Annotated in this window: 49 protein-coding genes; 13 read left to right on the top strand and 36 right to left on the bottom strand. The window is 63.2% G+C overall.

Translation table 11 applies throughout. The features are described 5' to 3' along the window. Positions 1–5: 5 nt before the first annotated feature. From VGM51_02890 to VGM51_02860, 7 genes are all read right to left on the bottom strand, one after another. Complete coding sequence (locus VGM51_02890; protein HEY3411983.1) at positions 6–419, bottom strand: four helix bundle protein; 414 nt, start codon at positions 417–419, stop codon at positions 6–8. A 38-nt stretch (positions 420–457) separates the two neighbouring features. Beyond that, the gene (locus VGM51_02885; protein ID HEY3411982.1) at positions 458–997 is read right to left on the bottom strand and encodes an NADP oxidoreductase; all 540 of its coding nucleotides are present in this window, start codon (positions 995–997) and stop codon (positions 458–460) included. 126 nt (positions 998–1,123) lie between these two features. After that, positions 1,124–2,830, bottom strand: coding sequence for a molybdopterin-dependent oxidoreductase (locus tag VGM51_02880; GenBank protein ID HEY3411981.1), 1,707 nt, complete (start codon positions 2,828–2,830; stop codon positions 1,124–1,126). 102 nt (positions 2,831–2,932) lie between these two features. Further along, positions 2,933–5,803, bottom strand: coding sequence for an FAD-dependent oxidoreductase (locus VGM51_02875; GenBank protein ID HEY3411980.1), 2,871 nt, complete (start codon positions 5,801–5,803; stop codon positions 2,933–2,935). A gap of 75 nt (positions 5,804–5,878) precedes the next feature. Next, entirely contained in the window at positions 5,879–6,262 is a 384-nt protein-coding gene (locus VGM51_02870) for a (2Fe-2S) ferredoxin domain-containing protein (GenBank protein HEY3411979.1), read from the bottom strand. 34 nt (positions 6,263–6,296) lie between these two features. After that, positions 6,297–6,779, bottom strand: coding sequence for an NAD(P)H-dependent oxidoreductase subunit E (locus VGM51_02865; protein ID HEY3411978.1), 483 nt, complete (start codon positions 6,777–6,779; stop codon positions 6,297–6,299). Between the two features lie 125 nt (positions 6,780–6,904). Beyond that, positions 6,905–7,405, bottom strand: a complete 501-nt coding sequence (locus VGM51_02860) for a Crp/Fnr family transcriptional regulator (protein ID HEY3411977.1) — start codon at positions 7,403–7,405, stop codon at positions 6,905–6,907. 669 nt (positions 7,406–8,074) lie between these two features. Between VGM51_02860 and VGM51_02855 the strand changes: the two genes are divergently transcribed. Beyond that, positions 8,075–9,763, top strand: a complete 1,689-nt coding sequence (locus tag VGM51_02855) for a formate--tetrahydrofolate ligase (GenBank protein ID HEY3411976.1) — start codon at positions 8,075–8,077, stop codon at positions 9,761–9,763. A gap of 188 nt (positions 9,764–9,951) precedes the next feature. Next, positions 9,952–11,397, top strand: coding sequence for a tryptophanase (locus tag VGM51_02850; GenBank protein HEY3411975.1), 1,446 nt, complete (start codon positions 9,952–9,954; stop codon positions 11,395–11,397). A 409-nt stretch (positions 11,398–11,806) separates the two neighbouring features. Here the strand turns inward: VGM51_02850 and VGM51_02845 are convergent, their stop codons facing one another. The 10 genes from VGM51_02845 to VGM51_02800 form a co-directional block, all read right to left on the bottom strand. Further along, positions 11,807–12,217, bottom strand: a complete 411-nt coding sequence (locus VGM51_02845; GenBank protein ID HEY3411974.1) for a PIN domain-containing protein — start codon at positions 12,215–12,217, stop codon at positions 11,807–11,809. After that, on the bottom strand, positions 12,210–12,440 hold the full coding sequence (locus VGM51_02840; protein HEY3411973.1) for a hypothetical protein: 231 nt from the start codon (positions 12,438–12,440) through the stop codon (positions 12,210–12,212). The genes VGM51_02845 and VGM51_02840 overlap by 8 nt, the downstream gene beginning before the upstream one ends. A gap of 250 nt (positions 12,441–12,690) precedes the next feature. Then, positions 12,691–13,134: a MauE/DoxX family redox-associated membrane protein gene (locus VGM51_02835; protein ID HEY3411972.1), complete on the bottom strand. Its 444-nt coding sequence runs from the start codon at positions 13,132–13,134 to the stop codon at positions 12,691–12,693. After that, positions 13,131–13,943 (bottom strand): rhodanese-like domain-containing protein, encoded by an 813-nt coding sequence (locus tag VGM51_02830; GenBank protein ID HEY3411971.1) that lies wholly within the window; start codon positions 13,941–13,943, stop codon positions 13,131–13,133. The genes VGM51_02835 and VGM51_02830 overlap by 4 nt, the downstream gene beginning before the upstream one ends. Then, complete coding sequence (locus VGM51_02825) at positions 13,930–14,622, bottom strand: DUF1573 domain-containing protein (GenBank protein ID HEY3411970.1); 693 nt, start codon at positions 14,620–14,622, stop codon at positions 13,930–13,932. The genes VGM51_02830 and VGM51_02825 overlap by 14 nt, the downstream gene beginning before the upstream one ends. 302 nt (positions 14,623–14,924) lie before the next feature. After that, a complete protein-coding gene (locus VGM51_02820; protein ID HEY3411969.1) occupies positions 14,925–15,770 on the bottom strand; it encodes a phytanoyl-CoA dioxygenase family protein in 846 nt (281 codons plus the stop codon). Positions 15,771–15,824: 54 nt separating this feature from the next. After that, on the bottom strand, positions 15,825–16,769 hold the full coding sequence (locus tag VGM51_02815; GenBank protein ID HEY3411968.1) for a cation diffusion facilitator family transporter: 945 nt from the start codon (positions 16,767–16,769) through the stop codon (positions 15,825–15,827). A gap of 64 nt (positions 16,770–16,833) precedes the next feature. Further along, positions 16,834–19,440 carry an ACT domain-containing protein gene (locus tag VGM51_02810; protein ID HEY3411967.1) on the bottom strand — a complete coding sequence of 869 codons (2,607 nt, stop codon included), beginning with the start codon at positions 19,438–19,440 and terminating at the stop codon, positions 16,834–16,836. 133 nt (positions 19,441–19,573) lie between these two features. Beyond that, on the bottom strand, positions 19,574–20,578 hold the full coding sequence (locus VGM51_02805) for a hypothetical protein (protein HEY3411966.1): 1,005 nt from the start codon (positions 20,576–20,578) through the stop codon (positions 19,574–19,576). 210 nt (positions 20,579–20,788) lie between these two features. Further along, positions 20,789–21,184, bottom strand: a complete 396-nt coding sequence (locus VGM51_02800; protein HEY3411965.1) for a hypothetical protein — start codon at positions 21,182–21,184, stop codon at positions 20,789–20,791. A 152-nt stretch (positions 21,185–21,336) separates the two neighbouring features. On the opposite strand from VGM51_02800, the gene VGM51_02795 reads away from it, so the two are divergent. Next, positions 21,337–23,196, top strand: coding sequence for a SpoIIE family protein phosphatase (locus tag VGM51_02795; protein HEY3411964.1), 1,860 nt, complete (start codon positions 21,337–21,339; stop codon positions 23,194–23,196). A gap of 197 nt (positions 23,197–23,393) precedes the next feature. Next, on the top strand, positions 23,394–24,512 hold the full coding sequence (locus VGM51_02790) for a M24 family metallopeptidase (GenBank protein ID HEY3411963.1): 1,119 nt from the start codon (positions 23,394–23,396) through the stop codon (positions 24,510–24,512). A gap of 71 nt (positions 24,513–24,583) precedes the next feature. Here the strand turns inward: VGM51_02790 and VGM51_02785 are convergent, their stop codons facing one another. Then, the gene (locus VGM51_02785; protein HEY3411962.1) at positions 24,584–24,793 is read right to left on the bottom strand and encodes a hypothetical protein; all 210 of its coding nucleotides are present in this window, start codon (positions 24,791–24,793) and stop codon (positions 24,584–24,586) included. 276 nt (positions 24,794–25,069) lie between these two features. Then, entirely contained in the window at positions 25,070–25,732 is a 663-nt protein-coding gene (locus tag VGM51_02780) for an ester cyclase (protein ID HEY3411961.1), read from the bottom strand. 229 nt (positions 25,733–25,961) lie between these two features. Here VGM51_02780 and VGM51_02775 point away from each other — a divergent pair, with 229 nt between their 5' ends. Continuing rightward, a complete protein-coding gene (locus VGM51_02775; protein ID HEY3411960.1) occupies positions 25,962–26,696 on the top strand; it encodes an SIMPL domain-containing protein in 735 nt (244 codons plus the stop codon). A gap of 68 nt (positions 26,697–26,764) precedes the next feature. Here VGM51_02775 and VGM51_02770 read toward each other — a convergent pair whose 3' ends face one another. After that, on the bottom strand, positions 26,765–27,175 hold the full coding sequence (locus tag VGM51_02770; GenBank protein HEY3411959.1) for a PIN domain-containing protein: 411 nt from the start codon (positions 27,173–27,175) through the stop codon (positions 26,765–26,767). Next, complete coding sequence (locus VGM51_02765; GenBank protein ID HEY3411958.1) at positions 27,172–27,453, bottom strand: hypothetical protein; 282 nt, start codon at positions 27,451–27,453, stop codon at positions 27,172–27,174. The genes VGM51_02770 and VGM51_02765 overlap by 4 nt, the downstream gene beginning before the upstream one ends. A gap of 206 nt (positions 27,454–27,659) precedes the next feature. Here VGM51_02765 and VGM51_02760 point away from each other — a divergent pair, with 206 nt between their 5' ends. Both VGM51_02760 and VGM51_02755 read left to right on the top strand, forming a co-directional pair. Continuing rightward, positions 27,660–30,251, top strand: a complete 2,592-nt coding sequence (locus VGM51_02760) for a hypothetical protein (protein ID HEY3411957.1) — start codon at positions 27,660–27,662, stop codon at positions 30,249–30,251. A 200-nt stretch (positions 30,252–30,451) separates the two neighbouring features. Continuing rightward, positions 30,452–31,429: an aldo/keto reductase gene (locus VGM51_02755; protein HEY3411956.1), complete on the top strand. Its 978-nt coding sequence runs from the start codon at positions 30,452–30,454 to the stop codon at positions 31,427–31,429. On the opposite strand, the gene VGM51_02750 is transcribed toward VGM51_02755, so the two are convergent. From VGM51_02750 to VGM51_02740, 3 genes are all read right to left on the bottom strand, one after another. After that, positions 31,426–32,220, bottom strand: coding sequence for a PEP-CTERM sorting domain-containing protein (locus VGM51_02750; GenBank protein HEY3411955.1), 795 nt, complete (start codon positions 32,218–32,220; stop codon positions 31,426–31,428). The two genes, VGM51_02755 and VGM51_02750, sit on opposite strands and share 4 nt — an antisense overlap. Positions 32,221–32,401: 181 nt before the next feature. Continuing rightward, entirely contained in the window at positions 32,402–33,544 is a 1,143-nt protein-coding gene (locus VGM51_02745) for a kelch repeat-containing protein (GenBank protein HEY3411954.1), read from the bottom strand. 410 nt (positions 33,545–33,954) lie between these two features. Beyond that, positions 33,955–35,460: a CARDB domain-containing protein gene (locus VGM51_02740; protein HEY3411953.1), complete on the bottom strand. Its 1,506-nt coding sequence runs from the start codon at positions 35,458–35,460 to the stop codon at positions 33,955–33,957. Positions 35,461–35,509: 49 nt separating this feature from the next. Between VGM51_02740 and VGM51_02735 the strand changes: the two genes are divergently transcribed. Beyond that, positions 35,510–36,043, top strand: coding sequence for a hypothetical protein (locus VGM51_02735; GenBank protein HEY3411952.1), 534 nt, complete (start codon positions 35,510–35,512; stop codon positions 36,041–36,043). A 33-nt stretch (positions 36,044–36,076) separates the two neighbouring features. Here VGM51_02735 and VGM51_02730 read toward each other — a convergent pair whose 3' ends face one another. After that, positions 36,077–37,162 carry a serine hydrolase domain-containing protein gene (locus VGM51_02730; protein ID HEY3411951.1) on the bottom strand — a complete coding sequence of 362 codons (1,086 nt, stop codon included), beginning with the start codon at positions 37,160–37,162 and terminating at the stop codon, positions 36,077–36,079. 301 nt (positions 37,163–37,463) lie between these two features. Between VGM51_02730 and VGM51_02725 the strand changes: the two genes are divergently transcribed. After that, positions 37,464–38,570, top strand: coding sequence for an ADP-ribosylglycohydrolase family protein (locus tag VGM51_02725; protein ID HEY3411950.1), 1,107 nt, complete (start codon positions 37,464–37,466; stop codon positions 38,568–38,570). After that, a complete protein-coding gene (locus tag VGM51_02720; protein ID HEY3411949.1) occupies positions 38,567–38,980 on the top strand; it encodes a PPC domain-containing DNA-binding protein in 414 nt (137 codons plus the stop codon). Before VGM51_02725 ends, VGM51_02720 begins: the two co-directional genes overlap by 4 nt. Before the next feature lie 103 nt (positions 38,981–39,083). On the opposite strand, the gene VGM51_02715 is transcribed toward VGM51_02720, so the two are convergent. The 11 genes from VGM51_02715 to VGM51_02665 all read right to left on the bottom strand — a co-directional run bounded on the left by VGM51_02715 (position 39,084) and on the right by VGM51_02665 (position 48,756). After that, on the bottom strand, positions 39,084–39,635 hold the full coding sequence (locus tag VGM51_02715) for a PEP-CTERM sorting domain-containing protein (GenBank protein HEY3411948.1): 552 nt from the start codon (positions 39,633–39,635) through the stop codon (positions 39,084–39,086). Between the two features lie 91 nt (positions 39,636–39,726). Beyond that, a complete protein-coding gene (locus VGM51_02710) occupies positions 39,727–40,566 on the bottom strand; it encodes a hypothetical protein (protein ID HEY3411947.1) in 840 nt (279 codons plus the stop codon). Between the two features lie 7 nt (positions 40,567–40,573). Continuing rightward, positions 40,574–41,593: an ATP-binding cassette domain-containing protein gene (locus tag VGM51_02705; GenBank protein HEY3411946.1), complete on the bottom strand. Its 1,020-nt coding sequence runs from the start codon at positions 41,591–41,593 to the stop codon at positions 40,574–40,576. Positions 41,594–41,686: 93 nt separating this feature from the next. Next, the gene (locus VGM51_02700; GenBank protein HEY3411945.1) at positions 41,687–43,294 is read right to left on the bottom strand and encodes a sialidase family protein; all 1,608 of its coding nucleotides are present in this window, start codon (positions 43,292–43,294) and stop codon (positions 41,687–41,689) included. A gap of 225 nt (positions 43,295–43,519) precedes the next feature. Continuing rightward, on the bottom strand, positions 43,520–44,086 hold the full coding sequence (cobO, locus tag VGM51_02695) for a cob(I)yrinic acid a,c-diamide adenosyltransferase (GenBank protein ID HEY3411944.1): 567 nt from the start codon (positions 44,084–44,086) through the stop codon (positions 43,520–43,522). Beyond that, on the bottom strand, positions 44,083–44,421 hold the full coding sequence (locus VGM51_02690) for an SdpI family protein (protein ID HEY3411943.1): 339 nt from the start codon (positions 44,419–44,421) through the stop codon (positions 44,083–44,085). The genes cobO and VGM51_02690 overlap by 4 nt, the downstream gene beginning before the upstream one ends. 84 nt (positions 44,422–44,505) lie before the next feature. Beyond that, positions 44,506–44,769 (bottom strand): hypothetical protein, encoded by a 264-nt coding sequence (locus VGM51_02685; protein HEY3411942.1) that lies wholly within the window; start codon positions 44,767–44,769, stop codon positions 44,506–44,508. Between the two features lie 93 nt (positions 44,770–44,862). Next, a complete protein-coding gene (locus tag VGM51_02680) occupies positions 44,863–45,564 on the bottom strand; it encodes an endonuclease/exonuclease/phosphatase family protein (protein ID HEY3411941.1) in 702 nt (233 codons plus the stop codon). A gap of 6 nt (positions 45,565–45,570) precedes the next feature. Next, positions 45,571–46,539 carry a decaprenyl-phosphate phosphoribosyltransferase gene (locus tag VGM51_02675; GenBank protein HEY3411940.1) on the bottom strand — a complete coding sequence of 323 codons (969 nt, stop codon included), beginning with the start codon at positions 46,537–46,539 and terminating at the stop codon, positions 45,571–45,573. A 24-nt stretch (positions 46,540–46,563) separates the two neighbouring features. Continuing rightward, positions 46,564–47,547, bottom strand: a complete 984-nt coding sequence (locus VGM51_02670) for a PKD domain-containing protein (GenBank protein HEY3411939.1) — start codon at positions 47,545–47,547, stop codon at positions 46,564–46,566. Between the two features lie 93 nt (positions 47,548–47,640). Further along, on the bottom strand, positions 47,641–48,756 hold the full coding sequence (locus VGM51_02665; protein HEY3411938.1) for a M48 family metalloprotease: 1,116 nt from the start codon (positions 48,754–48,756) through the stop codon (positions 47,641–47,643). A gap of 475 nt (positions 48,757–49,231) precedes the next feature. Here VGM51_02665 and VGM51_02660 point away from each other — a divergent pair, with 475 nt between their 5' ends. The 3 genes from VGM51_02660 to VGM51_02650 all read left to right on the top strand — a co-directional run. After that, positions 49,232–52,069, top strand: coding sequence for a glycoside hydrolase family 20 zincin-like fold domain-containing protein (locus VGM51_02660; GenBank protein ID HEY3411937.1), 2,838 nt, complete (start codon positions 49,232–49,234; stop codon positions 52,067–52,069). A gap of 95 nt (positions 52,070–52,164) precedes the next feature. Then, a complete protein-coding gene (locus VGM51_02655) occupies positions 52,165–54,942 on the top strand; it encodes a glycoside hydrolase family 20 zincin-like fold domain-containing protein (GenBank protein HEY3411936.1) in 2,778 nt (925 codons plus the stop codon). A 125-nt stretch (positions 54,943–55,067) separates the two neighbouring features. Beyond that, a partial coding sequence (locus tag VGM51_02650; protein ID HEY3411935.1) for a beta-N-acetylhexosaminidase occupies positions 55,068–57,671 on the top strand: 2,604 nt, incomplete at its 3' end.

Genomic DNA, 57,671 nt, shown 5'->3' with positions numbered 1-57,671 from the left:
GGATGTCAGGGCTGAGGGCTGGGGGCCGAGGGCTGAGGCGGTGACACTAAGGTCTCCTGGCTCAACCGGCGCGCTATCGCAGCGCGTAGTCCTCCAACCAATCGACTGACCTCGTCAGCTTCCTTCATCAATTCGTGAGATGAATCCTCGTTCAGGTAACCTATATCGAACGCGATGCAAAGGTGAGACCGGTCTTCTGCGCAAGATCCCTTCGCCATGCAGAGGAACCGATGGTAATCAACGCTCGACCCCCTCTCATTGCCTTCTGCGATGTTGGCCATGATGGACACCGCCGCTCGTTGTATCTGTCCGGCCAGTCCGAAGTCTTTCGCCCATGGAGCGGATCGCGTAACGGTATAAACGGACGCCGCCAACTGCCGCGCCTTCTGCCAGGCGATCAGTTCCTCGAAATGGGCCATCGTTTTTCTCCTCAGCCCTCAGCCCTTCACCTAACCCCTCAGTCGTACTTGAGCGCTTCCCCTTCTACCACCGGCTCCCGGCCTTCCGCGAGCTCATTCAGCACGTGGAAGATGGCGTCGGCGGACGGGGGGCAGCCGGGCAGGTGGTAGTCCACCTTCACCACCTGGTCCAGCGGGCGGTTGCGGATGGGTTTGGCGAGCTCATCGGACTGCGGGATGAACCCGTCGACGGTGCTCTCGGTGTCGATGTACGCTCGGCGCAGCCCCTCCTTGATGTCAAAGGCGTTCCGCATGGAGAGCACTCCGCCCAGGACGGCGCAATCCCCCATGGCGATGAGGCACCCCGAGCGCTTTCGCATCATCCGGGCCACGTACACGTTGGACGTATTGTTGATCGATCCGCTGAGGACGCCCACCGCTACGCCCTCCTCCGGGGGATGCTTGAGGTCCGTGATGGGTGAAGATGTGAGTTCCACTTTTCCCAGCACCGTGAGGAGGCGTTCATCCATATCCAGGAGGGACATGTGGCAGCCCGCACAATCCCCCATCCAGTCGGTTGCGATTTTCGGTTTCGCCATCGTCAAGTTCCCTTCGTGATATCCGGCGCGCCGCCGGACATTCCGTGTCGGGCGCGGAGGCCCAGCCCAATCAACGGGCGAGACGCCCGTTCTACCGTGTCGGGCGCGGAGGCCCGACCTACCGTGTCAGACGCGCAGTGACAGTTGCTGCAGCACGCTCGTTTCGGACCAGATGTCCTCCGGAGGCGGCGCCGCGGGACGAACACGTTCGCTCTTGCCTTCGATGTTGTGGAAAGTGCCTTCGCGCTCGTACCAGAGCGGGGCCGGCAGCACAACGTCGGCCAGCCCGTCGACATCGTCCACGTAGCAGGCGTGCATCACGACGAAGGGGGCTTTGTGCGCCTGTTCGCGCTGTTCGGGGGTGAGGGCCTGTTCCTCCAGCAGAATGTAGAGGGCTTCGGCATCTCCATCGGCTTCGTTGTTGAGGCCCAGGCTGATGGCGCGCGCCGCGTTGGCGGCGGCGTGAAGCGGTATGCAGACGGCCTTGATGACGGCGAGTTTTGCGCGCAGGCGCGGGTCCATCGCGGCGCGATAGACCACCACCGGGCGCTCCGCGGTCGTGACGGACGCGAGAGCCCAATCCAGTTTCGACAGCGGGAAAGCCTCATGCGCGAAGTCCGCCATCGAGTTGTCGCCGTCCGCGCAGACCAGAATCCGGGCGCCGTTGTCGGCTGCGCGCTTGATGCGGTAGCCCAGAACGCGGTGTTCTGTAAGCGGGTCGGCGTCGACCACCAGCACCAGGTCGGCGGTATCGATGTCCTTCATCGCTCCGCCGTTGGGGGTCTCCCCGGGCGGCGGCGCAGCTTCCAGCGTCTTCACGTCGCCGCCGAATTTGCCACGGAAGGTCTCGACCACCGCGTCCATAGGCTGATCCAGCGTCGCAGCGGTCACCCAAGCGTGGATCTTGCCGGGCACGGCTGCCTGAACGCCCTTGGCCACCGCGGCCAGGGCTTCATCCCAGGTGGCGGGCTCCAACGCACCGTCCCGCTTCACCATGGGCGTTGTCACGCGGCGCCTTCCGGTCTCCAATGGCTGGAACCGGCCGGCGAGGCAGAGGACGCCCTGGTTGTGGCCGTCCCAATCGCCTTCCACTCGCAACGGGCGGCCGTTTCGCGTGATGACGTTCACGCGGCAGCCGATGCTGCAGAACGTGCAGGCGCTGTTCACGGTGTCAACGTCCTTGTTGCGGCCGCCATAAGCGCTTCGGCGGTCCACCAGGGCGCCGGTCGGGCAGACCTGGAGGCAGGTACCACACGAGACGCAGGTCGAATCGCCGAATGGTTCGTCCATGTCGGCAGTCACCATCGTTTTGGCCCCGCGGGACATCATGCCCAGCGTATGGTTCCCGACCACGTCGCCACAGGCGCGGATACACCGCCGGCAGAGGATGCAGCGGTTGTGATCCATGATGAAGTAGGTGCGCGAGGCGTCCACCTGCAGTTTGGGGTTGGGCGTGGGGTACGTCCAGTGGGCGAGGCCGTGTGCGTAGGCCTGTTTCTGCAGCTCGCAGTCACCGCTCATCTCGCAGAACATGCAGTAGTGGTTCCGTTCGGAGAAGAGCATTTCCAGAACGAACTTGCGCATTTCGAGGGTCCGCGGCGTGTGCGTTTCCACCTTGATCCCGTCGATCACGGGGTAGGAACACGCGGGTTGCAGCGCCGCCATGTTCTCTATCTGCACGAGGCACATCCGGCACGCGCCGATGTCCTTCAGCGCGGGGTGATGGCACAGCGTGGGTATCTCAATCCCGGCAGCATTCGCCGCCTGCAGAATCGTGGTCCCTTCCGCGACTTCCATGGTCTTGCCGTTTATCGTTACGTTCAGAACGGTCATAGTCAGTCTCCAGCATTCAGCATCCAGCATCCGGCATTCAGGTTGCGGAGAGCCCGGTTCGGCTCGGTCTGAATGCCGGATGCCGAATGCCGGATGCCCAGGTCATTCCATCATCGCCGCGATGAGCTTGCCCTCTTCGTCGGTTTCGGACATCGGATAGGAAGTTGCCATCCATTCCAGATCGCAGCGGAGGCACCTCCTGCATTCCGCGCGGGCCGTCTCCTCATCAAGCCCCAGCTCGACTTCAGCGACGCTCCGGAAGCGTTCCGCCACACTCAGTTCCGGCATCACCGGCCGGCGCGCTTCAGCGTAATCGTCCAGGTTGAATATCTGCGGAACGGCGTGGTAGTCGCTGATGAATCGGGGCTGGATGACGGTGTGGCCGTGGAGGTACGTGTCGACGGCGGCGGCGACCTTGTTGCCCTGTGCGACGGCCATCACGACGGTTGCAGGTCCCAGCGCGGCGTCGCCCGCGGCGAAGACGCCTTCGCGGGAGGTCGCGAGATCGGCGCTGATGGTGATGGTGCTGTCGCGGTTCACGCTGATGCCGCCGCTGCCATCGAGGCAGTCCAGGTCCGGCGCTTCGCCGATAGCCGGGATGACGAGATCAACGTCCAGCACGAACTCGGACCCGGGAATCGGCTGCGGCCGCCGTCGGGCGCTCATGTCGAATTCGCCGAGGCTCTGTTTGGCGCATTCGAGACCCGTGACGTGCTTCTCGCCCAGGACCTGGGTCGGATTGGTGAGGAAGTGGAACTTGATGCCTTCGACATCCGCCGCGCGCACTTCGTCGCCCCAGGCGGGCATGTCTTCGCGGCCCCGGCGATAGACGAGATGGATCTCGCTGGCGCCCAGGCGCCAGGCCATGCGGGCGGCATCGATGGCGACCGCCCCTCCACCCACGATGGCGACCCGCTTTCCTTCCACGGGCGGCGGATTGCCGAGATTGGCCTCGCGCAGGAAGTCCGTGCCGTGGAGCACGCCTTCCAGTTCCTCGCCGGGGATTCCGATTCGGCGGCTCTTGTGGGCGCCGATGGCGAGGACCACGGCGCTGAAGCCATCCTTATCCAGGAGGCTGTCCACCGTGAAATCGCGGCCCAGTTCCTTCCCCGTCTGAATGTCGGCCCCGGCGCGGCGGATGTTTTCGATCTCGGCGGTGAGGATGTTGCGAGGCAGGCGATACTCGGGGATCCCGACCGCCATCATACCGCCGGCCACCGGCAGCTTCTCGAAAACGGTGACCGGATAGCCGAGTTGGCAGAGGCGGAGTGCGGCGGTGAGCCCGGCCGGGCCGGCGCCGACAACGGCGATCTTCTGCGAACGGGGCGCGTCCATCCGCGCGGGCGCCCACGGCTGTGATATCTCGTGGTCCGCCATGAAGCGCTTCACGTGACGGATAGCGAGGGGTTCGCCGATGTCCGCGCGACGGCATTTCGCCTCGCAGAAAGCGGGGCAGACGCGGCCGCAGATCGCGGCGAACGGGTTGTGCTCGCGATGGACATCCAGCGCCTCGGCGTACCGGCCCTGGCCTATGAGCGCGACAAAAGCGGGAACGTCCACTTCGGCGGGGCACGCGTTGACGCATTTGGCTCGTGTCAGCATCTTGCAGACACCGGCCGGACAACGCTTTTCGAGGATGTGGGTGCGGAACTCTTCCTCGAAATACTGGAGCGCGGACATCAGCGGGCCGGGGGTCAATTGCCCGAGGCCGCAGAGCGCGCCGTGCTTCATCCCGGCCGCGAGGTTCTTCAGCGTCTCGATATCTTCCAGCTCGCCCCGTCCGTCCGAAATACGCGTCAGGACCTCCAGCATTCGCTGGCCCCCGACACGGCACGGAACGCACTTGCCGCAGGATTCCGCGGTGGCGAACTCGAGGAAGAACTTGCTGAACTCCACCATACAGGTGTCTTCATCGATCACGATCATTCCGCCGGAGCCCATGACGGCGCCAGCGGAACGCAGCGAGTCGAAGTCTACTTGCACGTTGAGGTGCCGCGTCGGCAGACAACCGCCGAGCGGTCCACCCGTCTGTACCGCCTTGAAGGCCTTGCCGTTGGGGATCCCGCCGCCGATATCGAAGATGATCTCGCCGAGGGTGATGCCCATAGGGACTTCCAGGAGGCCGGTATTCTTGACCTTGCCGGTAAGTGCGAAGATCGCGGTGCCGGGGCTGCCCTCGGTGCCGATCCCCCTGAACCATTTGGCGCCGTTGAGGATGATTCGCGGAACGTTGGCGTAAGATTTGACGTTGTTGACGTTCGTGGGTTTGCCCCACACGCCGGAAACCGCGGGAAACGGCGGCCGGGGCCGGGGTTCACCGCGCCGCCCCTCGATGGAGGCGATGAGCGCGGTTTCCTCGCCGCAGACGAAGGCGCCGGCGCCTTCCTTGATCCTCAGGCGGAAACTGAAAGGCCGCCCGAACAGGTTGTTGCCCAGGAAGCCATATTCCGTGGCCTGCTGGATCGCCTTCTTGAGGCGCTGGATCGCCAGCGGGTACTCCGCGCGGCAATAGATATATCCCTCGGATGCGCCGATCGCGTATCCGCACAGGATCATCCCCTCAATCACGCCGTGGGGATCGCCTTCCAGGATGGAACGGTCCATAAACGCGCCGGGGTCGCCTTCGTCCGCATTGCAGACGACATATTTGACGTCGGATTTGGCCTTGGCGCACAGGCCCCATTTGATGCCGGCGCGGAACCCGCCGCCACCCCGGCCGCGAAGTCCTGACTCGGTGACTTCCTGAACCACGGCCTCCGGATTCATGCCTCGCAGGGCTTTCGCCAGCGCCATATAGCCGTCGCGGGCGATGTACTCCTCGATGCTCTCGGGATCGATGATCCCGCAATTGCGCATGGCAACGCGCTGTTGTTTGGCGTAGAACGGGAGTTCACGGTAATCCGGAAGCGACTCCAACCCTTCCGGCTCCTCGTTTGGCGGCCGTGTCGTGCCAGTGGCGATTTCGATATCCATCACGTTGTGTCCTCTCCGAAGGGGTCCGGAGAATTGCAAACCGAAAAATGCAAGTTGCAAATCTCAAGCTGTGTGTCATGCCAGGCCGTTGGAATCGAGGCGGGCGACCGCCCACTCCTCGACGATGCGGCCCTTGTCGAAATGCTCTTCAATCAGGCGGGGAACCATCTCCGGGGTGACGTTGGGGTAAGTGACCCGTGTGCGGCCGCCCTGTTCGATATCCACAATGGGTTCCATCTGGCAGATGCCGATGCAGCCCACGGAGACCACGTCCGCCGGGATTTCGCGCACGGTGAGTTCGGCGCGAACGGCGTCCATCACGTCCCGGGCGCCGGCGGCGATTCCGCACGTTCCCATTCCGATGAGCACGCGCGCGCCCGCCGTGCGTTTCTCTTGCAGCGATGCCTTGAGGCTGTCCCGCAATTCGGCGAGCTGCTCTTTGTCTTTGATCATGGCCATCTGTATTTGCTCCAGTTCGCAGCGGAGGTCCGGCCTATTCCAGGTTGCGGATGCTGCGCACGAGGTCCTTTGGCGCGAGGCGTCCTATCACCTTCTCGTCCACGACGGCGACGGGCGCCAGGCCGCACGATCCGAGGCAGTAGACAACCTCGAAGGTGTATTTGAAGTCATCGGTCGTCTCACCCGGGTGCATTTCGAACTCGGATGCGATAGTATCGATGATCTTGCCCGCGCCGCGAACGTGGCAGGCTGTGCCGTCGCATTGCTTGACGATGTGGCGTCCGCGCCGGGAAAGGTAGAACTGCGAGTAGAAGGTGGCGACTCCAAACACCTGCTGGAGCGGTGTGCGGGTTTTGCGCGCGATGTGGCTCATCACGCTGCGGGGCAGGTATCCAAAGATATCCTGCGCTTGCTGAAGGATCGGTATCAGCGAACCGTTTTCGCCTGCGTAATGCGCGATCACTTTGTCCAGAGCGGCGAGATCCGTCGAGTTAGGACCAGAGAGACTGTCGTTCACGGGTCGACTCCTAGATAACAACACCCGATGGGGCGCCGGGGATGGGCGCCCACTTTGGGACCAAGGATGATTACAGGTGGGGTGTCCGGCGGGCGGCCCATACGGGGGGCCGCGCGTGGGCGCCCCTATTTGCGATAGGCATACATATCCAGCAACTGCTCTTTGGCGGCGGTGATGCGCTGGTCAACGATCATAGCCATGCGCTTCATGAACTCGAATCCGAAGGCGTTGTCCTTGGCGAACATTTCCTGGAGAAGATCCGTGTTGAAGACGAGAGTCTCCGTGGGTTTCTCAGCCTTGGCGTCGAATTTCCAGCGATACGGGGGGACAAACCAGGAGGAGCCGAGGACTTCGCCGGCGCCAACGGTCTGGATCGGGATAGTCCCCTGATTGAGGTTGAAAACCTCCAGGGCAACGGTGCCGCAGATCACGAGGTAGAGCCTGTCCGCGGCTTCGCCTTCCTGGAAGATGCGCTTACCGGCGTCAAAATGCTCATAGCCGACAATGTCGGACATCAATTTGAGTTGGGCGGGTTCCATTCCCTGCACAAATGGGTGTGCCGCGAGTGCTTTCTGGACTTCCTCAGGCGTGAGTGGCACCAGTACCGCCGGACCGAACCTTTCCATAGGGGGTCTCCTTCTCTTTGACTCTATCCGCGGGCCGTCGTTGGGAATTCGGTGTGATAGCGCCGGGGCTTGCCAGGCAGCACGATACGTGCGGGGGGTTTTCCTTCAGCCGCCGGACGGCTCAAGAGAGAAGGGAGCGCCGGCGAACGGAGATAAGCCCACGGGAGCATGCGAGTTAGGACGATGTGATGTCAGGGGCGCTCGCCGCTTTCCGCCACGTTTGCGGTCATGATGCGACTGTCATCCCAGATTCGAAGCGATTCCGTTCGAGGGCAAGTCCTTCCGTCGCGTGCCATCGTGTTATGTGGCCGTAAGGGGCGGTGGAAAAAGAGCCGAGAATGCCCCTGTGGGGGTTTTCACAATCTGGCTCGGGTGCAGGAACCGGGTGGTCCGACCCTGCGATTTCGTTCCCACTTCCTCCGGTTGGACGCTTGGAGCGAATGATTAGCACGCGGAATTACCATTCACCCACTTATATTGTAGCACACTGCAATAGAATCAAGTGCAAGGATCTTTTGGACTGAATTCGAGGCAGGGCGTTTGCGGCAGACGCCGCCGGAAGGACGTCCCCGCCGCGCCGCAGCGGCGCGGTTCGTTCAGGCCCGCCCCGGGACACAAGGTGGGATATCACATGCTCAACCAAGCCCTTTCAACACGGGATGCCGCGGGATGGCGAAAGGAGCGCTCCTGATGAATCCGTATGCGGATCCTTCATTGATCCTGTCCCCGCGTCCGATCACCGAGACGGCGGCCGAACTGGGCCTGGCGCCGGACGAAATTGAGCCGTACGGCAGCCGGAAGGCTAAAGTGCTGCTGGAGGCGCTGGAGCAACGACGGGACACGCCGGACGGACGCCTGATCCTCGTCACTGCTATCACGCCGACGCCGGCCGGGGAAGGCAAGACAACCGTCTCCATCGGACTGGGGGACGCTCTGCGGCGGATCGGCAAGAAAACGTGCATCGCGCTGCGCGAACCGTCGCTGGGGCCGTGCTTCGGCGTGAAAGGCGGGGCGACCGGAGGCGGGCTCGCTCAACTGGTGCCGGCATCGGACATCAATCTTCATTTCACCGGTGATTTCCACGCCATCACCACTGCGCACAACCTGCTGGCCGCGATGCTGGACAACCATCTGTACCACGGGAACGAAGCCGGCATCGACCTGCACTCCATCACGTGGAAGCGGGTTATCGATCTCTCGGACCGATCGCTTCGGGACATCGTGATCGGCCTGGGCGGCAAAGCGAACGGGATACCGCGACAGTCGGGCTTCGATATTACCACGGCATCGGAGATCATGGCGCTGTTGTGCCTGGCCACGAGCCGGGCGGACCTGGAAGAGCGCCTCTCCCGCGTGATTGTGGCCAACACGAAAACCGGAAAGCCGGTAACCGCGGCAACGCTGGAGGCGGTGGGCGCCATGAGCGTAGTGTTGAAGGACGCGCTAAGGCCCAACCTGGTGCAGAGCATGGAAGGCACGCCCGCGCTGGTGCATGGCGGCCCGTTCGGCAACATCGCCCACGGCTGCAACTCCGTTCTGGCGACGCGTCTGGCCCTGAAGACCGCCGATTTCGTGGTGACCGAAGCAGGATTCGGCAGCGACCTCGGCGCGGAGAAGTTCTGCGATATCAAATGCCGGAGCGCCGGCCTGACGCCGCGCCTGGCCGTGGTCGTAGCCACCATCCGGGCGCTGAAGCTGCATGGCGGCGTGCCGCTGAAAGACATCACGAAGCCGAAGCCCAAGGCTGTCCTGGCCGGCATTCCGAATCTGGAGAAGCACTGCGAAAACGTGCGCGCCTTCGGGCTCAGGCCGGTGGTCGCCATTAACCGGTTCGCGGCCGATACGGAGGAGGAGATCGCGGCACTGGCGGGCTGGCTGGATTCCGCGAGGATAGACTGGGCGCCGTGCGACGTATGGGCGCGCGGAGGCGCGGGCGCCGAGGAACTGGCGCGCCTTGTGAGCTGCGTCAGTGAAACGGAACCGCGATTCCGGCCAGTTTACCCGCTGGACATCTCCATCCGGGGGAAGATCGACACGGTTTGCAGGGCCATTTACGGCGCCGACGGGGTGGATTTCAGCCCCACGGCCGCCGGGCAGATAAAGGACCTGGAGGGGGCGGGCTTCGATCGGATCCCGATCTGCATCGCCAAGACGCAGTACTCGCTTTCTGACAATCCGAAAGCGCTGGGCCGCCCTGATGGTTTCCGCGTCCACGTTCGGGAACTGAAGGTGAGCGCGGGCGCGGGTTTCATCGTTGTGTACGCCGGCAGCATCCTCACGATGCCGGGCCTGCCGCACACCCCATCCGCCGTGAAAATGCGCCTGGACCCGGATGGGACGGTCCAGGGCATCACATAACGGACAGGAAATGGGGATATGGGGTAATTGGGAAATGCGACCGAGTCCGGTTTCCCCATTTCCCCATTGCCCCATTGCCCCATTTCCCCGTTTCCCCGTTTCCAGTTAACTACCGCCGTCCCAACACCCAACCCAAAATCTGCTAGTATGCACCATGTCGCCTGATAAATCCACCAACGGAGATTTGAATGAACGTTAAGTTGTCCACCGGGCGGGTGCTGCCCATTGAGATGCATAAAGTCCGCATCGTGCAGAGCACCTCCCTTCCCCCTGCTGCCCAGCGCCTGGAAGCGGCGCGAGAGGCCGGTTTCAACACCTTCCTGATGCGCACGCGGGACGTCTTCATCGACATGCTTACCGACAGCGGCACCAACGCGATGAGCGACAACCAATTGGCATCGATGATGGTCGCCGATGACGCCTACGCCGGCGGCGAGTCGTTCTACAGGCTCGAAAAAGCCGTTCAGGACGTGTTCGGCCTGAAGTATTGCCTCCCGGTCCACCAGGGACGCGCCGCCGAGCACCTGATCGGAAAAGTGCTCGTCCGCGAAGGCACCGCAGTTGCGATGAACTACCACTTCACCACCACGAAGGCCCACTTCGAGATGGGTGGCGGCGAAGTTCTGGAACTCTACGGGAAGGACGCGCTGGACACGGAGTCCTGCAACCCGTTCAAGGGCAACATGGACCTGGACCGGCTGAACAAGGTCATCGCGGAGCGCGGCGCCGAGGCCCTCTCCTTCGTGCGGATGGAGGCGACCACCAACCTCATCGGCGGCCAACCGTTCAGCATGGCCAACCTGAAGGCCGTGAAGACCATTTGCGCGAAGCACGGCATACCGCTCATCATCGACGCCAGTCTGATCTCCGAAAACGCCTACTTCATCCACGCCCGCGAAGCCGAGTACGCCGATGTATCGGTCGCGGACATCATCAAAGAGATGATGTCGCTCGTGGATCTCTGCTACCTCTCCGGCCGCAAGAGCACATGTGTGCGCGGCGGCTTCATCGCCACGAACGACTCGAAGCTGTATGAACAGCTCAAGCCGTGGCTGCCCGTGTACGAGGGCTTCCTCACGTATGGCGGCATGTCATCCAAGGAAATCGAGGCGATGGCGGTCGGCATGCGCGAGATGGTGGACATCAACGTGGCCTCCTCCAGCGCGGACCTGATTCAGTACTTCGTGGACCAGATGGTTGCGCGCGGCGTTCCGGCTGTGACCCCCGCCGGCGGCCTCGCCGGCCACGTGGACGCCAGGCGCTTCCTGCCGCACATCCCAAGCCTCGAATACCCTGCCGGCGCGCTTGCCGCTGCGATTTACCTGGCCTCCGGCGTACGTCCGATGGAACGCGGCACGATCTCCACCGACCGTGACGCGCAGGGCAACGAAGTGGCGTCGGATCTGGAATTGGCCCGCCTCGCCGTCCCGCGCCGCGTTTACACGATGAGCCACATGGACTACGTGGTGGACCGCCTGGCCTGGCTGTACGAACACCGCAACCTGGTGAAGGGGCTGAAGTTCACCGATGAGCCGCCGGTGCTCCGGTTCTTCCTCGGCAAGCTCACCGATATTGACGGTTGGGCCGCCAAGCTCACCGAAGCCTTCGAAGCGGACTTCGGCAAGGACTGCTAACCCGCGGAACGATTCGCAGATGACAAGATGCCCCGGATGAGACGATCATCCGGGGCATCTCTGCAAGGGAGCGCGGATGCCTCGCCCGCATCCTGGTGCGATCGCTCAGTACTGCGGCAGCTGGCCGCAGGCGAACTGAGGGAATGGGCCGGAGGTGCACATCCCACACGCCAGCGCCGTGGTGTCGAACATCTGCTCACTTTCTACGGTCGGCTTTTCGTAGGGCTGCCGCTGCTTGGGCGGCAACTCAACAACAGGTTTTCGCATCGGTGTGGACCTTTCGGTGGCGATGAATGAAGCTGGAGTTGCGATTGGCGGCTCTGAAGATGGGGCCTTGTTCGTTGTTGGGACGAGCCATGGGGAGTGGCGGTTCCGGCCGGCCGCATCTGCGAGGGCGGATCGCTAGCCGTCACGCAACAACGCGTTGAACCCAGCCTGTTCGAAATGGCGGTCGGCGGCGAGAGCGTCCGTAATGCCCATATCCTGCATCACCACGAACGAGACGCAGTCCGTAAGGCCCCCATTCCTTGTCTGGACGTGAACGGTAGAGATCGAGCGCCCGATTGAAGAGGCTGGTAGTTAGGGATATGATCTGGACATCCGGATCTCCCTGAAGGGCGTCTATGAGAACGAGTGCTGCGTTGCGGTAACCGAATCCCGCCAAACCATCACCGATCTCGAGCAAGACCGCTGTGGTTGTGACCATTTGGGAGGGAAGGCCGCTCAGCTCGGTCGCAAGCACTCGTGCCCGGGCGTGGTGCGGATCCTTCGGAACGGAAAGCGCGATAGCGTAGGAAGTATCGAGAAAGACTTTACTCATGCATGTTGGCACGCTGTGCGTTCAGGTAATCCTCGTAATTCTCTGACCAATTTGCTGGGCCGTCAAGGTTCAAGGATAGCGCAGTCTTCAGGAAGGACGTCTGTTCACGTACTTCGGCAACGCTCTCGATTGTCAGGCGCACGCGTGTATCGGGGGGCAGGCCAACCGGATCGTCTGCGATAAAAGCTTTGCCATCAAATGTCGCATCCATGGTGACAGTCATCTCATACCTCTACGGCTATTGTACCGCAAGCGGGCCAAATGCGGAATGCTCATCCCTCAGTCCGTCCCCTTGATGCTCGCAATCGGTGTCAGCACGTGCGCGAATTCCGTGAATCCTGTCGCTAAGACGGCGGCGATGACCTCCGCAGACGGCTTGCACACGTCAGTTGACTCGGTGATCGGCACGCTGCCGGGATGGAAAGGTCGCTAGACAACCACCGGGTCACTCCGCGAATTCCGTGCCTCTGTGGTTAATTCGCGGGAGCCGATTCGGCGGGGTCGCGATTCAGGAGCACCACCATCGCCAGCGCCAGGAAGACGGTGTCGCGGATAAGGAGCGACCAGCCGACCGTCTCTTTCGCGACAGTGAAGCAGCCGCATTCTATGCTCAGGCCGCGTGCCATCGCGCTGGCCACCGCCACGATGAAGACGAAATTCAACGCTGCCGCCAACAGCGCGCCGCTTCGATAAGCCACACCGTTCAGGAGAGATATACCCACCAGAAATTCGGTCCAGGCCATCACCAGCGCAAACACGTTGACAGCCGCAACCGGGAGGATGCGGTATGCCGCGATGCTGTCGGCAAACGTCGCCGGGTCGATGATCTTGCCCAGCGAGAAGGCGATGAAGACGAGCCCCAGCACCCAGCGGGCGCCGAGCGCGACGTAGCGGTTCGCAAGAACAGCGGATTTCACGGCGTACCCCCCTTCGCGGTGGGATAACCGGCGTCACGCCAGCCCGGTATCCCCTCCAGAAGGATGAACACGCGCGTGTGCCCTCGGGCGACGAGCGCATCGGCCAGCTTGATGGCGGCGTCACACCGCGGGTCGCTGCAGTAGGTCACGATGGTTCGATTCTTCGGAACGCCGCCCAGAGCGCCTTCGTACAATGTGCCGACTTCGTCCACGAAAAGGTCTCTCGCTCCCGCGATGTGCTCCGCCTCGTAGTCCGCCTGATGCCGCGCATCGACAAATACGGCGTCCTTCGCGTCGAACAGCGCCTTGGCGTCGGTCAGCGAGGTGAACAGCGCCTCATGCTTCACGGCGGCCGGGGCCGCGGGCGAAGGCTTCACGGGCGGAGAAAGGTGCGCCACATTTTTCGCGGCGGGCTTCGGTGCAAGCTTGCTCGATGGCACGGGGACCGCCTTCACGATGGGAGCCGGCGGTGGGACGGTGACCGTCGCGGGCGCCGGCTCCGGAATCGCATCGGGAACCGGGGTGGCGGCCGGCGGACGCGCCACTTTCAAGGGGGCAGGCACGGCGACCGGGGCCGGTTCAACGGGACGCGCGGCCGGGCGGACGGGCGATGATGGCCGCACCTCCTCCGCGGTCGCCACGCGATGCGTCTCACGCAGCGGAACCCGGATCCAAGGCAGGCCTTTCGGGTTGACGGCGTTCGCCCCCAACCCGATTGCAGCCGCCTGCACCACGATCAGCGCCGCGCCAGCCAGGGGCCGTCGTAAGCGTGACAGAGCGCTCCGGCCGCCTGGGCTATTGGACGACATTCCCGTAGACCGTGGCGGTAATCGGAACGGTCGGGCCCAGGCTGGTCTCCATCTTAATGGACTCCATCACGCGGCTTGCGGCCTTGCCCGCCTTAACGACCACGTAGACCTCCCAGTAGGCTCCGGCATTGGTCTCCACTTTGCGGAAACCCGGCACGGAAACGTGCTCTCCCACCGGCACGACTTTGGTGATTTCGAAGGTCCTGGGGTTGGCGGGGGTCACCGTCAGCGTGTAGGTCTTCGTGCCGTTAATGCGCAGGTTATCGAAACTGATTGACGCCGGCTTTACCATGGCGCCCGCCGAAATGACTGCCTTGATCTGGAGCGCAAGCGAGGGCCGGGATGCGTCGTTGGTGGTCACCGAGATGCTCTTGTTGATGGGTCCGTTGTACCCCGTGCTGTTGAACACCGCCTCGATGGTTGAGGAATCGCCCGGCGCAAGCTTGGTCTTCTTCGCCTCTGCCTTGGTGCAACCGCACCCCGGGCGAACGTTGGTGATCGCGAGGTCCGTATCGCCAACGTTTTTGAACTGGAAAGACGCATTGATGGGAGCGCCGCCCAAAACGGTCCCGAAATCGAGTATCTCTTTGTCAAACTGGATCTTCGGCGCCGCCAGAACGGCTGAACCTGTGCCGGCGGCGAGCGCCAGCATCGCCAACAAGTGAAGATGAGCTCTCATATCCATGAATTCCTTTCCTATTGAAACCGTACGGCGCGGGGGCGCCGCCGGTGAACGTTTTGCCTCGGGCCAACGGAGTCACTCCCGAGAGCCGCCCTATCGCCGGGCGCCGGACGTCCACGCCGATGTCCCTTCAACCCCAGACGGCACCTGGTAAGTGAGCATACGTAAGGATTGTAACACGGCTCCGCCGGATTCGTCCCCCGCCGGATTGGACGCGAACCGGATATCGATTGGTTGCAGCCCGGCATATTCCTGCCGGCCCCGCCAGGGCGCGCCACCCCACGCAGACCGCGGATCCCTCACAGACCCATCGCGCGTCGGCCCTCCGCCGCCTCGGCCCAGAATGCTTCGTTCTCCTCATCGGTCTTCAGGTCCGGCCAATCCCAGTACGCGTCCTCCAGAACGGCCTGCGTCATGTAGTGCTGGTAGAAGGTTCTCCGCAGGCTTGTGGAAGTGTTTGTGTTCGATCCGTGCAGCACCGCCACGTGGTGGAACAGCACGTCTCCCGCCTCGGCCTCCAGCGGTATCGCGCCCGGCAGGTTGAAGCCGTGGACGGCGACCATGGCATCCACGTCGATGCTTCCCCGTCTATGCGAGCCGGGGACGCACCACAGGCCGCCGCGGTCGCGGTAGGAATCGTCCAGATAGAAATCCGTGGTGAAGTTCGGCGCCGGGAACGTTTCCGTGCGCGGGCGCGGAATGTCCGCGATGGTCCGCCGCCAGTAGTAGGGGATGTCCTGGTGCCAGGGAACAGCTTCTCCGTGCCCCGGCATCTTGTACACCAGCGAACCGCCGCGCGGCCAGAATTCCGCGTTCAACAAGCTCCCCACAGCGTCGAGGACTATCGGGTGCATGGTGACATAGCGGAAGATTGGATCCCGGGTCCACATGCGTTCCACCCGGTGGAAATTGAGCGTGCCCGCGTGGTCGGCGTACACATAATGCGTGTCCGGGTGTTCGATCCAGTCCGGACGGGCGCGTTCCAGCGCGGCCAAGTATTCCGCGCTCCCGAGGCGATCCTGAGCGTCGGTTGCCAGCGTATCCGCCGCTGCGCGAAGCAGAGCCAGTTCGTCGGCCGCGATGACGCCCTTCAAGTGCAGGTATCCGTTCTCCGCGAAGAAGCCGATCTGATGTCTTGTGAGCATGAGGTCCTCCACGCCCAACTATGCCACGGAGGGGGTCGCGGCGGCGAGGCGGATTCAGCTCTGCTCCCGATCCAGATTCTGGTCCGCGAATGCGATCGGGTCTTCCATCGGCTCCACGTGAGTGGTTACGGTACATTTGGGTATGGCCGTGTGGATCTGGTACTCGATCTGCTCGACCAGGTTGTGCCCCTCCTGCACCGTCCAGGCTCCGGGAACCAGCACATGCACACTGATGAAGCGGCGCTGGCCGGCGATCCGGCTGCGAAATGCGTGGAAATCGACGCCGCGCTCCCTGTACTGGTCCAGCACGGTTTCAACAAGCTGGCGTTCCCTGGGCGGGAGCGCCGAGTCCAGCAGGCCGTGCAGTGTATCGTTCATCAGTCGGTAGCCGGTCCAAATGATGTTCACGGCCACCAGGAAAGCGATCAGGGGGTCAAGGATGATCCAGCCGGTCGCCTGAACGAGCGTCACGGCCACGATGACGCCGCCGGACGTGTAGACGTCCGTCATCAGGTGGGCCCCATCGGCGCGCAACGTGATGGAATTCAGCCTCAGGGATGCCCTGTACAGGACCGTTGCCACGCCACCATTTATCGCCGCAGCCAGAGCGGAAACCGCCAGGCCAAGCCATACATGCTCCAGCGGCTGCGGGTGGGCCAAACGTCCCCAGGCGGCCCATGCGATGCTCCCCGCGGCCACGAGAATCAGCATTGCTTCCACGCCACTGGAGAAATACTCCGCCTTGGAGTGCCCGTAAGTGTGTTCCTTGTCCGGTGGCAGACTGGCAACGGTCAGCATCCAGAACGCCATCATCGCCGCGGTGAGATTCACCACGGACTCCATCGCGTCCGACAACAGACCCACGGAATCGGTAAGCTTGTACGCCAGGAATTTCAGCGCGAAGGTGACAACCGCCGCGCCGATAGACAGGCCGGCGTAGGAGCGCGCCGACCGCAGCAGCGGCTTACCGGATTCCCCCTTGTTCCGCCGTCTGGCCATGGATTCCTCGTTGTTCGAGGGGACGAATGAGAGCTGCCGCCCCCGTAGATCCCGGCCCCGGGCCCTAATCCAGCGTCGGCCCGGCCGCCAGCCCATCGCTCAGGGCGATGTGCAGGTCCACGTCATCCGCCTGAATCTTATTGCCTTTTTGATCGGTCACGTAGAATACGTCACGCGCTTCGCCTGCGCGCGTGCCGATGCGGGCGTTGTGTATGCTCCACCGCAGCGCCGTCATCGCCGCCGCGAGCCGGAACAACAGCCCCTTCTCATCGGCCATCTCAACTTCCACCACGGTGAACGTCTCGCTCGTGTCATTGTGGATATGAACGGACCGCGCCGCCGTGCCCGCCCCCATATCCTTGCCGCGGCGACGCAGGACGTCTCCCAGTGGGACGACGCCGTCCAGCACACCGCACAGATCCCGCGCGATCTCCGCCTCGATCACTTCCGGGAGGGGCCGGTTATGCGCATCGACAAGCAACTCGTCCAACGCGATCGCGTCGCCTCCCGAACGGGTGAACACGCGCGCTGAATGAACGTTCACGTCATGCGCGTAAAGCACCCCCGCAATCTTCGCCAGCACGCCGGGCGCGTCCGGCGCGGCAACCGTCATCACCGTCCAGGGCCTGCGGCGCTCATCGTGAAAATCCACCACCGCACCGGTCGTCACTTTTTCCAGGGCCTGGATGTGCCGCACAATCTGGTCGAAGTCCGTATTGAGGAGATAGGAGGCGGGCATGTTGTGACAGAACGCCCGAACCGTTTCGTCGTCGAGGTTGCGAAGGCTCAACTGGCGCTGCAACCGGCTGACCCCGCTCCGTATCTTCTCGGGCGTGGCATCCGCGGCGTTCGGGTTGGTGAGCAGAACGTCGGCCTTGATGAACAGCCGCGCCAGGAAGTCCACCTGCACGTGAATCCAGGTGTCCGACCCCAACGTTCGCACGTCGGCGGACGAGAGGAGGAATAGCGACGCCAGGTAGTTGGAGGTAGCAGCCGTTGTGATGAGCTCCGCGGCGGTTTCAGGCTGTTCGGGGTCCCGGGAGCGCGCCAGCCCGGTCATGACATCGTGATGGCGCACCAGGAACGCCAGCAGATCCACGCCGTCGTCGTCCAGCCCGAGGTTGTAACCGATGGTCCGCACCATTTGGGCGCCAACCTCGGCGTGATTCCCGGCGCCACGCACTTTGCCGACGTCGTGCAAAAGCGCGGCAAGCAGCAACACCTCCGGCCGGTCCAGCCCCGCGAACACTTCACGGTGCAGCGCGTACTCAGGCTCGCGTTCGTCCCGCATCCGCTCGATTTCACGGACCACGCGCAGGCTGTGTTCGCCCACCGTGTGGTTGTGGATCGGCTCCGCCGGCAGCAACCGGAGGAGGAGACCGTAGGCCGGAATCAGGCGGGGAAGCACACCCAGATCCGCAAGTTGCCGCAGGGTGGGATAGATGCCGTCCGGGTGGCGCATGATCTGGAGGAACAGCCTCCGGGAGTCCGGATCGTCCAGCGGCGTCTCATTTCGCGCCGCTTCGTCGCCGATCATCTCCTCGACTTCCGGAGACAGCGGAAAACCGAATTGCTGGGCCAGGTGAAGGATGCGGAGGGGCGCGGACGGCTCCCGCTCCATCAGCGCCACGTCGGTCGCCGTGATATGGCCGTTCTTAATGACCAACGCCGGGTCGAGCCGAAGAGGGTGTTTCGTTGTTTTCGCCGGGACCTTGTGGGAGATGCGCTGGATGGTGGCGGCGTGACGGTAGTAGTCGTCCATCAGCAGTTCCACGGCGTTTTTCAGGCTGGTGTCCCGGTAGCCCAACTGAGCGGCCACGGCCGGCTGCCGTTCCGCGGTCAAGGCATCCAGCGGCTTGTCTGCCAGCCAGTGCAGCGCATTTCTGAGGCGCAGCATGAACTCGCGGCCCGCATTGATCGCGTGGAAATCGACCTCTTGAATCAGGCCGCTGGCCCTCAAGCGGCCCCAAGGGTCCTCGAGACCGGTGCCCATGGTGGCTTTTGCGAGCCACTCCGCCATATGCAGGTCGCGCAGGCCTCCCGCGCCCATCTTGATGTTCGGCTCAACCAGGTAGACGCTGTCCCCGTACTGTTCCAGCGCCTCGCGGCGTTCCTCCACCTTGCTCCATACAAAGACTGCGGGCCGGATGAACCGGATCAACTCTTCACGGAAACGGTAGAACAGCCCCCGATCGCCGACCACAAGCCTCGCGTCCAGAAGCGCCGTCTGCGTCTGTGTGTCCAGGTCCTCGATATCGCGGAACGTGCGGTAAGCGTACCCGACCTTCAAACCGGGCACCTGGGTGAACACGCTGGTGATGAGGAAAAACATCTCCTTCGCGAGCCCATCGAGCCATGGGTCATCCTCCTCAGAAACGATGAAGGTGACGTCGATGTCGCTGAACGGGGCCAGGCGCCGCCGGCCGTAGCCGCCCGTTGCCGCGATGGTGATCTCCGCATCGTCCGCCGGAGGAGGCGGGACCCGCTCCATCGCGATGCCGAACATCGTCACGACGAGGCGGTCCACGAGGTCACTGAGGCGCCGCGTCACCTCAATCCCGGAAGCGCCCTGTTCGTGGCGCGCGCGGATATCCTGCCGCCCGCGGACCATAAGGTCCACCAGCGCCGGAATAGGGTCTTGGGGTTCAGAAACGCGTGCGGAAGAAGACATATGGCTGGATAACCGCGAACTTGAGCATTAGTGTAGTTTATCCCCTGCTGTTTGCAAATGTGTTACGCCGGTGTTTCCAGCCAATTACGCGCCCCCGGACATCAACGCGGGGGAACGCGGAGGATCGCGGATGTCACCCGGCACCTGGCACCGTTGCCTTGGCAACATCGATCATCGTGTCCGCGTTCACGAACACGGCGAATTCCGTGCCCTTTTTGATGGTGGCGTCTCGTCCGTTAATGAAGATGGCGATCGGAGCGACGAGCAGCGTCGCCGCCGCCATGCCTGTCGTATTGCTGCGTCCGCTCTTCGACATATCCTCGTTGGCACGCAACGGGACTCGCGTACCGTCCACCGCGCGCACGAAATCCGCGGATATCTCCAGTTTGCCGGATTTTCCAAAGATCCCCCGACGGGAAGCGCGCGTTACCGTTCCCAACGCGATCGCGCCCTTGGCTATCAACACTTCCTTATTGGATCCCAGAACATCGTCGAGCACCTCGTAGCGCACTTCCTCGCCCTTTTTGGAATGGTTGCTGGAAAGCCCCTCAAGGATGCCCAGTTTGACCCGGGTTCGCTCGGGCAGCGTAACGAAGGCCGTCGATTTGTCCGCGCCGAACGTAAGCGTGGCGAGTGTGAGGTTCAGTTGCGCGTCGACGGAGTCGAAATCCTGTGGCGGCGTTGTGACCAGGATTGAGAGACCTTCGGTTGGGCCTGATATCGCCACGATCCGACCGCGCGTCTTTTCCCCCTTCGGACCGATGGCTGTAAACACCAGGGATGTAGCGGGCCTCGTTGCGATCGGTGATTCACTCCTGAAAGCTTCCGCGAAATCCGTGGAGACGACCTTTGCCCTATCGATTGCGTCGCGAAGGAGTTCGCTGGGCTGGGTTGGCCCGGATCGGGAGAATAGCGTGGCTGCGGCGCCGGTCCATCGAAAGACGGTCGCGTCCGCCTTCGTTTCGACCTGCCAGGCCTCCGGAATGTCAAAGGTGAATCGGCCTTGCGGATCGGCGAACCGCTTGGTGGCGGACTTGGGTGTGGAGACATCCCATTGCGCATGAGCTGGACGCGCGGAGAGCGCGCAGAGGGCGAAACCGGCCAGGGCAAAGACACGAGCGTGTGGTTTGCGAAGCATGGACCTCTCCTTATGTAACGTGGCTACTGAAATGGCCGGATGGCCCCGGCATGGATGCCAAGGCCATCCTATCACATCAGGCAGGCTGCCACCAATCGGATTGCGATACGTGCGAAGAGACCACGCGATTCAACGCGGTATTCCCGCAAGAACAAACCGGACTTGGTCAGGGCCGCGCTCGGAACGCCCGGGTTCCGCCAGCCCAATCCCCTACTCCGCCGCCACGTTGTCACCGGGGCGCAGGTCCGACGCCCGCAGCAGTTGCAGCCCCGTCTTGGTCTGGATGTCGCGCAGCACATCCACAACCTCGGCGCGCTGTTCGGCCGACCCATAGTCGTATGCCGCCTTCAGGTTCGTGAGCGCACCCGGCGTGTTGCCCAGCAGCCATTCCGTGTGTCCCAACTCGACGTTGGCTCCGTACTTGACCTCTTCGCGACGCGCGAACTCGTCACGGGTGGAGGCGTCGCCCGCCTCCAGGGCCGGCGCGTGTTCGTCCAGCCACGACCGCTCGCTCAGCGTCAGCTCGATCAGGCGCTGCTTCAATTCATCGCGTTTCTTCTGTAGCCGTTTGCGTTCCGCAAACGGGTCGTGCAGTTCTCTGGGCATGTCCTGGACCTTTCGTAATGATGCGCGGCCGCCGTGGTGGCCGCCTTGCCTTATCTTATGCTTCCGTACGCGACGCTGGCGCGTCGCTTTTCACGTCGGGACGCGCTACAATTTGCGATAGTTGCCTCACCCGCTCGGAAGGAGCCAGGGCAATGAAACCCGCCTCCGAAAATATGTACGACCTGCCAGACCACCCATCGGATGCGCGGATCGTCGAACTGGCCTCTCAATTGAGATCCGTGCAGGCGGAACTCAGACGCCAGGAAGCTTCCGCGACAGAGAATGCGAAGCTATTCGCGCAGGCAAACGCCCGATTACGCGAACTGTCCGCACTCAACAAAGTCGCGCGTGCCATCCAGACAACCCTCGATCTCCCCGAACTGCTCCAAATTGCCTTGGAGCAAACTGTGCAGGTTACGGACGCCGATACCGGCTCCATCATGCTCCTGCAGCCCGGCACGGACACGATGAAGATCGCGGCGGCCCACGGGCTGTCCGGCGACATCGTGAATGCCGCGGCGGTTACGGTTGGCGCCGGGGTTGCCGGCTGGGTCGCCAAGAATCGCAAGCCGCTGCTGGTGCCGAACGTCGCGAGCGATCCACGCTTCAGCGCGGTCGTTCCCCGGGCGGAGATAAAGTCCTCCATGAGCGTGCCGGTGCTGACCAGGTTCGAGGTGCTCGGTGTGCTGAACGTCGCCCGGTCCTCCTCAAACCGCCCATTCTCGTCTCAAGACCTTCAGCTGCTCACAACGCTTTCCGGGCAGATATCTCTGGCCGTGGAGAATGCGCGCCTTTTTGAGGCCGAGAGGGCGCGCAACGAGGAACTCCGGACGCTGATGGACCTCTCCGCGCAGTTGAACGGCACCCTGAACCTCCGCGAGGTCGTCGAGATCATCGTCGAGCAGTCCTGCGCGCTGGTCCACGCGGACGCGGGCGCGGTGTTTCTGGGGGACGACCGCAATGATGTCCTCCGCGTTCGCGGAATGCGCCGCCTGAGCGCCCAGTTCTTCCGCAAAGTCCGCGGCAAACTCGGCCACGGACTGATCGGTGACGTCGCCGACAGCGGCATCCCCGAATACGTGGAAAACATCGCCGCGTCGCCGCGGCTGGAATATGCGGACGTGCAGGTCGCGGAGGGCCTCGTCAGCATGTTGTGTGTGCCCCTGCGGACCGGCGGACAATCCCTCGGGGCGGTGGCCATCTATAGCCGAAAGACCCGCCACTGGGAGGACCACGAACTCAACATGCTGATGGCCCTCGCGGGACAGGGCGCCATGGCCGTTCACAACGCGGGGACCTACCAGAGCCAGCTAGGCATCGCCAAGCTTGTGGAACAGAACCTGGCCCCGCAGATGAAGTTTCCCGCGGATGGGCCCGACATCGGACATCGCTACCTCCCTGCGAAACAGGTGGGGGGCGACTACTATGACGTGTTCGGCCTGCCGGAGGGGCGACTCGGACTCCTGATGGCGGACGTCGCCGGCAAGTCGGTGCAGGCCGCCGTCCACACCGCCAAGGGGAAGTATTTTATCCGCGCGCTGGGCCACGAAGGCGAGTCGCCGGCCGTCGTCCTGTCACGCACAAACGCGCTGATTCACGCGGACACCCGCATCGAGATGTTCATATCGGTCTTCTACGGAATCCTGGAGGCCGACAACCGGCTTCTACGATACTGCAACGCCGGCCACCCGGCGCCGATCATCGTCCACAAGGACCAGTCGATGACCGAACTCGCGCAGGCGGACCTGCTGATCGGCATCCTTGCGTCGCCTCCGTACACGGAGCACACCGTCGACCTCCTGCCGGGCGACACCGTCATCCTCACCACCGATGGCGTCACGGAGGCCAGGGGAGACGCCGGGATGTACGGTGCGGAGAGCCTTCATCAGTGCATCGTATCACGTACCTACCCCACCGCGCAATCCCTCGCCGATTCCATCGTGGAAGATGTTCTCCGTCACTCCGGCCCACGCATGCGGGACGACATCGCCGTCCTCGTGATTCGCGTGTGACCGTGAAGTGAGCTACGGGATTGGGGATTTTCGAGGGCCAGGACTGTCTCCATGCCCACGCGCCGCGTGCCAGCGTATCGCAACGGCCACCCCAGATTCGAGAACTGTCCACGCCGTTTGCCCGGAAGAGGCTGTCTGCGTCCGTATGGCGGAGATACAATGACCGTGTAAGCACTCGATTTACCGGGAGAGATGAAATGACGAACGAGATTTCGACCAAAGAGAAGCAGGTCCGCGATTTCCTGGCCCTTCACGGCCTGAATGCTATGTTCCTCACACTGAGGAGCAATTTCAGCTGGATCACCGGCGGGCGAACCAACCACATAGAAATAGGCGCGCGGGAGGGCAACGGAACGCTGGCCATCACGCGCAACGGAAAGTACCTTGTCACCAACAACATCGAGGCCGCCCGCCTGATGCCGGAAGAACTGGCGGGCCTGGGCTACGAGCCGATGATCACTCCGTGGCACGAAGGCGCCGACGGGATCGCCCGATCGCTGCGCAAGATCGCGAAGGGCGGGAAGTGCGGAACGGATTCGCCTCTGCCGTGCGACGGCGACGGTTGCGTATGCGTGCCGATGGGCGCGGAGTTCGCCCGCATGCACTTCAGCCTCCTGCCGGAGGAGATCGCGCGCTTCCAGGCCGCCGCCCGGGACACCGCCGCCTGCATGGATCAGGCGATGCGCGCCATCCGCCCCGGAATGACGGAGTGGGAAGTTGCCGGTCTGCTGTCGGCGCCGCAACTCGACCTCGGCATCATGCCGAACCTCATCCTCGTCGCCAGCGATGAGCGTCTGCAGAATTTCCGCCACCCGGTGCCCACCAGCAAGAAGGTCGAGAAGACCTGTATGCTCGTCACCTGCGCTTTGCGAAACGGCTTCGTGGTCAACAGCACCCGCATCGTCCATTTCGGCCCGATCCCGGCGGACCTCAAGCGGAAGCACCGCGCCGTCTGCCAGATTCACGCGGAACTCATCGACGCCACGCGGCCCGGCGTTACAACGGCGGAACTGTGGAAAGTCGTGTCCGGCGCCTATGCGGCCGCCGGGTTCCCGGATGAGATCGGCCTCCATCACCAGGGAGGAGCGGCCGGATATCAGGGGCGCGACTGGTTCCTCATGCCGGGGGTGGACGAGGTGGTCCAGCTGAACCAGGCGTTCGCGTGGAACCCCAGCATCACCGGCACCAAGGGGGAAGAGACCTTCGTGGCCACGGAAAGCGGCCCGCTGATTTTGACGGAGCAGGCGGGCTGGCCGATGGTGGAGGTCACCGCGGGCGGCAGGGCATACAAACTCGCGGACATTCTGGAAGGGTGACAAACGACAGGCGCCGGGCCTTCAGCGTCAGTTTCCGTCAGGAGCTTGACACCCGAGGCCCGGCGCCTGATCTATTGTTCTTCGCGGTAGCTGCCAGCCGCCTCACCGCCCTTGCGGCCCCCGTTTCCTCCGGTTCTCGATCGCCGGAGCATCACACCGCAATAGGGGCAATCACCCAGGCGGTGCCCCTTGCCGTCGTCAACCACTGGTATGTTCAGGTATTCGTCACGCTCCGCGCACCAGTGAACTACGGGAGAGTTGTATCCCAGACGTCCATCCATACTTCCCCCCTCGTCCTCCTCGCGGCCTTCCGCTGCCATCCCGCCGCCGCCAAGCCGGTCCAGATGGCGCGGGCCATCGCAAGCTTCGCAGTGGAGGCCTTCCAGCAAGAGTTTACCAGCAATTGCCGGTCCAACAAACCGTGTTCGGTTGGATATCGCGTACAACCGCGGGCGGAGATTTGGCCCGACCACCTGTGCAGCGAGCGTCCGGCCGCCAGACGTGGCGAGGCGGCCACTGAGTTCGGTCGCCAGGCGCGATCCGCCCTGCCGATCACGTTATTTGCCGATACCCAACTGTTTCATATAGGTGGCGTTGTCCCAGTACAGCCACTCTTCGATCATCACGCCGTTTTTCCAATGCCCCACGGTGCACATCGGAAGCGTGAATTTCTTGCCGGTCGGCTGGACGAACTTCCCGTTTCCGAGGGGCATCGGCTTGGTGAACGTGCCTTCCATAATCCCTGTCACGCAGGTGAACCCGTTCCCACCTGACTGAGGGCTTACTTTCACCTTTCCGCCGGGGCCCATGGATGATCCCGTCGCGCCGCCGGTGACGCCGAACCGCACCGGGTGGATTTTGATCCTCGTATCCGGCGCGTAGACGAACATGGCCTTGAGGTCGGCGATGTGCCGCTGGATCCCGTTTGTGTGGTGTCCGTCCGGCCAGTCGACGATGATATCCTTCGCGTGGCTCTCGTGAAGGCGGACCCACTGCTGGTTGCTGAATACGACAAAGTCCAGAGTGTCGAAAGTCTGCAGCATCTTCTTGGTCGCCGCGTCTCGCTGCTCATACTGGGTGAGTCGCGCCTGCATCGCGTTGATCTTCGCCTGCATCGCCGGCGAGTAGCCGTTCTTGGGCGAAGGCGCGCCGAAGGCCTGGCTGGCCAATGCGCACGCGCAGAGCGCAATGCCTGTGAGGTGGAATCCTGTTAACCGCATGATTATGCTCCTTTGTTGCCGGATTGACGTGATGGTTTCGCTCTCACGACAACGGCCTTATACCCAGATACGTGCCGCTTCACCCACCGCCCAAGCTGAAGGCCGTCCGCGGAATTGAAGGGTTCACCCCATCTGAGAGTCGTATCGCTGAGTCCATCACGCGTCGGCTTCAGCCGACATTTTGCCAGACAGCCACCGAATTCATTCGGTGGACTACAGGAGACACTCAATGAACGCACTTCGCGGAACAATCCTCTTGGCGGCACTTTCGACGCCGCTCAGCCTCACCGGGTGCGGCGGCAACGGCAAGGCGCCGGAGCCGCGCACCATCACCGTGGTCGGCCAGGGCTCCGTGCGCCCGAAGCCCGACATCGTGATCCTCCAACTCGGCGTCGCGTCGCGCAACGCCTCGCTCGAGACCGCCCAGACGAACGCCGTCAAAAAGATGCAGGGCGCCATCACCGCCCTCCGGGGGATCGGCGTCGGCGAAGATGAGATCCAGACGACCGACTACAGCGTGGACAAGTACACGGTCAAGCCGCGGCGTGCCCGAGCGCAGACGATGTACCGTGTGTTCACCGCCGTGAGCGTCCGGACGGCCCTCGTGGACAAGGCGGGCAAGATCGTGGACGCCATGGTCCACCAGGGGGTGAACAGCATCGACGGCCCGACCTTCGGCCTCAAGGACCAACCGAAAGCCCGCAGGGAGGCGATGGAACTGGCATTCAAGAACGCGCAGCAGGACGCGGAACGGCTGGCAAAGGCCGGCGGCATGCGCCTCGCCGGTATCCAGACGCTGACCATCGGCGGCGGCTACGAAGGCTACAACGGGTTGTACGATCAAGTGGCGTTAGCCAGGCCAACGCCGGTTGCTGCACCTATGGCGGGCGGACCGGCGATGCCAATCGCGTCCGGCCAGGTACGGGTGGCCGCCACCGTCAACGTATCGTTCCGCGTGGAGTGAATGGTGGACGCGGTGTCCGGGTGGCCTGCACGGAGGCCGGCCCCACGATCGGCGCCGCAATGCCTCGGTTACGGCACGACGGCAAACGCGGCGCCGTCGGGCAGGCGGTAGACGCGGAAATGAGCATCAACGGTGAAGACGGTCGTCTCGCCGAGGGATTCGGCGGCGGCAACAAGTGACGCGTCCGCGAGGTCCATCGGCAAGTCGCTGTACTTCTCCATCAGCGTGCGCATACGCTGGACCTCTCCCGCCGTCAGGTTGTGTATCGTGAGCGCGTCCCGGAGGAGGTAGTCCCACAAGAGACGCTGCATCGCCCAGCCGCCGTGGCGGCCTGCAAGATACATAGCCTCCGCGAGACACGGCCAAGTGGTGACCAATGGCTGTGACAATCGCGATAGAGCCGATACACAAGAGGCGTGGTGTGGCGTTTCGCGACGGTTGACCAGCGCGAACAGCGGACCCGCATCACAGAGAGTCATACGTTGAACCCCTGCTTGCGGAACTTCTCGGCCACGATCTCGCCGTAGGCAATCTCGTATGGATCCGTCGACTGCGCCGATTCGGGAGAAGTCGCATCCAGGCTTTCCGCCTGGTTCACGAGGTCCGCGAGCTGTTCAGAGAGACGCTGTCCGTTTTCTCCGTTTGGCTGCTCATCGGCCCCTTCCGGAAGCAGGATGAGGCGCACGCGGCGGTTTGCCAGGCCCTCGCCGCGTTTCTTGATCTCTTCCCACGTTCCTTCCCACACCTGCTCGGTCATTTCACACCTCACCCCAATTCTAGCCGGTCTCCTCGCCATCCCGCCCAGCGCCCCGCCCACCCGCACTACTGACCATGAGGGCAGGCATCATTGCGCGGCGTTGACACATGCCCACGGACAGGCACAGATTGAAGTGCCATTGTCCCGCTTCGCGCTGTTATCCGCACCAGTCCACTCAGCGCAACGCTTGCATTTTGGAGGTTCACTTGCCAGTACCATTGATCCGTTTCACCTTGCGACGCCCGATGCCTTCTCACATCTATCGCTCGGTGGCGCTGCTGATCCTCGCTGCCTGCGTGGGCCGCGCGTCCGTGTTGGCGGAGGGGCCGGGGATGATCCATCAGGACGCCGAACGCAAGGTGGTGACTCTGGCGGACGGGCAGGGGCATCTCGCTCTCAGGCTGAACTACGACGGCCGGTGCGTTGTGGATCGGGTGACCGTTCGCGGGCGTGACGTGGCGGCGAAATCGGGAGTCGCCAGCGGCATCCGCGTGGGCGGCCAGTGGTCCACAACCAGGACGGGCATTCCCACTCCCGATATCGCGGTCCGCGGAACCACGCTGACGGTTTCCAACATCGCCTTCGGCAAACCGGAGGCAGGGGTTCGCGAGACGTGGAAGTTCACCGTGAAGTCGGACCGCATCATCTGGCGGATCAGCCGACGCTACCTGAACGGCGCCACGCTCGAGGACACGGCGTTCCCCGAGTGGGATTTCGCCGAGATGTCCACGTGGACGGGCGGTTTGCTGGGCAATGGCGGGGTGGTCTGGAACAAATACCTGGAGACGGCGAACGCCACCTATGGGGCGCACACCGGGTCCGTCACATTCTGGAACCGCCAGGCGAACGACTGCCTCCGGATCGTGCCCATGGTCCCGAAGGGACAGCACGGAGCGTCGCGATTCACGCACCAGCCCGACGGCGATGGCCGGAACGGCGTTTTCACCTTCAACTATTCCGTGAGCGGTGAGGAGTTGAAGACCGCGCACAAGTTCTACCGCTGGCTCTCCGACCGGCAGGACGTGTGGGCTCCGTTTGCGGTGAAGCCGGGAACGGTGAACGTTGAACTCTCGTTGCAGGCGCTGGACTACAAAGAAACGTACAACCGCGGCACGTTCAAAGGGCTGGACGGCGGCAGCATCCGCGAACTAGTGCACACGGTCGGCCGCTACGGGGTAATCGACAATCGTCTGGTCGGCGCCAATGGCTGGCGCACGGGTAACATCTGCCTCCACGAGCCGTTCTTCGGGCAGATCGGATTCGCGGTGGACGACCCGGATTACACCGCCAATCTCGCGTCCACGCTGGATTATGAGCGCGACTATGCCATCCTCAAGGACGGGCGCGTGAAGTCACGCTGGACCTACGACGACTTCGATTCGATCCCCGGTTCGTTCGACGATCAGGGGTTTTATGAGGCGCAGTGGGGATACCTGATGGATTCCCAGCCGGACTACGTCATCGTCGTGGCGGAGCAATTCGATATGTCCGGCGACCGCAAATGGCTCGCGGGACAGAAGGCCGCGTGCGAAAAGGCGCTGGACTATATGCTGCGGCGCGAGGCCGGCGGCTCCGGCCTGGTGACCATGATGACCGATTCGCACCTGCAGAAGCGGGGAAGCGACTGGATCGACATCATTTGGGCATCGTACAAGAACGCGCTCGTCAATGCCGAGATGTACTACGCGCTGAACCTGTGGGCGAAGGCGGAAGACACCCTCGGAGACGCGGCAAAGGCGGCGGAATACCGCGCGTTCGCCGCGCGGCTGAAGGCAGGTTTCAACAAACCCATCTCGGAAGGCGGCTTCTGGGATCCCGGCAACAAGTGGTACGTGTATTGGCTGGACAAGGATGGTTCGGCGCACGGCAACAACCTGTGTACGCCGGTCAATTTCGCCGCGATTGCCTACGGCATCTGCGATGAGCCGGCGCGGCAGAAGGCCATCCTCGATCGCACGGAAGCGGAGACGGCCCGGGAGAAGCTCTTCATGTGGCCGCTCAACGTGTTCCCGTATCAGACGGACGAGGGTATGCGGCGGAATTTCCCGTTCCCCAACTACGAGAACGGGTCGATCTTCATGTCCTGGGCGGAACTGGGCATCCGCGCGTATGCGGATTACGACCCGGCGCTGGCGCTGAAATACGTGAAGCAGACGCTGGCGCGCTACGAGCAGGACGGGCTATCGTACCAGCATTACGAGCGCGCAAGGCAGAACGGGAACGGCGACGATATCCTGGCCGGAAACTGCATGGCGATCGTGGGGCTGTACCGCGACATCTATGGCGTCCAGCCCCAGCCCAACCGCCTCTACCTGGATCCCCACCTCACACCCGAGCTTGATGGAACGCAGCTTCGGTACGGGTTGAGAGGGCGGCAGTACGTGATCGACCTGGCGACAACCGGTTGCGCACTCACCGCCGAGGGCGTCACGGTGCGCGCCACGGTCCCGTTCGGCCTGAACGCCACGGGAGCGGGAGTCGAATTCTCCACCGGCGCGAGCGCGGAGCCTGGATTGTCCGTTGCGCGACCGCGGACGGGGACATTGACGGTCCAGATTGAGTCCTGGCCGGATGATCCGGCGGCCCCGCGGAGTTGGACCGAGGTTGGCTCGCCATCGAAAGTAGGGCACGTGGTAACACATCTGCGCGCGAACGCGGATTACGAGCTGACCGTGAACGGCGGGAAAACGGCTACTTTACGAGCAGACACCGCCGGTCGCGTAAAGTTCTCGCCGGCGGGGGATGCTGCGACGCGGAGATTCGATCTGAAGCCCCGGGGCACGAATGCCCGGGCATAAGGGCTTCGGCCACAAAGGCCATGAAAGGGCTGAACGAGGGGCGATGCCCGGGGCATGAATGCTCCGGCAAGATTCTCGCGTCGGTTCAGGAACCCTGCCCGTGCAGGCGGGGGTTCCGGGCTGGAGGGCAGGCGCACGGGTCAGTCGGCTTGCGCGAGCGCCGCGCGTTGCCCGACATACTTCATTAGGAGGAAACAGGATTGAAATACAGGATGCTGGGGAAATCCGGCCTGCGGGTCAGCGAGATCAGTCTGGGCTGCTGGGCGATCGGGGGACCGAGCTGGCGTGACGGCGGTGCGGTCGGCTGGACGGGCAATGACGACGCGCAGTCGCTGGCGGGATTGCGGCGCGCTTTCGAGCTTGGGATCAACCATTTTGACAGCGCCGATGTATACGGCGACGGGCACTCGGAGCGGATGCTGGGGCGGTTCCTCAAAGAGGTGCCGCGCGACGAAGTGATCATCGCGACGAAGGTCGGGTGGTTCCGCGGCACCGCACCGAACGCGATGCAGCCGCTCCACGTCCGCCATCAACTGGAGCAGAGCCTCGCCAACCTGGGAACGGACTACATCGACCTGCACTATTTCCACAACACCAACTTCGGCCCCGACGACGAGTATCTGGAAGGCGCCGCGGACATGATGCGTCAGTTGCAGCAGGAGGGCAAGGTGCGCGTGATCGGGCAATCCGGATATGGCTACCAGGATTTCATGCGCGTTTGCCCGGTCACCAGGCCGGCGGTCCTGCAGTTCAACTACAACGCGTTCGGCAATCAGTTCGACCGCCAGGGCACCAACCTGTTCCAGTGGGCCGACGAACGTGGGCTGGGGATGGTCCTGTTCGGCCCACTGGCCCAGGGGATCCTGCTGGACAAATTCGACCCGGAAAACCCGCCGCAGTTCGGCGAAGGCGACAACCGGCGCGGCAACCAGGGGTTCACACGTGAGCGCCTGCTGGAAATGCGGCGCCGGCTGCAACCGCTGAAGGAGCGCTTCGGGGGCAGCGTGGCGGATCTGGTCCGCGTGGCGTTGCAGTATGCGCTGGCGCAGTCACCCAACGCGTGCGTGATCCCCGGGTTCAAGAACGTGGCGCAGGTTGAGGTGAACGCCGCCGCCTCGGAGAAGGCGCTGAGCGCGGAGGACGTGGCGTTCGTGAAGGCAACCTTGCAGGCGAACTAGGCGCGGCGCCGCCGGACCGCCAACAGAACGCCCGCGGGACCGGCGAGCAGGGCGAGCGTGCCGGGCTCGGGCACCGGATAAGGGTCATATACGCCATAGAGGCCCTGCCCCTGGTAGGACACCAGCACCCGGTTGCGCGGATCCTGGGGATCCAGGTCGAGCACGCTGCTGCCGTTGTCCTGATACAGGTGGTCGACGCCGGCGAAGATCGGGTGATCGCTGTTGATCGGAATCGTGTACTGCACCCCATTGAAGCGGGCGCCGTCGAATGCGAGCCCGAAATGCGCAAGGAACGGATTCCACGCGCTGGCCTCGTCCGCTGCGGTGCCCAGGTCGCCGGTACCGCCGAACGCGTACACATTGCCGCCGGCGTTAACGTAGTCGGTCAGCACCTGGTTATCGGCGTGGTAGCCGCCCACGAACACGCCGTCGTAGCCGAGCAGCGTCGGCATATCGAAGGGGAGCGCGGTTGAAACCGTCCAGGAGTGCCCCGCGGCGTGGACCGCGTCGGCGAGGAGCGGGCTGGTGACGCCGTGGTTGTTGGAGTAGGCCAGAAATCGGCCGGGGCGCCCGCCGGTGAACCAGTCGGTCACGTTGGCGACGAAGACCGCAGGGTCGTTCGGCGGGAAGAACCCGGTGTCCAGGGTCCAATCGTCATTGGCGACAACGATCTTTCCCGGGGCGGGCGTCCCGGCCCGGGCCGGCGTTACGGACGCGGACAGGCACATCCCGGTTATCAATGCGACGAACAGGCCGGACAGCACGCGTTGCGGCCGATGGGTGGATTTCATTGGAAGCCTCCTTGGCGCCTCGGTATGGAGGGCGCATTCAGTCGCAACAGGGGCACAATGTGTGCCACGCAAGTGACCGAGGCCGAACCTCTCATTCGGCGACAAGGTCCACCTCCAGACTACCACAGACACACAGGTTGTCGATGAATCCCAAAGCTCTCCGGACATTCATCGGTTCCTGCTATGGGTTCGATTCCAGTCCTGCCACCTTACGGGCGATTCGGACGACGTCCGCTATGTCCACGCGGCCGGCGGACGGGCCGGATTTCTCAACATCCAGGTTCGCCATCGCATCTGCATCTGGTGCAATGAGCCCGGCCGCAATCTGCAGCGCGGAGGCGATGTCCTGAACGGTAGAGACATGGAAGGAACCATACTCCCACGTGTCGGCAAAATGATTGGTTCCGTTGTCCCAACCGCCGGCGAGAACAACGCGCTGGCGAGCGCTGTCGTAAGCCATCGTGGCCTCGGAGCGAGGCGGTGGACCGGACGTGCCGGTCTGTTGCCAAGTATTTCCGTCCCACTCCCACGTGTCGCCGAGGTCGGAGTTCCCGTCCCAGCCCCCGAAGAGAACCGCCCTGCTGCGTGCAGTGTCATAGACCATCGAGGCGTTTTCGCGGGCGGCTGGGCCGGTCGTCGCAACCGGCGTCCACGTGCTGCCGTCCCATTCCCAGGTATCCCGCAGGCGGGTTCCGCTACTGATGCCGCCGAAAAGGACTGTCCTTCCGCGGACGCTGTCGTATGCCATTGATGCGCCCTGCCTGGCGGATGGACCAGTCGTGGCCGGCCTGGTCCACCTGGTCCCATCCCATTCCCACGTCTCGCCAAACCCTCCGCCGAACAGAACCGCCTTGCTGCGAGCACTGTCGAAGGCCATGCAAGTGAAGAAGCGCGCGGAGGGGGTGCCGTTGGCAACCCTGCGCCACACGGTTCCATCCCACTCTGAAGTGTCCGAGTAGTTGATGCTGTAGTCGGAGCCGCCGAACAGCACCGCCTTCCCCCTGGCGCTGTCGAATGCCATGGAGGCATATCCGCGCGCGGGAATCCCGGTCGTGGCCACCCGTTTCCACACAAACCCGTCCCACTCCCACGTGTCACCCATGATATGGAACGAGCTGTCGGCGCCTCCGTACAGAAGCGTCTTGCCGCGGGCGCTGTCATACGCCATTGAGGCAGAGGTGCGGGACGGCGGCATTCCACTGACCACTTGACGCCACATCGGCACGGCGCCGGCAGGGGCTCTTTCCACAACTAGAAACAGCAGCCCGCATATTATTGGCAGGACGCGGGAGGCGGAGAAACGGACGAGATCAACTGATACCATCGCGCACTCTCCTTGTCGGATGAATCTCAACTGCACGGTTGGTGCTGACCGAGCGGTTCCCAGGTTGGCTCCTGGCAGGTTCAGGCGCTCGCTCGCGCCTTGAAGGGCAATCCGAATCTTAGCCTCATGCGCTTCCTAATATCTGCCCCCCCGAAGCCATTTTTTAACACCCATCCTAAGTGAGGAGGGACCTATCACCAGCGTTCGGCGCAGCGGCTGAAGCCCAGGGGGCATCCGCCGAGATGCCGCGGCGGCCCGCTATCTCGTGGCCCACGATGAGACGAGTCTCATCGCCCAGCACGCGGTGCCGACGACGGATGGAAACCATTGGGAGCCACCGCGGTGCCTCAGTGTGATGGGCGTATGCAGCAGCAACCGGCGCACTTCGTGTGCCCGACGGCCACTGGCTCCTACGGCGCCGGCTTCATCATCACCACATACTCGCCGTTCTTCGCGTGGCCGCGCCAGTACTCGAGGTTGAAGTCGCTGATGTTCAGGAAGCCGGCAAGCCTGGCGCCCGCGGGAGTTGCCGCGGTGAACTCCACGCTTCCGTTGCTGGTCCAGTTGAGCACCACGTCGTAGGGACTGCGGTTGAGCGTCCACGTACCGTTCCGGTCGGTTGTGCCCGTGAATCTCGCTTTCGCGGGGAACCATCCGTTGCCGTAGTCACGGCTGACGGCGGGATATACCGATATCTTCGCGCCGGGGAGCGGTTTCATCCCTTCGTCCACGAACGTGAACGTATTAGTCGTCGGAATATCCACAAGGAACGTTCCGAAAAAGCCGCGACGCATGTCCTTCGTGACGTTGAACGCGGCGGCGGCGGCCTGGCCCCAGAAGCGGTAGCCGCTGTCCCACGTGCCTTTGTTGTGGCCGATCATCTCGTCGTGGTAGTAGTTGCCGCTGAACATCATCTGGTGCTGGAACCAGTCGGGCGTCGGGTAGGCCAGGCCGGGCACCGCCTTGTTGTTGTCTTTGGAGACCGGCAGCAGGTAGTAATCGGGCTGGCCGAACTGGTGGCCCAGTTCGTGGTGCAGCGGCCACTCGCAGCCCACCAGCCATTGGGGGTTGGCCTCGTAGAAGTTCTTGCCGTCTTTGTTGAGGGTCATCAGGCCGCCGGTGAACCCCCACACGCCATCGTAGCCGCTCTTCACGTTGTCCACCGGAGCGTGGGTGCCACCGGGGTCCTTGAAGCCGTTCGGCAGGATCGTCACCTTGTCCAAGCGCGCGCGGATCTCGATTCCGGCCGGCGTGGCGGGGTGGATCTCGTCGCGGAACTCACGGTTCATCTCCTGCACCTGGAACTGCGCCCAGTCCTCCCAGCTGTAGGAGTCGAAGCCGCTCATATGGTCGTTGAACCAGTTGTACACGTCCTGCTCCACAAAGAAGCCGAATGAGAGGGCGTCGGTCGCATCCACCACGAAATCGTTCTTGTGCGTGATCTCGTCGATCAGGCGGCCGCGGTCCACCTCGAACGCGATGTAGTGGCGGCCGGGCTTCCATTTCCACGTCTGCTTGTAGACCCGCTCCGCCTGAACGCCCAGCGGCGCCGACCACCCGTCCGTGACGTCCTTGCCGTCGATGAGCCAGTGCCAGTCGTAGCGCGGGGTGGGCTGTGCGCCCTTGTTCTTAACGTGCGCCGTGAACGTCACTGTCTGGCCGGGATTCGGCCAGTGCTGCTGCTTCGTACTGGTGAACGTGACGGGGAGGCCGTCGCCCTTCGGTCCGTCCGGCCCCCAGTCGATCACGCGGTACTTCTGCGTGGTGCCGGGGTACTTGGGCGTGCGCTCGATGTAGGCCACGCTGAGGTCCGGCTTGTCCGGCTTGGGCGTCTTCCATCGTTCAGGATCGCCCGCACGCGCGGACGAAAGGCAGCACATGGCGGCCATAATGCAGGTAACGGCGCAACGATTCATTGGGTACTCTCCAGACGCAGGCGTGGACCTTGGAACTCCATCATCAGTTATGATAACCGCAAAACGCGAGACCAGAATCCTGACGTTCGTCGCTTTGGCGCTGGTAGTCGGCGTTATCGTGGCGATGTACTTCATCGCGCGGGGAGCACGAGGACTCAGCGAAGGCCTTCGCGTTGATTTCGCCGCGCCCGGACCGCCGGTTACACGCGCGAACCTGAAGACGGTAATGGGCGATGTTCCGGTCGCACCGTTCTTCATGCTCGACGAGAACGCGACCAACGACCGCGCCCTCAGGCTGCAGATGAGCATGATCCTCGGTCGCGGGCGCGGCGAGTGGATACTCGTCTTCCGCTCCACAGAACCGTACAGCACGGCGGCCTCGTGGTATCAGCGCCACCTGGAAGGCTGGGCCGTCGACCGGCCGGACGACACCACCGATCAGCGCGAACGCCAGCGCAACGGCATCCAGCAACTCGGCTGGACCCGGAACGGCGACCGCCTGACGCTGGTCCATCTCCCCGACCGCCCGGGCGAGGTGCTCGTGTTCGTTTCGTCAACGCCGCCACGGAAGCGGAAACGCTGATCGGTGACCACCGGCACGGAGGCCGGCGCCACGTCAGCCCGCAATCGCGGCGCCGACGGCGTTGTGAAACAATCGACGGGCGCGGATGTGGGTGGCGTTCGGTATCAGCACGCGGTTGGTGAGCAGCACCACTACGAGTTCGAGTCCTTTGTGTACCAGAAGCGACGTTCCGGTGAAGCCGGTATGCCCTGCGGAGCCTTCCCACAGGACGTCGCCGCCCGGGTGATATCCGCTGGGCGCGCAGAAGAGCCCCCAGGTCTGGCCGCCAACCGTCCTGTCGATCTGGCTGGTGAGCATGCGGTCAACAGTGAGCGGACAGAGAATGCGCGCGCCGTCCAGTTCACCGCCGTTGAGCAGCATCTGGCCGTAGCGGAGCATATCGGCGGCCGTGCTGAAGAGGCCGGCGTTTCCGCTCACGCCGTCGATGCCGCTGGCGTTGCCATCGTGGACCTCGCCGTAGAGTTTGCCGCGCTCGCGGTCGCTGGCGATGGTCGGGGCGACATTGTCGGCGGGACCGAGTTTCGGCGACGTCGAGATGCGGCGGAATCCGGAGTTCGACATGCCCAGCGGTTCGAAGATTTCGCGCTTGGTGAAGGCATCCAGCGGCTCTTTGGCCACGCGCTCCAGGATCTTGCCTAGCGTGATATAGCCAAGGCAGGAATACTCGTATTGCGCGCCGGGCGCCGCCTTCATCTCGCATTTGAAGATCGAGGTCAGCGCGGCCTCATCGCCGAGGCCGTCCGCGTGGAGGGCCTTCCAGTCGGGCAGGCCGCTGGTGTGCGTGAGCAGGTGGTGAATAGTGATGCCGGCCCAGTGCGGCAGGCTGAACTCCGGGAAGAACGACCGCGCCTCCTCGCCCGTGTGGAGCCTGCCCTGCTCCATGAGGATCATCGCCGGCGTGGCGCAGCAGACCGGCTTGGTGACGCTCGCCATGTCGTACTGCGTATCCAGAGTCGCGGGCGCATCGGGGTTCGTATCCCGCAGGCCAAACGCCCCGAGCGCTACCGTCTCGCCGTGGCGTTGGATGGCGTAGACGCCACCGGGGAAGGATTTCTCCTCGATCCCGCGCTCCAGCACCTCACGCACCCGCTTCAGCCGTTGTGTGTCGAAACCTTGCATATGCGTCGCCTCCTGTGTGCATTGTAACGTTGTTTTCACACGGTAGGTCGGGCCTCCGTGCCCGACACTCCATTTTCAACGGAGGACTTGAGATTTGAACCACGGAGGAAACGGAGGGCACGGAGGTGCTCTGAGGGATACTGCCGGATTCAATATGTCCGGCGCCGGATAGTCGAACAGTGTTCTTCAAGCGCTGACGCAACCACGAGCAACGTGTCTTGACCTTGTCGCGCGCTGGCCTGAACACTGTCATGGCGGAGCCGGGCGGACCGCCGTGAATGGGAAGGGTAGAGGACTCAATATGCCAACTCTCAAAGACAAGTTTCGTGGCTGCATCGCGGGATCGTGGATCGGATCCGCCATGGGGGCCGCCGTGGAAGGGTGGTCGCGTGAGAAGATCCGCGAGACGCACGGCTATCTGGAAGCACTGCTCCCGTACCGGCATTATTCCGAGTACACGGAGTGGAACCGGCCGGCGGGTACGACAGAGGACGGCATTGAACGGCAGAAACTGATCGCCACGGCGATTATCGACAAGCAGGACCGCATCCTGGCGCACGACCTCGTGGCCGTGTGGCTGCGCGACGTCGATCCGGCGAAAATCGTTTACAAGCAGGAGCCGTTCGACGCCTCGCTCCTCAACCTTGCGCGCGCGGGGGTGCCGCCGTCGGAACTGGGCCGGCTGTGGCCGTTCCCCAACGTTGTGTCGATGGCGCGGGCCTCGCACCCGATCGGGCTGATCAACGCGGGAGACCCAACGGGCGCGGCGGACGACACGTTCGAGGCGGGCAAGGTCTACGCGAAGGAGACATCGTTCGCTCTGCGTTGGGCAGCGCTGTACAACGCCGCCGTGGCGGAAGCATGCCGCCCGGGAGCGACGGTGGAATCGGTGCTGGCCGTCGCCAGGGAGTACTCGCGCTACCGCGCCGAGGCGGGCAGCCTCTACGCTCTGTACGACACAATCGAGCGCGACCTGGACCACGCGCTAAAGGCCGCTGAAATCCACATAAACCCGATGGAGATGCGCGACGCGTTCTATGGTCGCTACTTCGGCGGCGAATACCACAACTATGGCGTGTCGCAAGCCAACGAGATCGTGTCAAAGGGCCTGGCGGTCTTCGCGGTCACCAAAGGCGATCCGAAAACCGCCATCACCACCGCGGTGAACTTCGGGCGGGACACGGACTGCCTGGCCGCGGTCGCCGCCGGCCTCGCGGGCGCACTTTCGGGGGCTTCGGCGATCCCGGCGGAATGGACAGCCACCGTCAACGAAGCAACCCTCGCGGATCCCTACACAAACAGCAAGCGCACGATCGAGGAAACCGCGGACGGCATTTATGGCGCTTTCCAGGCTCGCCGCAAGCGCCTGGCCGAATACCTCTGCGCCACGGAAGAGGCTGCGGCGTGACGGCGCGCAGCATCGAGTTGGGCCGCGTCGTGCTGGTCCGGATGGACCCCGGCGAAGATGTGCTGACGGCTCTCCGCGCCGCCGTGGAACGGGAAGGCATTCGCAACGGTGTGATCCTCAGCGGTGTGGGATCGCTGAACGCATTCAACGTGCATGTCGTCGGCGTGCCATCGCTTCCCACGTGCGATGTCTTTGTCCACGGAGACGGCGCCTACGACATCCTCACGCTGGCGGGGACGGTGATCGAAGGTCGCGTACACGCCCACATAACGTTCTCGGACACGGAAAAGGCCTATGGCGGCCATCTTGAAGAAGGGTGCCGCGTGCTGACGTTCGCGGTGGCGGTGCTGGCGGAGACGCCGGGCGCGGAGTTGACCGGTTGGGACGCGGTGGGGCCATTGCGCGCCTGACAATCTGTGCGTTCGGTAGGCGGATATTCAGCGCGGAGGATGTGGGAGTTTTAACCACGGAGGAGACAGAGGTCACTGAGGTGCACGGAGGATATTAGTGGATTCAGGATCTGCGTCGTCGGACGACAGAATAGAGCCCCGCAAGCGCTGACGTACCCACCAGCAACAGGCTTGAGGGTTCCGGTACCGAAGGAGCGGCGGTTCCCTTGATCGTAAAGGCGGTCAGCCGGTTCGGGTTCGGTTCCGGGAGGGCTGCGACGGTCACGGTGCCGCCTCCGGCGAAGCCTTCGTAGCGACCCCTGCCTTTGGAGATCTGGAAAGTTCCTTCCCACGGTTGCCCAAGCCATCCGCCGACGCTCAGAAACCCAAGCAGGCCGTTGCCTTCGCCGTCATCGAGGTCCAGGGATCCGTAGAGTGGCGCCATATAGCCAAAGGCGTACGCAAATGCTTCGGCTTCTTCGGACGCGGTCGCGTTTGTGAAAGCGGTGACCAACTCCGAGCTAGTTCCGACGAATCCCCAGTGCACGCGGGTACTGCCCCCGGACGATGAGGCGTGTCCGATGTACTGACCGTCCAACGAGATGGTCTGCGCGTCCGCCGACTGGAACAGAGCGAAGGCGAGCGTTAATAGATACAGTGCTACCAGCCTGAGCATTCTGATTGTCTCCTTGCTGGAAGACGACTGCCGGCCTGTCAGCGTTCCAGCCTTCCTACGAGATCTCTTTACCGGCTGGTCGCGGAGGAGTTCAGCCTTTAGGGGAGTAGACGGTTTTGGACCAGGCTACGACCGTCTTTCGGATCTCGGACTCGTGTCCGGACAGCCAGCTTCCCGTTTCGCGGGGCGCATGGTTGCGCAGCCAGGCCTTGGCCTCGGAGCCCTTGCCGACTACGAGCATGTTGGAGAAGTAGCCGAGCGCGGCGGAGTGCCGACGCTCTTCGCGCCAGGTCGGATTGTCGTCCTTTCGTGGCTTGCGAAGGGCGGCCAGCAGATCCGCCTGGTACCCCTTGGCGGAATCCAGCGTCTGCTGAGGGAACTTGGCCGTCTGGTTGACGTACCGCGCGCCGTTCCAGCCGATGATGAGCGGCATGGACGGGCAATACGCGAAGGCCAGGTCATCGTAATAGGCCCATATGTTGTTGTCGTACATGATGATCTCGGGGCGGCCCCGCCCATCGAGGTCCTTCACGGCGGTGATGCCCTCGATCTGCCCGCCGGGAAGATCGATCAATCGACGGAATCCGCCATCCTGGGTGAAAACGACGTTCGTGAAGCAGCAGTGCAGCCCACCGGAGAACATATTGACCACGAGTTCGGGGCTGCCGCCGCCGTTGATCTCGCGGATTGCGGTGTTGGCGACGATGGCGTCACTCAAGGCTGCCAGCACCTTGCCCTTCGAGTCCTTGATCTCCACGCGGGCCTTACCCTCGCTGAAGCTACCGACAGGCGCCTGGCGGACGGTGACCGTGAGGTTTCCCCACTTCATGGTTCCCGACTCCGGCGGATGGGAGTCGGACGGCCTGGGCGCCGCGGCCGCAGCGATCGCGAACAATGCGAAAACTGACACCACCAGGAATTGTCTTAGCATATGCACCTCACACGGGATCAGCGGTCGAATCCTGAATCCCGAATCCCGAATCCTGCTTGCCCTGGAACAGGTTGCGGATGACTTCTTCGGCGCCCATCTCTTCGATGGTGATATCGGCAACCGGAAGCGCGTCCAGCACGGCCGCAGCGACTTTGGTGCTCTTTTCGCGGGGGACCTCCAACGTCATAGACACGCCGTCGAACTCGCACACTTCGCCAAACCGCTCCACGTCCACGCGCTCCACGGTTGTGAGGAACTTGAGTTTCAGCAGCTTGGTGTGGCTGTACCGATCCACCAGGACGGCCAGGCGGTCGGCGAAGACCACCCGCCCGTGGTCGATGATGACGACCTTTTCGCACAACTCCTGGATGTCGTCCATGTAATGGCTGGTGAGGATGATCGTGGTTTCCTGCGACCGGTTGTACTCCTTGATGAACTCGCGGATGCGCTTCTGAGAGACAACGTCCAGGCCGATGGTCGGCTCGTCGAGGAACAAAACGCGCGGGCTGTGGAGCAGGGCGGCGATGAGTTCGAGTTTCATGCGCTCGCCGAGGCTGAGCTTGCGCACCTGCGTGGTCAGGAGACGGCCCACATCCAAAAGCTCGGTCAGTTGGTCCAGCGTGGCCTTGCACTGCGCGTGCGGCACTTCGTAGATCTCGCGCAGCAGGAGGAACGACTCCGACGCCGGGAGATCCCACCACAACTGGTTCTTCTGCCCCATCACCAGTGAAATCTGACGCTGGAACGGCTGGCGGCGCTCCCACGGGGTGTAGCCCAGGACCGTCGCCTTCCCGGACGTTGGAAACACGATGCCAGTGAGCATCTTGAGTGTCGTTGTCTTCCCGGCGCCGTTGGGGCCGAGGAAACCGACCAGTTCGCCCTGCTCGATCTCGAAGGATACGCTATCCACCGCGGTGACCGCCGTCTTCTGACGTGAAAACAGGCTGCGCACTGCCCCGCCGAAGCCGGAGGCGCGCTTGGTGTTGTAGAACGTCTTGGTGAGTTCGGTTACCTGGATGACGGGCATGGGCGGGGTTTCAGGGTCAGGTCAGGGCATAGGCGGACATGCCCATTGTAGACATTGCCCGCCCCGCGGCGCCCGATGGTTCCGATGCCGCCATCACCTCCCGGCAACGGCGCTGGAAGCGTAGTAAATGTCGGGGTCGGGACGCGGGCCGTAGGACGTTGAGTTCAGTACGTCGCGATTGTCGCCCCATGCGATGTGGAACGACAGGCCGTCCGTGGCGATCCCGATGTAGTCACCCATGTAGTTCGCGGCGATCATGGGGTCAAAATTGGGGTTGACCTGTGGAAGAGGCGACGCGACGGTGTTTACCCGGCGGTTCGCCCCAAACGTCTTTCCCCCGTCGCGCGATTGGGCCAGGTAGACATCAAACCTCTGGTTATACGGGTCGTTGCGGCGATCGTACCATGCCACGCCGATCACGCCGGCGGCCGTGACCGTGAGCGCCGGGAAGAACTGATCGTTCAGTGTTTTGTCATCGTTCAGGCGGAGCGGACCCGACCACGTGCGCCCCTGGTCCAGCGAGCGGATGAGGTAGACGTTAGACCGATCGGAACTGCAGGGAATCGTGGCGTCGCCGGGAAACATTGTGGGCGCCGATGCGTAAGCCATGTAGACGACGCCGGTATGCCCGTCCACGCCCACCGACGGGAATTCGTTTGTGCGCGGGCCGCCCGCGAGAACACCTTCCGTGGCGTTGCCGATACGGTTCACCGCGGCCACCATCTGGCTGCTGAGCGCAAACGTGGCCCCACCGTCATCGCTCCGCGAAATGTACTGCGTGCCGGTGGGAGTCGCTGCCTGGGTTTCCTCCCAGGCGCAGTAGACCTCTCCCGACGGCCCCACCGCCGGCGCCGCGCCGGAAACATACGAACCGCTGGAGTAGCCGTAGTATTCCGTCTGGTAATGAAGGGTGGATACGGGCACGGCCGCGCTCCAGGAGGCGCCGCCGTCATGTGAATGCGCCATCATGATGCGCGACGTAGTGCTCCGCACGGCGTTGGAATAGGTGGTCGAAATGTACTGGTTCCAGGCGACGTAGAGCGTGCCGTCGCGCGGGCCGCCCGATGTGTCCACGGCGATTTCTTCCTTGTCACTTAACGACTGTACGACATCACTCGCCTGCTGCCTGGAGGTATTCAGCGGCAGGCTGCCCGCGTTGACGGTCACCGGGTTGCCGAAGGTGCGCCCTCCGTTTGTGGAGCGGGAAACGGCGATTACGGCGCGCCCCCCATCGGGGCCGTTGTAATCGAGTACCATGGAGGCGTAGTAGAACACGCCGGCCCGGTTCACGACCACGGACGGATCGCCGACGCTCACCGTACCCGGCGCGGACGGAACCCCGCCGCCGTCGGTCCAGGTAACGCCTCCGTCCATGGAGAAACTGTATCCGTTCATCGAGCGGGACACGCTGCTCAGCGCGGCGCTGTCGTTGTACCCGGCAACAATGTTCCTCCCGCTCACGGCGATACTGGTTGAGCTCTGCGTGGTCGAGGGAGCCTGCGGAGCGTCACGCAACTGGGCCAGGTCTTTTTCCGCGTCGTTGATCCGCTGGTCGCCGGACTTCCCCCCGCGCCCCAGCAGGCTCAGACGGGGGCGCACCACGGGTTTGGACCAGATACCGGGGAGATCGATCTCTCCGCGGGAATAGCGGAGAAGGAGCTCACCGGAGGGGGACACGCGGCAACGGAGCGGTGGGGGCACTGTCGTGTCCGCATGAACAGAGTTAGCAATGAATGCTGCTGCCAGCATAGTAAAACAGCGACGGTTCATCCCGGGAGTCCTTTGTAGAGTGCCGGCGCGGGGCCCAGCATACCGGCCCGCGCGCTCTAATCCGATTTGTCCATCCTTGGTTACAGGTTAGCGCGAACACCCACCATGACGAACACACGATGACGGCAAGCGCCGCCGAAGCGCCGCCGTAATCACTTAGACGTCGATTCCCTTCTGGGGTGGCACGCCGCGCTGGTAGGGGTGCTTGATTTCGCGCATTTCCGTCACGAGATCGGCGGCCTCGATGAGCGCGGGGTGCGCGTCACGCCCGGTGATCACGATATGCAGGCCTCGAGGACGGGCGCGGATCGTCTCGAGGACGTCCTCCACCGGCAGCCAGCCGAACGTGATGGGATAGGTAATCTCGTCCAGGATGACCACGTGGTATTCGCCGCTGTTGATGCGGTCCTTACAGATCTGCCAGCCTTCCCGCGCCAGCGCCTCGTTGGACGCGTTGTCATCGCGGGCGACCCACGTGAAACCGTCGCCAAGCCCGACGATCTCCACGCCCATCGCCTCGCCAAAGCGGTTCTCCGCGGCCCTGAGGCTCTTCTTCTTGATGAACTGGAGCATGCAGGCGCGCATTCCCCGACCCATCATCCGTAGCACGATGCCGAGCGCCGCGCTGGTCTTGCCCTTACCGTTTCCCGTGTAGACGATGAAAAGCCCGGCGGGGGTGGAGGATGGGGGACCGGGTATGGGGGATGGGGGATCTGTGCTCATTTCAATGTTGCCAGGTATCTGAAACTCAGGATGATCATCATGGCGAGGCCCGCCAGCATTACGGCCGTGCAGTCGAGGGAGTAAGCGTCAAGGGAAAGGCCCTTCACGAACCGGAGCGCCACCGCGCAAATCGCCGTGATCGCGCCCGCCCAGATCATCAGCCGGCCGCAGTACGCGTTGGCCTCGTACCAGATCCGCTCATTGCCCGGCTTCAGAGTCTTTTGAACCCGCAGTCCGTACCACGCGTTCGGCGGGACGCGTCTCGCCGCCATGGGGATGCCGAGCATGGCGAACAGGCCCCCAATCGCCACGTACGCCCCGAGAATCGCCAGCATCGGCCACCCTCCACCCCGTCACGTCAATGCGGGCCGAGCGACAGTTCCATCGCTCGGCCCGCGCGGAAACCGGAGCCTGAAGCGCTACATCTCGGCGCCGCGAAGAGCCTTCGCAAGGAAGACCACGATGGCGTATATCACGATTCCCCAAAGCGCCAGCGTGAGCAGGCCCATCGTCAGCCTGAAGGCGAAACCCAGAAGCCCGAGGACGAGAACGGCAACGACGCCCAGAATGAGCACGCCGACACCCATCCGGACCGCATTCCAGAAGCCCTTGCCCTGGACCAACGCCACGATGAAGACTATCAGCGCCAGAAACTCCGCCAATCCAAACAGGAACTCTCCCATAATAGTACCTCCATAGACCTCGGCCGAAACAGCTATCACTCAGCGTTACGCCGGCGGGCCCCTGGAAGTTTCACTTTGGCGGCAAGCGCACGTTCACACACCCTGAACGAACCGCAATTCCACGACCACGGGGCGGTGGTCGGACGCTAGCGACGGGATGGCGTACGTTTCCTCGACGCGCCACTGCTGCGTGCCGTAGACGTGGTCGATGCAGGCGGCCGGGTCATCCGCGGGAAAGGTCGGATCGGAGGTGCCGAGGCGCGTTAGCCCGGCGGCGGTCAGGACGGCGTGGGCGCGTCCGTCCGGGCCTTCGTTGAGATCGCCGGCCAGCAGTGCAGGGAGCTTGGCATGGCGGATGAAGCGTGCAGTCGCCTCGGCCTGCTCCGCTCGCTCTTCCTCGGACAGCCCCCAGTGGGTGCCGAAAATCGCGATAGGCCCAAACGGCGCTTGTACGTGCATCTCGACAATGCCACGCGGCTCCTCCCCCAGCGGAAGATGGTGCGTGTGCGCGGCGATGAGCGGCAGGCGCGACAGGGCAAGATTTCCGTACCCCGCTCCGAGGGGCCACTTGAGTGTCGCGCCGAATACGGCCTTCATGCCCAGCGCCTTCGCCAACAAGCGCGGCTGATGGGATCTCCGCGAGCGGACGACGCGGCAGTCCACCTCCTGCAGGCACACCACGTCGGCGTCCGTATCCTTGAGGACGCCTGAAACGCGCGGGATGGAGATGCGGCGGTCCATGCCCGCGGCGTGATGGATGTTGTATGTAACGAGAGTGAGTTTGGATTCAGACATGGGTGGTCAGTGCGTCAGGCCGGCGGCAAGCCTGGCGACCGCGCAGGCGAGCGCCCAGAGCGCCGTGTTGTAGCGGAGAGGCCCGTCGTGGAGGAACAGCGCTTCGGGTGATTCGCCCTCGTTGCGCCGGTAAACGAGATACAGGTAGCGATAAATGCCGTAGACCACGAATGGGATCGTGAAGGTGAGCAGGTGGTTCGCGAACCTCCACGCCGGGGCCGCGGCGGTGTTTGTCGGCGTGAAGTAAGTGTAAAGGGAATAGGCGAGAAGCGCCGAGGACGTGACGACGCCGATCATCTGGTCCAGCAGCGGAAGGCTGTATTCTGCGAGCACCTCGCGCATGGGAGCGCCCTGGTTGTTGGAGGACAGTTCCGCGCGGCGTTTGCACAATCCGATGAACAGGGCCAGCAGCATCGTACACAGGGCCAGCCAGAACGACGCCGGAACGTGTATGATCACCGCGCCTGCCACGGCGCGCACCACGTAGCCGAGGGCTAGCACCATCACATCCAGCAGCACAACGCGCTTCAGAAACGTGGAGTACGCGAGCGTGAGGGCCAGGTACACGCTCGAGATGAGCCCGAACCCCGGATCCATGAGCCACGCCGCCGCGAGGCCCAGCAGCCCCAGGATGATCGCCGCGGCAAGCGCGGACACGGGGGACAGCCGGCCGGAAGCGATCGGGCGATTACGCTTGGCCGGGTGGCGCCGGTCGCCCTCCGCGTCCAGCAGGTCGTTGAGGATATAGGCCGACGCGGACAGGCAGCAGAAGATCACGACCCCGGCGGTCGCGCGTCCGAAGTCGGCCAATGTCCGTCCGGCGCCCAGCGTAAACAGAAACCCCGCGTAGAGTAGCAGGTTCTTGATCCACTGGTAAGGGCGCGCCGCGCGCAGCAGTTCGAAGAGCATGGGGATCAATGATGAATGACGAGCGATGAATGCCGGCTGCGGGTGACGCGCCCGTACTTCATTCATCGCTGATTATTCATCATTCTCTTTTCAGCCGTTGACCTTTACGGTGGCGGTCTTCACGACCGGTTTCATCACGCCGGTGGGGTCGCTGACGGTGAGGGTAACGGTATACGTGCCCTCCTTGCGATAGCGGAACGAGACCTTCCGGCCGATGGCGTCTTCGCTCAGTCCGTTGGCGCTGTCGAAATCCCAACTGAACTTGAGGCCCGCGCCACCGTTCGCGGAGCCGGTGAATTCCGCGGTATCGCCGACGGCGATCTCCTGGTCTTCGCCAAGGGATACGTCGGTGATGGACAGGTCCATCTGAACGATGGAGATATCGCCGATGTAGAACGAGTCGGTCGCGTCGCCGAAGAGGAGCATGCGGTTGACCTTGAAGTCGGCCCATTTAGCGGCTGTTCCGCCGGAGCCGTGGAACGCGGCCAGCGGCGCGTCCACGCCGATCCAACCGTTCGAGTTGATTTCGGGGTCAACCGGCAGATTCACCGCTGCGAGCCGGGAATTCCCGCTGAAGAGGACAACCCGGAGCGCGTGGGTAGCAACGGTGAGAGGCGCCTCTTCCTGCCCCGTCACACCGGTATAGCCGCGGCCCGGCACACCCCCCGGCATTCCGCCAGGCATCGGCGGCCCTGCTGGCATCCCCTGGAAGAACCCGCCGCCGGGAGCGAGGCCGCCGGCCTCGGTGGACCCGCCCGTGCTGCTCTTGAACTTGATGTTGAAGCGCATCGAGACGCCGTTCTGTCCACCGTAGCGGCTGAGGTCCAGCGGCTTGATGAAATCGATGCGGGCGCCGCTGTAGTATCCCTCGGTGGCAGCCAGAATCGAGCGCGCCCCGTTCAAGGCTTCGTCTTTGCTCTCCGTGGCGGAGCCGCTACCCCACCCTCCCAGCACGATGCCGGCTTCCTGCGCGGTCTGACCCTTGTATACGGGCGCAAGCACCTGCGTGCCGCGCCCGGGACCGGCAACGATCGTGGCAGCCAGGGCCGGGACAATCCATAAACTTCGTCGCAAAGTGGTCTCCTTTGTCAGCATTCAGGATTCAGCATCCAGCATTCAGGCTTCGTTTCCCGTCCGGGATGCTGAATGCCGGATGCCGGATGCCGACTACGTGTTCAGTCTAAGATACTCGCTGAGGAGTACGTTGAAAACCTTTTTCCGCGCTTCCGCGGCCACAGCGGCGGGCGTCGATTTCGCCAGGCGGGCGTCCGCGTCATTCACGCTGATGACCACGCGGTTTCGCGCGACGATGTCGGTGCCGTTTTTCGCGACATAGACTTCGCGCGCCGACAAGTCCTTGTTCAACAGGTCGTTCAGTTGTTGTGCGGCGGCCTTGCCGCGGTCAAGCGCCGCTGTTTTGCCATCCGGCGCGAGGGTGATCACTGTCTTATTGTCCATCACCAGGGCCGCAGCGTCCACATCCTTCACGGGCTCCACCGTTACGCGCAATGACTTCATGACCGCCCGCCGGTTGATATCCACTCCGGCCTTTTCGAGCGCGTTTCGCAGCGCGATGGCCCTGTCCGCGCTCCACGGGTGGGTGCGGAAGATTCCGAGGTCCACGGCGGATGAGCCGGAATGCTGTTCCGTCCGCGCGAGGCGTTCCATGAAGGTCAGCATTCCCACGGCGTTGTACTTGGACTTTAGCATCAAGTTCATGCCGCCGGCGTCCGCATCCTTCTCGAGGTCGATCGTATAGCCGTTGATTTTGCTGGTCTGGAGAACGCCGATCACCTGCGCGGGGGCGGTGATATCCTTCCCCGAGAAGATCCCCGCAAGCAGAACGGCCATCGTCGCGAGGTCCCATGGCTGGGACTTCTTCATGATCTTCTTCGCGTGATGATGGTCGGCGTGGGTGATTTCGTGGGCCATCACGCCGGCGAGTTCGTCATCGGACTCCGCTGAGTCGATCAGGCCCTTGTAGACATAGACGAAGCCGCCGGGAAGCGCGAAGGCATTCACGTCTTTCTCATCCAGTACCTTGAAGACGTAGACATCCTTGGGGCTGTTGAGGGATTTGACGAGGGACTGGCCGATATCGCTGACGCGTTTGGTGAGAGCCTCGTCCTTGCAGAGTTTGGACTCCTTCTCGACCTCCTTGGCCGCTTCCTCGCCCATCTTGATCTCATCCTTCGAGAATTCCGCGCGCGCGGGGACGGCGATGGACATCACCATGAGAAGGGCGCCGAAGATCGGGACAAAGCGACTGGCTTTCGTGAACATTCTTACCTCACGTGCATTATACCACCCGGTGAAACGCTCCGGATTTGGTGTATACGGTTTCAGGCGGCAATAGGAGACCGGGAGCCGCCATGAAGATGGACGCTCGCGACCCGCGCGGGGTTTCGCATAGCGGCGGGAAAGGGTGGCCGAAGGCCGGGTGACCCGCCAAAAAGAGGAAGCGCCCCGCATACCGCGAGGCGCTTCGCAAATCGACCGTCGAATTGTGACCGTGTTGCCAACTCGACGGGGACGGGGCCAGGAACAACCCGCTCATCGGCGGCGCTGGGCCCTTCAAAACTTATTATGTCATGGATGATCGCAAAATGGACCGTTCATGCAAAAAAAACCGAAAAAAGTTGCCGCCGGACCGCCTCGCACGCTTGACGTCGGGGCACGATAGCGGTCGGGATTGACTTTCACAGCCCCGTTGCCTCAATATGGACTGTTGTTATATAACAATGTGAAAGGCAAGCCCATGTTGAGATTCGCCCTGGCCGCCCTGCTGTGCAGCGGCGCCCTCTCGGTTATTCCCGCGTTCGCCGCCGGCCCCGCACCCCTGGCGGACCTTTCCGCGGGGCATCTGCGCTTCTCGTTGAGCAAGTCCTCCGGGATGGAGCTCACCGTGCGCGGCGTCCCGTTCATCCGTGAGTCCACGTTCTACATCGTTAAGCCCGGGTGGACGGGCGCCTACCTGAACCAGGACAAAGACGATCCGGAGGTGACCACCTCCTCCGAAGGCCGCACGAAAGTGGCCACCGCGACCTTCGACAAGTTGAACGCCTACGCGAAGTATCGCTTCGAGGTCCGCCCGGACGACACGTTCAAGGTCACGCTCACTTTCGCCAGCAAGGGTCCGGAGTCCGTGGTGGAGTACGACGCCGGTTACCTGAACGCCAATATCCTGCAGGGCGCGAAGTTCACAGCGGAAACGGTCAAGGGCAAAGTAAGCGGCGTGGTACCGCTTTTCGCGAAGAGTGCCGACCAGGTCGAATCCAAACTCGCCCCGAACATGTCACACGCGGTGTTCGAGACGGCTTTTGGCCGTATCGAGATGACCGTAGAGGGCACCTCGGACATCACGAAATCGCTCACGCTGTTCGACGCCCGCAAAGGCGGACAGGACTGGGCGCGCAAGAACCCTATTTTCTGGCTGGGAATCGGCGTGCCGGCCCCCGCGCTGCCGCCTGGCGAGCACACCATCACCATCACGTGGAAATTCGGAGAGCCTGCACAAAGGACCGTCGTCGCCTCCGCCGCCGGCAAGGCGAAGGTGGTTCCCGTGAAAGTCGCTCAGAGTCCGTTCGTCGTCGAAACACCGGTTATCCCGCGGCCGAAGGAGATGAAGCCAGGCAAGGCTCTGGCCCCGTTCCGGGTGATGCCGGGCAAGACCAGGATTCTGATCTCGGACACGGCGAGCGAAGAAGAGATACAGGGCGCCCGGGAACTCGTCGCGGAGTTCAAGGAATTCTGGAGCGTGCCGGTGCGGATCGAAAAGGTCAATGTCGCAACCTGGTCCGGTGAAACGGACAATGACGCCATCGAGCTGTTCCTGGGTTCCGCGCTTCTGCCTCCTCCACGCTCCGGGGAGGTGGAAAGGGTCCGGCACATCCGCGAGACCCTGTCCCACCCCGAGTCCTACTTCATGGGTTCGCAGCTAGGCGGGGTCGCGGTTCTTGGGGGCGATCCGCACGGTGTATACTACGGCGTCCAGACCCTGAAGCAGTTGATCCGTGTGGACGCCAAGGGTGTGTACATCAAGCCTGTGGAGATTTCGGACTGGCCATCGCTTTCGATGCGCGGCGTCCACTGGTTCGGCGGGCCGGACGCGTGGCCGTTCCACAAGAAGATGATCGACCGCGTCCTCTCGGCGTTCAAGATGAACACGATGGTCTTCCAGTGCGATTACACGCAGTGGGCCACGCAGCCGAAGATCTGGAGTTCCGAGCGCAGCAGCACGAAGGCGGACGTCAAGAAAGCCGTGGATTACGCGCGGGCGCACTTCATCGAGCCCATCCCGCTGGTGAACACGCTGGGACACAGCGAGTGGCTCTTCTGGAACAATCAGAATCTCGATATCTGCGCCGATCCTTCGAAGCCGTTCGCCTATGACCCCGAGAACCCGAAGACCTACGAAATCGTGATGCCGATTATGCAGGAAGCCGTGGACCTGTTTCAGCCGAAATACTTCCACATCGGGCATGACGAGGTCACGATGAGCGGCCAGTTCCCCAAGGCGGGCTCGAAGAAGACCGCCGGTGAGCTTATCCTGGCGGACACGAACAAGATGCACGACTGGCTGGCCGCCAAAGGCATCAAGACGATGATGTGGGGCGACATGCTGCTCCACGAGACCGAGGTAACGGACGCCGGCCTGGCCCCCACAAAGGCGGATGCCGTGGCTCGCCGCGCGGGCGTCCCGAAGGACACCATCATCGCCGACTGGCATTACCAGGGCAGCGACCCCGCTTTCCCGAGCGTGGCGATCCTCCAGAAGGACGGCTTCCAGGTTCTGGGCACAACGTGGTACGACTGGGGCAATATCCAGAACTTCAGCCGCGTGCTGAACAAGGAGAAGAGTCTCGGCTTCCTGCAGTCTACGTGGGCCGGCTACAACATGTTCCCGGACATCGTGAAGGGCGACTCCTTCAACCAGTTCGTGGCCTACCTGCTCGGCGCGGAGTACGCGTGGAACGGCGGTAAGCCGAACGTGGCGGACCTCGGTTACCGCCCGGACGACGCCTTCCTGGCCGTCTGGGACAGGCGGCCCGTGAGCATGGTGAAACGCGCCGGGTTCACGGTGGACTTCGGGGTTCCGAGTTCCGAGTCCCGCGTTCCGAGTACCATCCCGGAACTCGGAACGCGGAAGTCGGAACCGATGGCGCTGAGCGGCATCACGTTCCGACAGTCAACGCCGATATGGCTGGACGGCGCCCTGAACCCGCCGGGCGAGTGGCCGAAATCGGTGACCATCACGCTGAACCGGAAGGCGGCCGATCTGCACTTCCTGTGGGGCGCCACATTCGCCGCAGCGAAGGACACACCGGTCGCGACGTTGAAGGTCACCTACACGGACGGTGCGACCGTTCAGGCGCCCATCGCCTACGGACGTCAGATCTTCGCCTTCACGGACGCGCAGGCCGGACCGCAGACGACGACAGCCTGGACCGGTACTACGCCGCGGGGGCAGAGCGCCAGCGTGCGCCGCTGGATGTGGACAAACCCCAACCCCGCGAAAGCAATCAAGAGCGTAACGCTCAGCAGCGCCCAGTCCGAGGCAGCGCCCGTCCTGCTCGGCCTGACCGGCATCGAGTAGGCTGATTGCTTACCGCAGAGGACGCGGAGGCCGCAGAGGAAGTCACTGAATCAGCTCCGCGGCTCTCTTCGTCCTCTGCGGTGAAAGAGGGTTATATGCTTCGCTACTTTGTGGCTCTGGCGCTTGCCGCTTCCGCTGCGCACGCGGCACCGCTCATGGAGATGAAATCGGGAGACCTGCGGTTTCAGGTGAACGGCGGAAGCCGGATGACGCTCTTTGTGCGGAACGTGCCGGTCTTTCGCGACCAGAGCCTGTTCGTCATCAAGCCGGGCTGGACAGGTGTGTACATCTACCAGGACGACGCCACGCCGAAGTGCGCTTCCTCGGGTGAGGGCGGGGTTCAGGTTGGGACGGCGGAGTTCACGGCGGAACAGGGCTACGCGCGCTACCGCTTCGAGCTGCGGCCCGACCTGTTCACGCTCAAACTGACCTACGGCTGCAAGGCGGAGCCGCCCGCTGAGGCAACGCTGTATACCTACCTGAACGCCAACCTCTTTGAGGGCGCGCCGTATACCGCCAACGGCGGGCGGTCGGGCAAGGTGCCCCTCGTCGCGCCGCCGGCGGCGACTACGCTTCTGCGGGACATCTCTCAGATCACGTTCCAGACGAAACTCGGTCCGGTTGCGTTGACGATTGAGGACGACGGCAAGCCGGCCTCGATGCGCCTGGACGACTACCGCAAGGGCGAAGCCGAGTGGGCGCGCAAAAACCCAATGCTCTGGCTGGGGATGGATGTGAAGCCGATGCCCGCGCCGGGCGAGAAGACACTCACGATGACGTACAGGTTCAGCCCCCCGGCGGCAGGGCCGCTGCCGAAGTCGATGACTGTCAAGACTACGGTCACGCCGGACAAATCCGCGCTCGGCCCGTTCGTCCCGGACTTTCCGATCATCCCGAAGCCGAAGGAGATGGATGAAAACATCCGCCCGTATCGATTGAGCCAGGGGAGCCATCGCATCATCATCTCGGATAAGGCAAGCGAAGAGGAAAAGCAGGCGGCGCGGGAGTTGCAGTCCGAGTTCCGCGACCTCTGGGATACGCCTGTGCGCATCCTGAAGACTGACCTCACGGGATGGGACGGCGGCCTCGAAGGAGGTGGGATCTACATAATTCAACCTCAGGTCATCCCCCGACTGATGGCCATCGGCGGAAGCCGCAATGACGCTCATTTCCGTGCCTTGATGAAGCGGCCCGAAGGATACGCGCTGTCGGTGGACCATTGGGGTGTCATCGTATTTGGGTCGAGTCCGCGTGGCGCGTACAACGGAGCGCAGACGCTGAAGCAACTGGTTCGCGCAGACGAAAGGGGCGTATTCCTCAAGGGTTCCGAGATCGGCGACTGGCCAACCCTCGGCGTTCGGGGTGTCCATTGGTTCGGAGGGAGAAACTCCCACCCGTTCCACAAGCGGATGATCGAGAACATCGCCGCGCCGCTGAAGCTGAACACGATGCTCTTCGAAGTGGAGTACGCCGACTGGGAGGCCGTCGCCAAGCCCGATGCCGCCCGCGGCATGAGCAAGACGGACGTGAAGAAGACCGTGGACCTCGCCCGCGCCCATTTCATGGAGCCGATCCCGGAGGTCACCTCGTTTGGAAACTCCGACTGGATGTTCGTGAACGGCCAGAACAAGGACCTGCTTTACTCGGACAACAAGCGCTCGTTCGACCCTCACAACCCCAAATCGTACGAACTGCTCTTCAAGGTCTTTCAGGAAGCGATCGACCTGTTCCAGCCGAAGTACCTGCACATCGGCCACGACGAGATCACCGTGAAGCCCGGCTCGCTCCCGCCGGCGGGCGAGACGGAGTCGGCGGTGAAACTGATCGTGGACGACGTCACGAAGGTCCATGACTGGCTGAAGCAGCGCAACGTGAAGACGATGATGTGGGGCGACGAACTGGTCCACTTCCCCGAGGAAGCAACGGACGCGGGCAACGCCCCGACGCTGGCGGACGGCAAGGCGATGCGCGAGCAACTGCCGAAGGACATCGTCATCGCCGACTGGCACTACCAGGGCGATTCGCCCCGCTATCCGAGTTTCGAAATCCTGAAGAAGGCCGGGTTCGACGTCATCGGCTGCTCCTGGTTCGACCGCAACAACATCCGCTATCTCGCGAAGGCCATCACCGCAGCGCAGGGACTGGGGATGATCCAGACCACATGGGCCGGTTGGATCATGTCCGAAGACATCGTCCTCAAGGAGAACCTGTACCAGTTCGTCGCCTACCTGCTGGCCGCCGAGCACGCATGGAACGGCGGCAAATACAGCCTCGATGAGCTGGGCTACGATCCGGAAGCCGCCTTCCGCCACTTCTGGGACAGGAAGCCGGTGGACCGGACCTTACGCCCGGGCTTCACGGTTCAGTTTCGAGTTCCGGGTTCCGAGTTCCGAGTGACGGAACCAAAGCCCTCGGCTCGCGGAACTAGGAACTCGAAACTCGGAACGCGACTGGCCGGTGTGTCGTTCGCTCAGGTCGCTCCGTTGGCGCTGGCCGGGGCGCTCTCCGCAGGACCGGTATCCGTAACGTTGCCGCTGGGTGGAAAGAAGGCTTCGGAACTCGCTTTCTTGTGGTCGGGCACGCTGGCGACTGCCATGGACACCGAGGTTGCCACATTGAATGTGATGTATGCCGATGGCAAGACGGAAACTGTCCCGGTGCTGTATGGCGTGCAGATCGCCGCGGCGACCGACCAGCGGGCCGGCGACCAGAACGTGACGGTGAACCGCAAGAGCGTCCAGGGGATAGCCACATCGCAGCGCGTGTGGAGGTGGACGAATCCGAGGCCCGGAACCGGTATCAAGAGTGTTACCGTGGAGTCCAAGCGTACCGAATGCGCACCTGTTCTAGGGGGACTGACTGGAATATCGTAAGCACACCCGAATCGACCACGGAGGGCACGAAGGACACGGAGGAGCACGGAGGAAGACAAAAGCAATTCCTCCGTGTCCTCCGCTTTCTCCGTGGTGGAAATCGACATAACACAAAGGAATACCTGATGATTCGAATGATAGTTTTCGCTCTCTTCGTGTTGGGGCTGCCGATGACGCGGGCCGAGAACCTGGACCTTTCCGCCGGGCATGTGCGGGCCGTGTTCTCGCAGGGACGGCACCTGCGGCTTTTCTACAACGGTATCCCGGTCACCCGCGAATCGCATCTCTACGTGGTCAAGCCTGGGTGGACGGGTCCGATCCTGAACCAGGATCAGGAAATACCGAAGTTCACGACCGCTACCGAGGGCGACGCCAAAGTCGGAACGGTCGCGTACGAGACCGACGGCGCATGGGCCAAGTACCGCGTGGAAGTCCGGCCGGACGATACGGTCAAGATCGCGGTCACCTGGGGCAGCAAGGGCGCGCCGGCCGAGGTGGAGTACACCAACGGCTACATCAACGCCAACCTCATATCGGGGGTGCCGTTCAAGGCGGAAACGATCGACGGCCCCAAATCCGGCACGGTGCCGATGTACGCCACGACCGACGATCAGAACGCAAGCCAGCTCTGCCCGCTGGTGAAGCAGATCACGTTTGAGAGCCGCATCGGCCGCATCGAGATCGCCGTGGAAGGCACCGACAAGGACACGGCGGCGATGAAGCTCTTCGACGCGCGCGGCGGCCAGCAGGACTGGGCGCGCGCTAACCCGGTCTTCTGGTTCGGCATCGGTGTACCGCAGATCCCTGTCAAGCCGGGACAACAGGGCGTGACTGTCACGTGGAAGTTCAGCAATCCCGTGGCGAACAAATCCGTGGAAGGCATGGCCACAGGCGCAAAGGTGAAGGACATCGACACCGCCCGCGTTCCGTACCGCGCCGAACTGCCGGTGATCCCGCACCCGAAGGAGATGAAGGTTGGCGAGGGCAAGGCGCGTCTCGACAAGTTCAGCCGTATCTACGTGATGAAGTCGGCCTCGCCTGAGGCCAAGCAGGGCGCGAAGGAACTCCAGGCCGAACTCGAGGACGTGTGGGGCCTTAGCCTGCCCATCGGTGACCTAAACGGTCCGATAGACGAACTGCGTAACAGCGTGGATATCTATGTTTGGCCGGTTGGCGACAAGTACGAGGCCAGCCTAACACCACCGTCCAATCCTGAGGCCTATAGGCTCCTCTCGGGGGAATACGGCGTGTCTGTTGTCGGCTCCGACCCGCGCGGCGTCTATTATGGCATCCAGACGCTGAAGCAGCTCATCCGGGTGGACCAGGACGGGGTGTACATCAAGGCCGTGAAGATACGCGACTGGCCCTCCATGCCTTTCCGGGGCGTTCACTGGTTCGGCGGGCCGCAGTCGGTCCCGTTCCACGAGGCGATGATCTCCAAAATCTGCGCCGCGACGAAGTTGAACCAGATGCTGTACCAGGTGGACTTCTCGCAGTGGAAGTCGCAGCCCAAGATCTGGGACAAGGGTCGCTCCACACCGTTGGCGGATATGAAGAAGACCGTGGACTATGCGCGGGCGCACTTCATGGAGCCGATCCCTCTGGTCAACGGCCTCGGTCACGCCGACTGGATGTTCGTGAACGGCCAGAACCTGGATGTGGCCACGGATCCGGTGAAGCGCTACCAGTACGACCCCACCAAGGGACGCGTCTACACGGACATCCTGTTCCCGGTGATGCAGGAAGCGATCGACATCTTCAAGCCGAAGACCTTCCACATCGGCCGAGACGAGATCACCACCGGCGGCCTCTTCCCGCCGAAGGGCGTCAGCAAGCCGGTGAATGACCTGATCCTCGAGGACGTCAACAAGGTCCACGACTGGCTGAAGGCGAAGGGCATCGCCACGATGATGTGGGGCGACGAGTTCCTGCACTGGCCGGACGAAGCCAACGACGCCGGCAACGCGCCGGACGTGCCCACCGCAAAGGCCCGCCGGTCCGGCTTGCCGAAGGACATCATCATCGCCGACTGGCACTACGATGCCCAGAAACCCGATTTCCCGAGCGTGGGGATCTGGCAGAAGGAAGGCTTCCAGGTCGTGGGATGCCCGTGGTATGAGCGCGGCAATATCCAGAATTTCGCGCGTGTGCTGGGCAATGAGAAGGCGATGGGCCTCTGCCAGACGACCTGGGCGGGCTATTCGATGAGCACCGACCTCGTTGGCGGCGCGAGTTTCATCCAGTTCGTGGCCTACCTTCTAGCTGGCGAGTACGCGTGGAACGGCGGCCAGCCCGGCCTGGACGCGCTTGGCTATGACCCGGATGAGGCGTTCCGCACGTTCTGGGACCGCAAGCCGGTGGACATGTCCACTCACAAGGGCTTCACGGTCGAACTGCCGGTTCCGAGTTCCGAGTTTCGAGTTCCGAGCCCCATCCCCGAACTCGGAGCCAGTCACTCGAAACTCGAAACCCTTGCGGGCACGACGTTCAGCGTTGGCCCGGCGCTCTGGATGGCGGGCGCGCTCAATCCGGCGGGAGAATGGCCGAAATCGATCGATATCCCACTTGGCGACCGCAAGGCCGGCGAATTGCGCTTCCTGTGGGCGACCACGAACGTCACCGAGGCGGACACGGTCGTGGCGCGCGTTAAGGTCACATACACTGACGGAACCACCGTGGAAAAGCTTATCGCCTATGGTGGGGCCATCTTCGCGTTTGAAGACCTGCGC

Source organism: Armatimonadota bacterium, from assembly GCA_036504095.1.
Lineage (GTDB): Bacteria > Armatimonadota > DTGP01 > JAKQQT01 > JAKQQT01 > DASXUL01.
The sequence above is the reverse complement of the archived record's forward strand: the minus strand, read 5'-3'. Positions and strand labels throughout refer to the sequence as shown.

Excerpts from the sequence above, each read along its gene's own strand:
- VGM51_02890 (HEY3411983.1), bottom strand. The coding sequence starts at position 419 with ATGGCCCATTTCGAGGAACTGATCGCCTGGCAGAAGGCGCGGCAGTTG.
- VGM51_02885 (HEY3411982.1), bottom strand. The coding sequence starts at position 997 with ATGGCGAAACCGAAAATCGCAACCGACTGGATGGGGGATTGTGCGGGC.
- VGM51_02880 (HEY3411981.1), bottom strand. The coding sequence starts at position 2,830 with ATGACCGTTCTGAACGTAACGATAAACGGCAAGACCATGGAAGTCGCG.
- VGM51_02875 (HEY3411980.1), bottom strand. The coding sequence starts at position 5,803 with ATGGATATCGAAATCGCCACTGGCACGACACGGCCGCCAAACGAGGAG.
- VGM51_02870 (HEY3411979.1), bottom strand. The coding sequence starts at position 6,262 with ATGGCCATGATCAAAGACAAAGAGCAGCTCGCCGAATTGCGGGACAGC.
- VGM51_02860 (HEY3411977.1), bottom strand. The coding sequence starts at position 7,405 with ATGGAAAGGTTCGGTCCGGCGGTACTGGTGCCACTCACGCCTGAGGAA.
- VGM51_02855 (HEY3411976.1), top strand. The coding sequence starts at position 8,075 with ATGGCGAAAGGAGCGCTCCTGATGAATCCGTATGCGGATCCTTCATTG.
- VGM51_02850 (HEY3411975.1), top strand. The coding sequence starts at position 9,952 with ATGAACGTTAAGTTGTCCACCGGGCGGGTGCTGCCCATTGAGATGCAT.
- VGM51_02845 (HEY3411974.1), bottom strand. The coding sequence starts at position 12,217 with ATGAGTAAAGTCTTTCTCGATACTTCCTACGCTATCGCGCTTTCCGTT.
- VGM51_02840 (HEY3411973.1), bottom strand. The coding sequence starts at position 12,440 with ATGACTGTCACCATGGATGCGACATTTGATGGCAAAGCTTTTATCGCA.
- VGM51_02830 (HEY3411971.1), bottom strand. The coding sequence starts at position 13,943 with ATGTCGTCCAATAGCCCAGGCGGCCGGAGCGCTCTGTCACGCTTACGA.
- VGM51_02825 (HEY3411970.1), bottom strand. The coding sequence starts at position 14,622 with ATGAGAGCTCATCTTCACTTGTTGGCGATGCTGGCGCTCGCCGCCGGC.
- VGM51_02820 (HEY3411969.1), bottom strand. The coding sequence starts at position 15,770 with ATGCTCACAAGACATCAGATCGGCTTCTTCGCGGAGAACGGATACCTG.
- VGM51_02815 (HEY3411968.1), bottom strand. The coding sequence starts at position 16,769 with ATGGCCAGACGGCGGAACAAGGGGGAATCCGGTAAGCCGCTGCTGCGG.
- VGM51_02810 (HEY3411967.1), bottom strand. The coding sequence starts at position 19,440 with ATGTCTTCTTCCGCACGCGTTTCTGAACCCCAAGACCCTATTCCGGCG.
- VGM51_02805 (HEY3411966.1), bottom strand. The coding sequence starts at position 20,578 with ATGCTTCGCAAACCACACGCTCGTGTCTTTGCCCTGGCCGGTTTCGCC.
- VGM51_02800 (HEY3411965.1), bottom strand. The coding sequence starts at position 21,184 with ATGCCCAGAGAACTGCACGACCCGTTTGCGGAACGCAAACGGCTACAG.
- VGM51_02795 (HEY3411964.1), top strand. The coding sequence starts at position 21,337 with ATGAAACCCGCCTCCGAAAATATGTACGACCTGCCAGACCACCCATCG.
- VGM51_02790 (HEY3411963.1), top strand. The coding sequence starts at position 23,394 with ATGACGAACGAGATTTCGACCAAAGAGAAGCAGGTCCGCGATTTCCTG.
- VGM51_02785 (HEY3411962.1), bottom strand. The coding sequence starts at position 24,793 with ATGGATGGACGTCTGGGATACAACTCTCCCGTAGTTCACTGGTGCGCG.
- VGM51_02780 (HEY3411961.1), bottom strand. The coding sequence starts at position 25,732 with ATGCGGTTAACAGGATTCCACCTCACAGGCATTGCGCTCTGCGCGTGC.
- VGM51_02775 (HEY3411960.1), top strand. The coding sequence starts at position 25,962 with ATGAACGCACTTCGCGGAACAATCCTCTTGGCGGCACTTTCGACGCCG.
- VGM51_02770 (HEY3411959.1), bottom strand. The coding sequence starts at position 27,175 with ATGACTCTCTGTGATGCGGGTCCGCTGTTCGCGCTGGTCAACCGTCGC.
- VGM51_02765 (HEY3411958.1), bottom strand. The coding sequence starts at position 27,453 with ATGACCGAGCAGGTGTGGGAAGGAACGTGGGAAGAGATCAAGAAACGC.
- VGM51_02750 (HEY3411955.1), bottom strand. The coding sequence starts at position 32,220 with ATGAAATCCACCCATCGGCCGCAACGCGTGCTGTCCGGCCTGTTCGTC.
- VGM51_02745 (HEY3411954.1), bottom strand. The coding sequence starts at position 33,544 with ATGGTATCAGTTGATCTCGTCCGTTTCTCCGCCTCCCGCGTCCTGCCA.
- VGM51_02740 (HEY3411953.1), bottom strand. The coding sequence starts at position 35,460 with ATGAATCGTTGCGCCGTTACCTGCATTATGGCCGCCATGTGCTGCCTT.
- VGM51_02735 (HEY3411952.1), top strand. The coding sequence starts at position 35,510 with ATGATAACCGCAAAACGCGAGACCAGAATCCTGACGTTCGTCGCTTTG.
- VGM51_02730 (HEY3411951.1), bottom strand. The coding sequence starts at position 37,162 with ATGCAAGGTTTCGACACACAACGGCTGAAGCGGGTGCGTGAGGTGCTG.
- VGM51_02725 (HEY3411950.1), top strand. The coding sequence starts at position 37,464 with ATGCCAACTCTCAAAGACAAGTTTCGTGGCTGCATCGCGGGATCGTGG.
- VGM51_02715 (HEY3411948.1), bottom strand. The coding sequence starts at position 39,635 with ATGCTCAGGCTGGTAGCACTGTATCTATTAACGCTCGCCTTCGCTCTG.
- VGM51_02710 (HEY3411947.1), bottom strand. The coding sequence starts at position 40,566 with ATGCTAAGACAATTCCTGGTGGTGTCAGTTTTCGCATTGTTCGCGATC.
- VGM51_02705 (HEY3411946.1), bottom strand. The coding sequence starts at position 41,593 with ATGCCCGTCATCCAGGTAACCGAACTCACCAAGACGTTCTACAACACC.
- cobO (HEY3411944.1), bottom strand. The coding sequence starts at position 44,086 with ATGAGCACAGATCCCCCATCCCCCATACCCGGTCCCCCATCCTCCACC.
- VGM51_02690 (HEY3411943.1), bottom strand. The coding sequence starts at position 44,421 with ATGCTGGCGATTCTCGGGGCGTACGTGGCGATTGGGGGCCTGTTCGCC.
- VGM51_02685 (HEY3411942.1), bottom strand. The coding sequence starts at position 44,769 with ATGGGAGAGTTCCTGTTTGGATTGGCGGAGTTTCTGGCGCTGATAGTC.
- VGM51_02680 (HEY3411941.1), bottom strand. The coding sequence starts at position 45,564 with ATGTCTGAATCCAAACTCACTCTCGTTACATACAACATCCATCACGCC.
- VGM51_02675 (HEY3411940.1), bottom strand. The coding sequence starts at position 46,539 with ATGAATGAAGTACGGGCGCGTCACCCGCAGCCGGCATTCATCGCTCGT.
- VGM51_02665 (HEY3411938.1), bottom strand. The coding sequence starts at position 48,756 with ATGTTCACGAAAGCCAGTCGCTTTGTCCCGATCTTCGGCGCCCTTCTC.
- VGM51_02660 (HEY3411937.1), top strand. The coding sequence starts at position 49,232 with ATGTTGAGATTCGCCCTGGCCGCCCTGCTGTGCAGCGGCGCCCTCTCG.
- VGM51_02655 (HEY3411936.1), top strand. The coding sequence starts at position 52,165 with ATGCTTCGCTACTTTGTGGCTCTGGCGCTTGCCGCTTCCGCTGCGCAC.